Raw genomic sequence first — 50,608 nt, 5'->3', positions numbered from 1 at the left:
AGGGCACGCTGGTGCGCCTGGGCGGCACGCGCGAGCAGAAGGTGAACGTGCGCCTGGTCGCGGCCACCAACCGCGACCTCGCGCAGGAGGTGCAGGCCGGGCGCTTCCGGCAGGACCTGTACTACCGGCTCAACGTGATCCCGATCCGCCTGCCCAGCCTGCGCGAGCGCGGGGAGGACGTGCGCGCGCTGGCCCTGCACTTCGTGAACCGGGCCAACCAGGCGCACCAGCGCAACGTGAACCTCGCGCCCGACGCCCTGGCGCGGCTGGAAGCGCACGACTGGCCGGGCAACATCCGCGAGCTGGGCAACCTGATCGAGCGGCTGGTGCTGCTGGCCGACCACACCCTGGTGACGGCGGCCACGCTGGAGCGCTTCATGCCCCAGGCCCAGGGCGCGGCGGCCCCCGCCGGGCAGGCCCGCCCCCTGGTGCGCGACTACCAGAGCGCGCAGTCGCACAGCGCCCAGGCCCTGCGCGACGCCCTGGCCCGGCACCAGGGCAACCAGTCGCGCGCGGCGCAGAGCCTGGGCCTCACCCTGCGCCAGTTCGCCTACCGGGTGAAGAAGCTCCCCCAACTCCCCCCTGCGTCGCCTTCCCCCCGAGGGGGGGACAACACCTGAGGCCCGGCAAAGCCGCTTCCTCGGTGCCTTTGGCCTGCACCTCGCAATGTGTCGACATTGTGTCGACACATTGAAGAGCGCAAGCGGTCCGCAAGCCCTCGGCCGCCCTGGATCGGAAAGCAAAAACAGTTTGCAAATCAAAGGCTTGGAGCGACTTTTGGCGTCCTGCACCGGCCTGGCACAACCGTTGCGAAAGACAGGGCAGGCAATCCCGCCGGCCCCGTCCTTTCGTGAGGTTTCCATGAGCATCGACGCCACCCTGATCGCCCCCGCCCAGTTGCAGGCCCTGCAGTCGTCCGAACCCGTGGTGGTCATCGACACCCGCGACGCCGACACCTATGCCGCCGGCCACATCCCCGGTGCGGTGAACCTGCGCGAGGTCTTCACCTACCTCGCCACCTCCACACCCGAAGGCCTCGAAGCCCTCAAGGCCACCTTTGCCGCCGCGCTGGGCGCCGCCGGCCTTTCGGGCGAGGAAACGGCCGTGTTCTACGAAGACGCGATGAACAGCGGCTACGGCCAGTCCTGCCGGGGCTACTACCTGCTGACCTGGCTGGGCTACCCCAAGATCAAGGTGCTCAACGGCGGCTTCAGCGCCTGGAAGGCTTCCGGCCTGCCGGTCTCCACCGAGGCCACCACGCCTGTGCCCGCCACCTTCCCCGAGCTGGCCGGCAGCGACGTGATGCTCACCCAGGCCGACGTGCAGGCCGCGCTGGGCACCGACACCGTGCTGCTCGATGTGCGCGACGTGGACGAGTGGATCGGTGACAGCTCCTCGCCCTATGGCAAGGACTTCGCGCCGCGCAAGGGCCGCCTGCCGGGTGCCAGGTGGGTGGAGTGGTACCGCTTCATGAAGCCCTCCGCCCAGGGCCCGGTGTTCAAGACGCCCGACGAGGTGAAGGCCGAATGCGCCACCGCCGGCATCGCACCCGACGACACCATCTACCTCTACTGCTTCAAGGGCGCCCGCGCCTCCAACACCTTCCTCGCGCTCAAGCAGGCCGGCTTCAGCGACGTGCGCATGTACTTCGGCTCGTGGAACGAGTGGTCGCGCGACGAGCGACTGCCCATCGAGACCGGCCTGCCGCTGGCCAAGTCGGGCAAGAAGCCCAGCCTGGCGCTCGCCGCCTGATTTCCCCTTCCTTTTTTCAACCCTGGAGACCCCATGTCCGCCACCGACACCCTCGAACCCACCGCCCCCGTCACCACCGTGAAGACCTATCTGCGCCCGATCGACGGCGCCGGCCTCGCCGCCTTCGCCGCCAAGGGCAAGGCCAACCCGGCCAGCCGGGGCACCAACAAGGTCCACACCGTGATGGAGGGCCAGTACCGCTCGCTCTCCACCGTGGGCCAGCACAAGCCGGTGGTGGTGGACGAACCGCTGCACCTGTTTGGCGAAGACACCGCGCCCGCCCCGGGCGAGATCGTGCTCTCGGGCCTGGGCGGCTGCCTGGCCGTGGGCATCACGGCGGTGGCGACCTGGAAGGGCGTCAAGCTCAGCAAGCTCGAGGTCTTCCTGGAAGGCGACATCGGCAACCCCGCTGCCTGGGGCGCCGGTGGCGCGCTGGAGAAGACCCCGCCCGAGATGGGTTTCCAGGCGATCCGCGTGAAGGTGCTGGTGGAAGGCGACGCCCCGCGCGAGGTGCTCGACGAGATCGTGCAGCACGCCAACTTCTATTCGCCCGTGGCCAATACGATGCGCAACCCGATTCCGTTCACCATCGGACTGGTGGACGCATGAACCCGAACGACCTGCCCCGCGAGCTGACCCAGGGGACGTCGGCCGACGAGCTGATCGCCGCGGTGCGCGCCGTGGCGCAAGGTCCCCTGGCCAGCGTGGTCGAGGCGATCGACCGCGAAGGCCACTACCCGCGCGAGGTGTTGCAGCAGCTGGGCGCGATCGGTGCCTTGAGCGCGCACCTGGACGCACCCGTGGGCCGCGCCGACCACGGCCTGGCGATCCGCGCCATGGCCGAGGTCTCGCGCGTCTGCGGCGCCACCGGATTCATGGTGTGGTGCCAGATGGTCTGCGGCCTGTACATGCAGGCCAGCGGCAACCCGGCGCTGGGTGGCGCGGCGCTGCAGGCGCTGGCCAGCGGGGAGGCCCTGGGCGGCACCGCCATGTCCAACCCGATGAAGAGCTACGCGCAGATCGAAAGCCTGCTGCTCAAGGCCACGCCCGTGCAGGGCGGTCACCTGGTCAGCGGCACCCTGCCCTGGGTCAGCAACCTCGGCCCGGGCCACGCCTGCGGCGCGCTCGCGGCGGTGGTGGACGCGCAGGGCGAGCCGCTGGAGCGCGAGCTGATGTTCCTGCTGCGCTGCGACGCGCCGGGCGTGGAACTGCGCGAATGCCCGAGCTTCTCGGCCATGGAAGGCACCGGTACCTACGCGCTGCGGCTCAAGGATGTGTTCGTCGGCGCCGACGATCGCATGGCCGAGCCGGCCAAGCCCTTCATCGCGCGCATCCGGGCGGCCTTCGTGCTGCTCCAGTGCGGCATGGCGGTGGGCGTGACGCAGGGCGCGATCGACAGCATGTGGGCGGTGGAGGCCCAGCTGGGCCATGTGAACCAGTTCCTCGAAGACCGGCCCGACGCCTTGCAGGCCGAGCTGGACGCGCTGAGCGCGCGCGTGATGGCGCTGGCCCAGGCGCCCTTCAACGACAGCGTGGACTTCTTCATCGACGTGCTCGATGCGCGCGCCCACGGCGCGGAGCTCAGCCTGCGCGCCGCGCAGTCGGCCCTGCTGCACCAGGGGGCGCGCGGCTACCTCATGAGCTCGGATGTGCAGCGCCGCGTGCGCGAATCGCACTTCGTGGCCATCGTCACGCCGGCGATCAAGCACCTGCGCAAGGAAATCGCGCGCCTGTCCGCTGAGGAGATGCCGTCATGAACACCGCCGCCCTCTCACCCGTGGCGGCGGCCGTGCAGGCGCTTGCGCCCTACCAGTCGTACCTCTGCGACGCCTGCGGCTACATCTACCACGAGGCCGACGGCGACCCCGACGGCGGCCTGCCACCCGGCACGCGCTACGCCGACATTCCCGACGACTGGTCCTGCCCGCTGTGCGGCATCACCAAGGCCGACTTCCGGCCCTACACACCGCCCACGCTGGAGGCCTTGCGCGCCGCCCTGCCCCCCGGCGCGCCGGTGGCCTCGCGCGGCGGCGCGCCGGGCGTGGTGATCGTGGGTGCCGGCCGCGCCGGCTGGCAGATGGCCGAGGCGCTGCGCGCGCTCGATGCAACGCTGCCGATCACCCTGGTGAGCCAGTGCGCGGGTGACCTGTACGACAAGCCACTGCTGTCCGTCGCGCTGGCGCGCGGGCTCGCGCCCGACCAGCTTGCCAAGGAAAGCGGCGCGGCGGCGGCCAGGCGCCTGAACCTGCGCCTCTTCGCCCACACCCAGGCGGTGCGCATCTGCACCGACACGCGCACCCTGCGCACCACGCGCGGCGTGCTCCGGTACGACCACCTGGTGCTGGCCCACGGCGCCCAGGCCGCGCTGCCCCCGGCGCTGCCCGCCGCCCTGTGCTGGCGCATCAACCACCTCGCCGCCTACCTCAAGCTGCGCGCCGCGCTGGGGGATTCGCCCCAGGACGTGGCCATCGTCGGCGCCGGCTTGATCGGCAGCGAACTCGCCAACGACCTGGCGCTCGGCGGCCACCGCGTCACCCTGCTGGACGTGCAGGCCGCGCCGCTGGCGCGCTGGCCCGCCGAGCAGGCGGGCGCGCCCTTGCTCGAAGCCTGGAAAGACCTGCCGATCCGCTTCGTGGGCGGCGTGCAGGTGACGCAGCTGGAGCGGGTGGCAGGCCGCTACCGCCTGAGCACCGGCTGCGGCCAGCGCTTCGCGGCAGACCAGGTGATTGCCAGCGCCGGCCTGCAGACGCCGACACGGCTCGCCCACAGCGCCGGGCTGGCCTGGCACAACGGCATCGCGGTGGACGCGGCCACGCTGCGCACCAGCGACGAACGCATCCATGCCCTGGGCGACTGCATCGCGGTGAACGGGCAGGCCAGCCGCTTTATCGAGCCGATCGCGCGCCAGGCCCGGGCCATCGCAGCCGCCCTGTGCGGTGCGCCGCCCGCGCCCTACGCACCTCGCGCGGCGGTGGTGCGCGTCAAGACCACCTCGCGCCCGCTCACCCTGCACTGAGCCGCGCGGCGCGGGCGCTCAGGCCTTGCTCTTCTCGTGCGCCAGCGCGAAGGCCAGGATCACCTCGCGCACCACTTTGCGCTGCTCCACCGGCAGGTTCAGGTAGGCATCGAACATCTCGCGCTCCTGGAAGCTCAGGGCCTCGTCCCAGCGCTTGCGCTTGTCCTGCACGCGCTGGCGCACGGCCTGGCCGTAGCGCAACACCTCGGGCTCCACCTTCAGGATCTCCGCCAGCAGCTGCAGCTTGTCCTGCGCGGGGATGGCCTGGCCCTTGAGCCAGCACGACACCGCCTGGAACGACACCGACGTCCCCCAGTAGCGGGCATTGAACAGGTTGTGCAACACACCGGGGCGGGGCTGCAAACCCACCGCCACCATGGCTTCGCGCAGCCGCTGAGCAAATTCGAGCTTCTGATTCATGCATCGAACGCTAGTTTTTGGCCGCGCCAGTGGTTAATATCCACTTGTATGGCAAATTCACATCTTGATTGATTCACTCACCCGAAACCACTTTTCACAGGAGGGCCTCCCATGAGCCGCACAGCTGCACCCCGCTTCACACCCATCACCACCGACCTGTTGCGATGGTGGTTTGGCGAGGAGGCGAGCTGCCTGCGCGGCCGACATGGCTTCCATGATCGCCAGCGCCGGCTGATCGAGCAGACCATTGCCGCGCACGAGGCAATGGACGGGGAATCGCTGCGGCTGCAGCAACCCCTGCACCGCCTGGCGCTGACCCAGGAGGCGCAACAGATCGAGGTGATGCTGGCGCTGCTGGTCTGGCAACTGCTCAACCGCAACGACGCCCGGGCGGCGGGCATCGAAGACCCGCGCTTCACGCGGCATTTCATCCTCATGGCCCCGCACCACCCCAGGCGCGAGCGGCTGCAACAGGTCTTTCGCGGCCTGAACCCGACGGGCGGGCATGGCCCGCGCGACTTCGCCACGAGCGATCTGGCGCGCCTGACGCCCTGGCTCATCCCCACCGCGCGCCGGCAGGAAGTCCACGCCTTCGTGCGCGCCAACGTGTGCGAGGGCGCCCCTTCGCGCAGCCAGGTCGAAAGAGGCGGGGTGATTGCCCTGACCGACGGCCGGGTCGAAGCCCTGGAATGCCTGGCGCGCCTGCCCCACGCCATGTTGTTCGACGACGAAACCCGCCCACCGCACCTCGCCCACCTTCAACAGGACCCGCACGAACTGGGGTGGCGCCACCACGTGCGCCGCTTCGCCTTGTCGCGGCGCGGCTTTGGCGTGCAGGTGGTGTTCTCCGAGCCGCCCGAATTCAGGTTGCGGCTGCGCTGAGCGCGCCCTTTCTCAGCCGTTGGGGCCGCTGGCGCGCAACGGGATGGTGCGGCGCGCGGGCTTCTCCGCCCGGGCGCGCAGTTGCCCGCAGCCGCCCTCCACGTCCTGCCCGGCCGACTGCCGCAGCTTGGTGAGCACGCCGCGCCGGTGCAGGCGGCGCGCGATGTCGGCGGCCTGTTCCCAGCTCGGGCGCCGGTACGGCAGGTCGTCCACCGTGTTGTACGGAATCATGTTGAGGATGGCGTACTTGCCCTGCAGCAGGCGCACCAGGCCCTCGATCTCGTCGTCGCCGTCGTTGATGCCTTCGAGCAACGTCCACTGGTATTGAATGGGGTAACCGGTGGCGCGCGCGTAGCGCTCCCCCGCGTCCACCAGTTCCTCGGGCGTGAGGCGCGGCGCGCGCGGCAGCAGCTGCTCGCGCAGCCCGGCTTTGGTGGTGTGCAGTGAAAGCGCCAGCGCGGGCTTGACCCGGCCCTGCGGCAGTGCCTCGAACACGCGCGGGTCGCCCACAGTGGAGAACACCAGGTTCTTGTGGCCGATGTTGCCCACGGTGCCCAGCAGATCGATCGCCTCCAGCACGTTGTCCAGGTTGTGCGCGGGCTCGCCCATGCCCATGAACACCACCTTCTTCACCACGCGGCGCGCGCGCGCCAGCGCCACCTGCGCCACGATCTCGGCGCTGCCCACCTGGCGCACCAGACCGCCCTGGCCCGTCATGCAGAACACGCAGCCCACCGCACAACCCACCTGGGTGGACACGCACAGGCCATCGCGTGGCAGCAGCACGCTCTCCACCGTCTGGCCATCGCCCAGCGCCACGAGCAGGCGCGCCGAACCGTCCTCGCCCGGGTGTTCGGATCGCAGCACGGCCAGGCCCGCGAGCTCCTCGGCCAGTGCGGGCAAGGCCGCCACCAGGGTGGCGGGCAGGAAATGCTCGACCTGGCGCCGGCCCGCGTCCTGCGGCAGGGCCTGCGACCACAGGCGCAACACGCGCTGCTCGTGGCGGGAATTGGCGCCGAGCGCGCGAAGGCGTTGGCGGAGGTGTTCGATGCGCATGGAGCAAGGAGCTTAGCGCGATGGCCCGTCGGCCACGCAGGCGATGCCTTTTCCAGGGGCACCGGGGGAAGGCGCGCTCACCGCGCGAAGAGCGCGGAGAGCGCCTCTCCTGCTTCATCGATGAAATGGCGCAGCTTGGCCGGCACGAAGCGCTGGCTGGGGTAGACGAGGTGGATGGGGTCGGTGCGCGCGTGCCAGCCCGGCAGCAGGGGCACCAGTTCGCCGTGGTCCACCTCGCGCCGGCACACGTAGTCCGGCAACAGGGCCACGCCCTGGGCGTCGAGCGCGAGGCGGCGGATCGGGCGCATGTCATTGGCCGCAAAGGCGCTGCGCAGCGGCACGTTCACGCGGGCCTTGCCCCGCATCAGCGTCCAGCTCTCGCGCCCGAGCGGGCTGAAACACAGGGCGGCGTGCTGCGCCAGGTCTTTGGGTGTGCGCAGCGCGGGCGCGCGCGCCAGGTAGTCCGGGTGCGCAAAGGGCGCCCAGCGCGCTTCGCCGATCCGGCGCGCCACCAGGCTGGAGTCGGCCAGCTCGCCCGCGCGCAGCGCCAGGTCCAGGCCCTGCTCCACCAGATCGAGACGCGCGTCGGAAAACACCAGCTCGACCGCGACCCCCGGGTGGCGCGCCCGGTAGCCGCTGAGGATGCCGAGCAACTGCTCGTCGCCCATGTCGATCGGCAGCGTGATGCGCAGCAGACCCCGGGCCTCGTGCTTGCCAGCATCGAGCTGCGCCTCTGCCTGAAGAATCTCGTCGAGCCCGCGCGCGGCCTGCTGCAGATAGGCCTGGCCGGCTTCCGTCAGGCGCAGGCGGCGCGTGGTGCGCTGCAGCAGCGTGACGCCCAGGCGCTGTTCCAGCCTCGACACCCGCACGCTCAGCGTGGACGTGGGCATGCCCATGAGGCGCGCGGCGGCACTGAAACCGCCGGCCTGGGCCACGCGCACGAACACCAGGGTGTCGTTCAGGTCGGGGGCTTGATTGTTCATCTCATTGAAAAATGAATTGCGATCTTACCGACTTATCAAGGGAACGCCCGCCCGGTACAGTGCTCTTTCATCCAGGAGAACACCCCATGAAAACCGTTTCTTTCATCCAACGCAGCGCTGGCGGCCACTGGGTCGGCGACGGCTTTCCCGTGCGCAGCATCTTTTCGTACAACGGCGCGGCGGAGCGCTTCTCGCCTTTTCTGCTGCTGGACTATGGCGGCCCGACGAATTTCGAGCCGACCACGAAGCGCCGCGGCGTGGGTCAGCACCCGCACCGGGGCTTCGAGACCGTGACCATCGTCTACGACGGCGAGGTCTCGCACAGCGACTCCAGCGGCGGCGGCGGCACCATCGGCCCCGGCGAGGTGCAGTGGATGACGGCGGCCGCGGGCATCGTGCACGAGGAGTACCACGGCGAGCGCTTCGCCAAGCAGGGCGGCCCGTTCGAAATGGTGCAACTGTGGGTGAACCTGCCCGCGCGCGACAAGATGGCCGCGCCCGGCTACCAGGGCATCACGCGCGATCAGATTCCGCAGGTCGACCTGCCCGATGGGGCCGGCACGGCGCGCGTGATCGCAGGCGAGTTGCGGGGGGCGAAGGGCCCGGCCCGCACTTTCACGCCCATGCAGGTCTGGGACTTGCGGCTCAAGGCCGGCCACACCGTGACGCTGCCCGCCGCCGAGGGCCACACCACCGCGCCCTTCGTGCTGCGCGGGCGCTTGCGCCTGGCCGACGGCAAGGAGGTGAGCGCCGCGCAGATGGCCGTGCATTCGCGCGAGGGGCAGGACGTGACGTTCGAGGTGCTGGAGGACGCCACCGTGCTCTGGCTGGCGGGTGAACCGATCGACGAGCCCATCGTGGGTTATGGTCCGTTCGTGATGAACAGCGAGGCCGAGATCCACCAGGCTTTTGCCGACTTCCAGTCTGGAAAAATGGGGCGGATCGCGGGCGTCACGGCCTGAGAACGACGCAAACGCTGAATGAAGCAGCCTCATCCCAGAGACACCGCCGGGCCGGCTTCGCCGGACGGCTGGTGTCGCCCCCTTGAGGGGGTGGCGCGAAGCGCCGCGGGGGTGTTTTGGAGAACAACATGCTGGAGATGGTGATCACCGCCCGCGAGGCCGATCTGGGCCACGGCCTGAAAGTGCGGCGCGTGCTGCCCTACGCGAAGCGCCGCATGGTCGGCCCCTGGATCTTCGTGGACCACGCCGGGCCGGTGACGCTGGCGGCCGAGGACACGCGCGCCGCCGACGTGCGGCCACACCCGCACATCGGCCTGTCCACCGTGAGCTACCTGCTCAGCGGCCAGGTCTCGCACCGAGACAGCCTGGGCGTGCACCAGCTCATCAACCCCGGTGACGTCAACTGGATGACCGCCGGGCGCGGCATCTCGCATTCCGAGCGCTTCAAACACCCGGACTCGTTTGCCGGTGGCGGGCTCGAACTCATGCAACTGTGGGTGGCGCTGCCCGAGGCCGATGAAGAGACCGAGCCGGCCTTCACCCACTACCCCGCTGCCGACCTGCCGGTGCGCGACGAAGGCGGTGTGTGGATGCGCCTGATCGCGGGCGAGGCCTACGGCATGACAAGCCCCGTGCGCACCCATTCGCCGCTGTTCTACCTCCACACCGAATGGCAGCCTGGTGCGCGTCTGGCGCTGCCGGGCGGTCACAGCGAGCAGGCGGCCTACGTGGCGCGGGGTGAAGTGGAATACGGCGGCCAGACCTACGTGCCCGGCCAGCTGCTGGTCTTCGGCGACGACAGCGACGCCGTGATCACCGCGCGCACCCGAAGCACGCTGATGATCTTCGGCGGCGAACCGCTGGGCGAGCGCCACATCTACTGGAACTTCGTGTCCTCTCGCAAGGAGCGCATCGAGCAGGCCAAGGCCGACTGGGCCGCAGGCCGCATCCCGCTGCCGCCGCAGGACGACCAGGAGTGGATTCCGCTGCCGGGTTGAGCGGCACTCAGAGCCGGGTCAGCAACCGCCCCACACTGGCCAGCGCCGTCTCTCGCGTCGCGCTGTCGGTCACGCTCTCGGCGAGGTAGGCCGTCACGATCAGCGGTGCGCGCTGCGGCGGAAAGGCGATGCCGATGTCGTTGGCGTCGTCGTCGGCGGTGCCGGTCTTCTCCCCGATGCGCCAGTCCGCCGGCAGCCCGGCGCGCAGGCGCTTGCCGCCGGTGGTGTTGGCCAGCAGCCATTGCAGCAGCCGCGCGCGCGAGGCCGGTGACAGCGCATCGCCCACCAGCAACGCGCGCAGCGTGTGCGCCATGGCGCGCGGCGTCGTGGTGTCCAGCGGCTCGCCCCCGGCTGCGCGCACATTGAGCTCGGGCTCCATGCGGTCCAGCCGCGTCACGCGGTCGCCCAGGCGGCGCGCGTAGGCGGTGAGCGCGGCCGGGCCGCCATAGCTGGCCAGGATGAGGTTGGCGGCGGTGTTGTCGCTGGTGGTCAGGGTCGCTTCGCACAGCTGCGCCAGGCTCAGGCCTTCGCCGCCCACGTGGCGCTCGGTCACCGGCGACCAGGACACCAGGTCCTGCCGGCGGTAGCGGATGCGCCGCTCCAGCGACTCCTCGCCCCGGTCTGCGCGGTCCAGCACCAGCGCGCTGGCCAGCAGCTTGAAGGAGCTGAGCATCAGAAAGCGCTCATCCATGCGCCAGCCCTGCTCGCGGCCCGTCGCCGTGTCGATGAAATGCACGCCCAGGCGGCCTCGCGCCTTGGTTTCAATGTCGCGCAGCGCGTCCTGCAGGGCATCGGTCTCGGCCCAAGTATTTCCGTGGGTCAGGCCCAACAGGGCAGCGCCTGAGGTCAGGCAGAAAGTGCGTCGATCGGTCATGGTGGCTCCTTGTGAACAAGGCCGCCATCGTAGGCAGGATGGCCGGCCCATTCAAACGGGAATAATCAAGGTCAAACCACGGAAAAACTTGGGGATCGACGCCATGGACCTGCCACTCAACGCCCTGCGCGCCTTCGAGGTCTCGGCGCGCCACCTGAGCTTCACGCGCGCCGCGCAGGAGTTGAACCTCACGCAGACCGCGGTGAGCCAGCACGTGAAGAACCTGGAGCAGCGCCTGGGCAAGCCGCTGTTTCGCCGCGTGCCGCGCGGTCTGGCGCTGACCGATGAAGGCATGGCCCTGCTGCCCACGCTGGTGGACGCGTTCGCGCGCGTTTCGGCGACGCTGGAGAGCTTCAAGGGCGCCTCCAAGCGCGAGGTGCTGTCGGTGGGCGCGGTCGGCACCTTCGCGGTGGGCTGGCTGCTTCCGCGCCTGCGCGACTTCCAGGCGCGACACCCCTTCGTGGAGCTGCGGCTGTTCACGCACAACAACCGCATCGACCTCGCGGCCGAAGGCCTTGACTGCGCGATCCGCTTCGGCGACGGCCAGTGGCCCGGTCTGCAGACGCGGCACCTGCTGGCCGCGCCGCTGGCGCCGGTGTGCGCGCCGGCCGTGGCCCACCGCATCCGCACGCTGGCCGACCTGGGGCGCGAGACGCTGCTGCGCTCCTACCGCTCGGACGAGTGGGCGCAGTGGTTCGAGGCGGCGGGCGCGCGCGCGCCGCTACTCACCGGGCCGGTGTTCGACGCTTCGCTGGCGCTGGCCGACGCGGCGGCACAGGGTGCGGGCGTGGCCCTGTTGCCGGTATCGCTGTTCACCCGCGACCTGCAGAGCGGGCGGCTGGTGCGCCTCTTCGAGGCCGAGGTGGACGTGGGCGGCTACTGGCTCACGCGCCTGAAGACGCGGCGCAAGAGCGCGGCCATGAAGGCCTTTCAGGACTGGCTGGAGCTGCAGACACCAGGCTGAGGCCCGGCGCGCAGCGCGGCGAGGGGTCAACGCAGACCTTCGCCACCCGCAACCGCCCCTCCAGGGGCAACGAGGGTCCGGCTGCGCCGGCCCCAGTTGCCGCCCCCCTTCCAGGGGGGGACGCGCGCAGCGCGGCGGGGGGTCAATACTGTTTATACGGCAGGAACTTGCCCGAGAGCACCACATTCACGCGGTCGCCCTTCGGATCGGCCTGGCGCTCGATGTCCATGCTGAAGTCGATCGCGCTCATGATGCCGTCGCCGAATTCTTCGTGGATCAGCTCCTTGATGGTGGTGCCGTAGACACTGACGATCTCGTACCAGCGGTAGATCAGCGGATCGGTGGGCACCGGCGTGGGCAGCGAGCCTTTGTAGGGCACGACCTGCAGCCACTTCTGCTCTTCCACGGAGAGGCCGAAGATCTTGCCCACCACCTTCGCCTGGGCCGGCGAGGCGGTCATCTGGCCCAGGCACAGCGCCGTGGTCCATTCCTTGGACTGGCCCACCTTCTTGGCCACGTCGGCCCAGCTGATGCCTTTGGACACCTTGGTGGAAATGATTTTTTCGGTGACATCGAGTCGGTTCATGTGTTGCCTCTTGTTGATGAAACGGTTGAGTGAAAGGGTTCAATCCAGGGACACCGCGGGTCCGGCTCCGCCGGCCCCAGGTGTCGCCCCCCTCTCTGAGGGGGGAGGCGCCGAAGGCGACGCGGGGGGTTCAATGGGCTCGCGCACGCGAGACCAAGAAGTCCACGATGTGGTTGCGCAGGTCGTAGTAGCCATCGAGGTGATGCAGTTGCGCGCGCGTGCGGCTGCGCGGCAGCGGGTTGACCACCACCTCGGCCATGCCGCCAGGCACGTAACCCTTGGGGCCTTCGCTGCCATTGCTCATGAGCAGGATGCGGTCGGCCAGCAGGATGGCCTCGTCCACGTCGTGCGTGATCATGAAGACGGTCTGCTGCGTCTCGCGCACGATGCCCATGAGCTCGTCCTGGATGGTGCCGCGCGTGAGCGCGTCCAGCGCGCCGAAGGGCTCGTCGAGCAGCAGCATCTTGGGCTGGATGGCAAAGGCGCGCGCGATGCCCACGCGCTGCTTCATGCCGCCCGAGAGCTGGCTGGGCTTCTTGTCGATGGCCGGGCTCAGGCCCACGAGCGCGACGAACTTTTCGACATGGGCACCGAGTTCGGCGCGCGGCATGTCGGGCCAGCGCGACTTCACCGCGAAAGCGATGTTCTGCCGCACGGTCAGCCAGGGCATGAGCGCGTGGCTCTGGAAGACCACGCCGCGCTCCAGGCTGGGGCCGGCGATCTCGCGGCCGTCCATGAAGCAGTGGCCCGAGGTCGCGGTGTCCAGACCGGCGAGCACGTTGAGGATGGTGGTCTTGCCGCAACCGCTGTGGCCGATGATGCAAACGAACTCGCCCTTGTCGATGGCGAAAGAGACGTCGGCGAACACCGGCTTGTCGGCCTGGTAGGCCTTGGCGAGTTGTTCAACCTGGAGGAAACCGGTCATCTTGGGGGCTTTCTTGGGGGCCACGGGCTGGGCCGGGTGCTCGCGCAGGCGGGCGTCACTCCACATAGGTCACCGCCTTCTGGAGCTGGGCGAACATCAGGTCGAGCAGCATGCCGACCACGCCGATGAGCAGCACGGCGAAGATCACGTTGGTGAGCGAGAGGTTGTTCCACTCGTTCCACACGAAGTAGCCCACGCCGGTGCCGCCCACCAGCATCTCGGCGGCCACGATGACCAGCCAGGCGATGCCCATGCTGATGCGCATGCCGGTGAGGATGGTCGGCGCGGCGGCCGGCAGGATCACCTGGAAGGCTTTGCGGATCGGGTTGACTTCCAGCGTGCTGGCCACGTTGAGCCACTCGCGCTTGACCGAGGCCACACCGAAGGCGGTGTTGATCAGCATGGGCCAGACCGAGCAGATGAAGATGACGAAGATGCCGCTGACGTCCGAGTCCTTGAGCGTGTAGAGCGCCAGCGGCATCCAGGCCAGCGGGCTGATGGGCTTGAGGACCTGCACGAAGGGGTCAAAGGCCTTGCGCATCAGCGGCGACATGCCGATGAGGAAACCCAGCGGGATGGCCACGGCCATGGCGAGCACGAAGCCCAGGCCCACGCGTGCCAGCGAATGGGCGAGCTGGATGCCGATGCCTTTGTCGTTCGGGCCTTTGTCGTAGAACGGGTCGGACAGATGCGACCAGCTGGCCTTGGCCACCTCGGTGGGCGGCGGGAAACCGGTGCTTTTCTCGGCGCCGGGGTCCTTGCCCATCATCTTGGCGTACTCGATTTCCTCGGCCGTCATGCCGGCCGAGGCACCCCCCACGCTCGGGCCGCTGGTGGAGAGCTGCCAGGCACCGACGAAGACGGCGAACAGCAGCAGCGAGACCAGGGCCGCGCGCAGGTTGAGGCTGGCGACTTTCATGTTCAGGCCGCTTTCTGGATGGCGAAGCTCTTCAGGTATTCGGCCGGCTTGGCCGGGTCGAACACCTTGCCCATGATGGTGTGCTTCGTGTAGCCCGGGCCGGCCGCGAAGGGCTGGCCGAGTTCCTTCATGTGCTTGCGCGCGTCGGTGATGAGGAAGACCTTCTCGGCGATCTGCTGGTAGTTCACCTCGCCCTTGATGTAGCCCCAGCGCTGCATCTGGGTGAGCATCCACACCGCCATGCTCTGCCAGGGCATGGGGTCGAAGTCGGCGCGGTCGGGCACGGTCTGGATCTTGCCCAGGCCGTCGGCGAAACGGCCGGTGAGCACCTGCGTGAGCACGGCCTCGGGCTGGTTGAGGTACTGGCTGGGCGCGATCACCTTGGCGATGAGTTCGCGGTTCTTGGGGTCGCGCGCCATGGCGGCGGCGGTGAGCACGGCGCGGTAGAGCGCGGCGAAGGTGTTGGGGTTCTTCTGGATGAATTCGGTGCTGGTGCCGAAGGCGCAGCAGGGGTGGCCGTTCCAGAGATCCTTGGTGAGCAGGTGGATGAAGCCCACCTCGTCGAACACGGCGCGCTGGTTGAAGGGATCGGGGCCGAGGAAGCCGTCGATGTTGCCCGCGCGCAGGTTGGCCACCATTTCGGCCGGCGGGATCACGCGCAGCTGCACGTCGGTGTCCGGGTTCAGGCCGTTCTCGGCCAGGTAGTAGCGCAACAGGAAGTTGTGCATCGAATAGTCGAACGGAATGCCGAACTTGAAGCCCTTCCAGTTCTTCGGGTCCCGGTTGTCCTTGTGCTTGAGCGCAAGCGTGATGGCCTGGCCGTTGATGTTCTGCACCGTGGCCACGTTCATCGGCGTGGCGTTGCTGCCCAGGCCCAGCGAGATGGCCAGCGGCATGGGCGAGAGGAAGTGCGAGGCGTCGTACTCCTTGTTGATCATCTTGTCGCGCACCAGCGCCCAACCAGCCGTCTTGGTGACTTCGACATTGAGGCCCTGCTTGCTGTAGAAGCCCAGCGGGTGGGCCATGATCAGCGGCGTGGCGCAGGTGATGGGGATGAAGCCGACTTTGAGGTTGGTCTTCTCCAGCGTGCCCTTGCGGGTGCCGGCTTCCTGTGCCAGGGCCTGCAGGCTGGTCACCGGCAGCACGCTGGCGATGGCGGCCATGGCCGTGCCCTTGCCCACGGCGCGCAGGAAGCGGCGGCGCACCTCGTCCTGCGGGAACAGGGCCTTGACCAGGGTGGCCTCGATGAATTCGTTGCTGTAGGCCTCGAACTCGGCGGTCTCGCTGCGCCGGCGCAGCTCGATGGCGGCGCTGTCGGCGGCCACTTCGGCGTGGTGGTCGGCCACGGTGTGGTCGCGCCCGCAGCTGCACTTCATCATGAGCGGACGATCGGCGTTGTAGGGATCGAAGAATTCGGACATGGCGCACCTCGTGTGTTGAAGACGAGGTGCTCTTTGCAAGCACCGGGCCAGAAGACGCGCGGCGCGCGCGGATTGGCGCAAGTCGTGCCGCGCTCACCGACGCGGTGTAGGGCCAGCCCTACAAGAAGCGGTTTTTCAGGCGCTTTTGGGCGCGCGCGCGTGGCGTTCGGCGTACAGCGCGAGCTCCACGTCGTTCTTGGTGCCGGTCTTCTCCAGCACGCGCGCACGGTAAGTGCTCACGGTGTTGGGCGCCAGGCCGAGCTGCGCACCAATTTCGCTCACGGTGCGGCCCTGTGTGAGCAGGCGGTAGACCTGGTATTCGCGGTGCGAGAGCGCCTCGGGCCCGCCCTGCGCGCCCGCGCTGCCCACGGCGGCGGCCAGCGCCTCGGCCGTGGCCTGGCTCACGAACACCGCCCCACCCGCGGCCTTGCGCACGGCGGCGAGCATGTCGTCGGGGTCGGCGCTCTTGTTCAGGTAGCCGCAGGCGCCCAGGCGGATGCAGCGCACCGCGTACTGCTTCTCGGGGTAGGTGCTGAGCATGAGCACGGGCAGGCGGGGGTGCTCGCGCTTGATGGCCTGCAGCACGTCCAGACCGTCGAGCCCGGGCATGGCGATGTCGAGCAGCACCAGGTCCAGCCCCAGGCTGCCGCCGAGCTCGCGCACCTGCGCCAGCACGTCCGGCCCGGTCTGGGCCTCGGCCACCACCTGCACGTCGGGCGCGTCGGCCAGGATCTGCTTGAGCCCCTCGCGCACGATGCGGTGGTCATCGCCGATCAGCACGCGGATGGTCTCGGCCAGCAGGTCGAAGGAGGTGTTCATGTCAATGTCTGTGTCTGCGGGCCCAGCGCCACGGTGAGGCACATGCGCGTGCCCTGACCCGGTGCGCTGTCGATCTGGATGTCGCCACCAAAATGGCGCGCCCGCTCGCGCATGCCCATGACACCATAGGCATTGGCGGCCTCGAAGGCCTGTGCGGGCGCACCCACGCCATTGTCTTGCACGGTCAACAGCAGGGCAGTCCCCCGCACGACGATGTGGACCCCCAGCCGGTCGGCGTGCGCGTGCCGCCCGACGTTGCTGAGCATCTCCTGGAAGATGCGGAACACCGCCATGGCCAGGGGCTCGGGCGGCTCCAGGGCCTCGGCCACCTCCATGCGCCAGTCCAGCGCCAGTTCGGCCGACTGCACGAACTCCTGCGCCTGCCACTCCAGCGCCGCCCACAGTCCCTGGTGGTCCAGGATGCTGGGGCGCAGGTCGGTGATGATGCGGCCGACGTTGTCCACCGCGGTCTCGATCAGCCGGCTCATGTTCTGGCATTTGCAGCGCATGCGCTCGCGCATGTCGTGCGCGGCCTCGGGGCTGCGCTGCTCCTGCTCGGACAGGCGCCGGTCCATCCAGTTGACGTCCATCTTGAGGGCCACCAGCAGGCTGCCGAGCTCGTCGTGGACCTCGCGAGCGATGCGGGTGCGCTCTTCTTCGCGCACGGTTTCCGAGCGGGCGGCCAGTTCACGCACCTGCTTCAATGCGGTGGCCAGCGCGAGCGTGCGCTCACCCACACGCTCTTCGAGCTCGTCCTTGGCGCGCTGCAGGGCGTCGGCGGCGCGCTTGCGTTCGGTGATATCGACAAAGGTGACGACCGCGCCGCGCACCTCGCCACCGTCGACGATCGGGTGGCTGGAGTATTCCACCGGGAAGCTGCTGCCGTCGCGGCGCCAGAACACCTCGCTGTCGATGCGGCAGGGCAGGCCCTGGCGGAAGGCGTTGAAGATGGGGCAGTCCTCCACCGGGTAGTGGGCGCCGTCGGCGTGCGAGTGGTGGGTCAGGTCGTGCATGTTGGAGCCCAGCAGCTCGGCGGGCTCGAAGCCGATCATGCGGGCACCGGCGTGGTTGATGAACACGCACAGGCCGTCGAGATCGACCCCGAACACGCCCTCGCCGGTGGACGCCAGCAGCAGGGCCAGCGGGTCGCGCCAGGCGCCGGTGGCCGGCGTCTCGGGGCGGCTGACAAGGTGGGGGGCGTCCAGGTGCATGCATCCGCCCAAGCAATGGATGTGCCAAAGCGGTGCGTGCCGGCCCGGAATTGGGGAACCGGCCCGAAGGGATGACAATCGCGCTTTGCCTGTCCTGCCCACCGGTAACCTGCCATGGCCTTGTTCAACACCCTGTTCGGCGCGCGCCCCGCCAACGATCGCCGCGCCCGCGTGAGCGGTTCGGGCACGGCCCGGCGCGCGGCGGAGCTGCTGCGCTCGGCCAACGCGCTGATCCAGCTCAGCGAAGACGAGGCGCTCACGGTGGTGAGCTACATGGAGCTGCGCGACTGCGCCGAGGGCGAGGCCATCATCCGCCAGGGGGACAGCGGCGGCAGCGGCGACGACGGTTTCATGGCGCTGGTGGTGGAGGGCGAGGTCACGGTCGAGGCACTCACCGTGAGCCGTGTGGACGCCCAGACCGTCAATGTGCTGGGGCCCGGCCACCTGATGGGCGAGATGTCGCTGATGGACGGCGCTGCGCGCTCGGCCACCTGCACGGCCAGCACCGACGTGCGCTGCGCGGTGCTCAACCGGCTTGCGCTCGAAACCATGATCGCCGAGGAACCCGCCACGGCGGCCAAGCTGCTCAGCGCCGTGGCGCTGCGCCTGAGCCGGCGCCTGCGCGAGGCCGACAGCAAGCTGCAGCTCTACAGCCAGCTGGTCTTCTCCATGCAGCAGGAGATCGACCGGCTGGTGCCGGACCTCGACTGAAGCGTCAGTTCCGGGCGGTCCGTGCGCTCCAGAGCATGGTGATCGCCAGGATGGACAGCACCACGCCCAGCGAGACCGCCACCGGGATCTTGAAGATGTCGATCAGCATCATCTTGGTGCCGATGAAGACCAGGATCACCGCCAGGCCGTAGTTGAGCAGGTGGAAACGGCTTGCCGCTGCCTGCAGCAGGAAGAACATCGCGCGCAGGCCGAGGATGGCAAAGACGTTGCTGGTCAGCACGATGAACGGGTCTCGCGTGATCGCGAAGATGGCCGGGATGGAGTCGACCGCGAAGATCACATCGACGAGGCCGACCAGGCAGATCACCATGAACAGGGGCGTGGCGATGCGCTTGCCGTTCTCCACGGTGAAGAACTTCTCGCCGTCAAAGCCCTTGCTGACGGGCAGCACGCGGCGCAGCAGGCGCAGCGCGGGATTGCCGTCCAGGCTGGGCTCCTGGCCGGCGGCCCACCACATCTTCACGCCGGTGAGCACCAGGAAGGCGCCAAACACGTAGAGGATCCAGTGGAACTGCGCCAGCAGCCAGCCGCCCACCAGGATCATCACGGTGCGCAGCACGATGGCGCCCAGGATGCCGATCATGAGCACGCGCTTCTGGAACGCGGGCGGCACGGCGAAGTAGGTGAAGATCATCAGGAAGACGAAGATGTTGTCCACCGCCAGGCTCTTTTCGATCAGGTAGCCGGTGAGGAACTCCAGCGACTTCTCGGTCGCGATGGCACTCGAACCGGTGCTGTCCTTCACGGCCAACCAGAACAGGCCGTTGAACAAGAAGCTGAGCGCCACCCAGACGACCGACCAGTTCAGCGCCTCCTTCACGCCCACGGCGTGCGAGCCCTGCTTCTTGAGCACGACGAAGTCCACGAACAAGGCCGCCACGACGAACACGACGAAGACGACCCACAGCCACAGCGGGGCAATGCTTTCCATTGAAAAACCTCAGGTTGGTGTTGAACAAACACCCCAAGGTCTTGTCACCACCGCGCGTGGCGCGGCTCTGGGTTCCCGGCGGCCCGCAGGCCACGTAATGACGGAAACCCCGCCCACCGAGGCCCGGCTGGACGCCGGGTGGTGAGCTGACTACTCCCCTTGAAGGGAACGCCGATTGTGTGCGAGGCCCAGAAACCCCACGCCGCCGGGGGATTTCAGGCCGCTTCCTTGTAGAAGAAGTCGCGCCGCACGCCGCGCGGCGCCAGGGGCTCCACGCTCAGGCGGATCGCCTCGATGTGCTGCGGCGTGGTGCCGCAGCAGCCGCCCACGATGTTGACCAGGCCTTCGGCCGCGAATTCGCGCAGCAGGCGGCTGGTGTCGGCCGGCGTTTCGTCAAAGCCGGTGTCGCTCATGGGGTTGGGCAGGCCGGCGTTCGGATAGCAGCTGATGAAGGTGTCGCCCGCGGCCTTGGCCAGCTCCTGGATATAGGGGCGCATCAGCGCCGCGCCCAGCGCGCAGTTCAGGCCCACGGCCAGCGGCTGCAGGTGGCGCACGCTGGCCCAGAAAGCGGTCACGGTCTGGCCGCTGAGGATGCGGCCGGAGGCATCGGTCACGGTGCCGCTGATGATGAGCGGCAGGCGCTGGCCCGACTGCTCGAAGAACTCGTCCACCGCGAACAGCGCGGCCTTGGCGTTGAGCGTGTCGAAGATGGTCTCGACCAGCAGCACGTCGGCTCCGCCCTCGACCAGGGCCTCGATCTGCTCCAGGTAGGCCGCGCGCAGCTGCTCGAAGGTGATGTTGCGCGCGCCGGCATCGTTCACGTCGGGGCTGATGCTCGCGGTCTTGGGCGTGGGGCCCAGGGCACCCGCCACGAAACGCGGTTTGTCGGGGGTGCTGAACTTGTCGCAGGCCTCGCGGGCGAGGCGGGCCGAGGCCAGGTTCATCTCGCGCGCGAGGTGGCCCATCTCGTAGTCGTCCTGCGCGATCGTGGTGGCGCCGAAGGTGTTGGTCTCGATCAGGTCGGCGCCGGCGGCGAGGTAGCCTTCGTGGATGTCGCGGATCACGTCCGGGCGCGTGAGGCTGAGCAACTCGTTGTTGCCCTTGACGTCCTTGTGGAAGTCTTTGAAACGCTCGCCCCGGTACTCGGCCTCGCCCAGCTTGAAGCGCTGGATCATGGTGCCCATGGCGCCGTCGAGGATGGCAATGCGTTGCTTCAGGATCTCGGGCAGCGCCTGGGCGCGGGTGTAGGCAGGAGCGTTCATGCCCTGGATTGTAGGTAGCCTCCCACGCCCGGGGCACCCGGCCATCCGGTCGGCCCTTGGAATTCCCCGACAATACCCGGCATGAAACACCTCACGCCCCAGCAGGCCTGGGCCTGGCTGCAGGCCGAACGCGAGCAGCGCGCGGCCCGTGGCGACGAGCCCCCACTGTTTGTCGACGTGCGCATGGAGATCGAGTCGCTCTACGTGGGCCGCCCGCCCGGCGTGGAGAACATCCCCTGGTACGAATACCCCGACCTCACGCCCGATCCGCAGCGCTTCGCCTCGGCGGTGGAGCAGGAAGCCGGCAGCAAGCAGCGCCCGATCCTGCTGATCTGCCGCAGCGGCAAACGCACGCTGGACGCGGGCCAGGCCCTGGAGGCCGCCGGCTTCAGCGATGTGGCTCACGTGGTGCACGGCTTCGAGGGCGAGCTCAACGACGACTTCAAGCGCTCCAGCCTCAACGGCTGGCGCCACGACGGCCTGCCCTGGGAGCAGATGTAAAGCGGATGACCGAAGCCATCGACATCGCCCCCGGCAGCGAAATCCTGGAAACCAGCCTCGGCGTGCTGCACGAGGTCTTCGGCTACGACGCCTTCCGGGGCCCGCAGGCCGAGATCGTCTCCCACGTGGGCGCTGGCGGCGACGCGCTGGTGCTCATGCCCACGGGCGGCGGCAAGTCGCTGTGTTACCAGGTACCGGCCATCGTGCGCGAGCGCACCGGCCAGGGACTGACCGTGGTGGTCTCGCCGCTGATCGCGCTCATGCACGACCAGGTGGGCGCGCTGATCGAAGCTGGCGTGGCCGCGGCCTTTCTCAACTCCAGCCTGTCGCTGGAAGACGCGCAGCAGGTCGAGAAGCAGATGCTGCGCGGCGAGCTCACCCTGCTCTACGCGGCGCCCGAGCGCCTGACCACACCACGTTTCCTGGCCCTGCTCGACTCGCTGCACGAGCGCGGCAAGCTCAGCCTGTTCGCGATCGACGAGGCGCACTGCGTGAGCCAGTGGGGCCACGACTTCCGCCCGGAGTACCGCGCCCTGGTGGTGCTGCACGAGCGCTATGCCGGGGTGCCGCGGGTGGCCCTGACGGCCACCGCCGACGACCTCACGCGCGCCGACATCGTCGAGCGCCTGCAGCTGCAGGAAGCGCGCACCTTCATCAGCAGTTTCGACCGGCCCAACATCCGCTACCAGCTGGTGGAGAAGAAAGACGCCACCACGCAGCTGCAGCGCTTCATCCGCGACGAGCACACCGGCGCCGACGGCCACGACGCGGGCATCGTCTACTGCCAGTCGCGCCGCCGCGTCGAGGAAGTGGCCGCGATGCTGTGCGAGGCAGGCTTCAACGCGCTGCCGTACCACGCAGGCCTGGACGCGGCCGTGCGCCAGCGCCACCAGGACCGCTTCCTGCGGGAGGACGGCCTGATCATGGTGGCGACGATCGCCTTTGGCATGGGCATCGACAAGCCCGACGTGCGCTTCGTCGCCCACCTGGACATGCCCAAGAACATCGAGGGCTATTACCAGGAGACCGGCCGCGCGGGCCGCGACGGCGAGCCCGCGAACGCCTGGATGGCCTACGGCCTGCAGGACGTGGTGAACCAGCGCCGCATGATCGACGAGAGCCCCGCGGCCGATGAGTTCAAGCAGGTGCTGCGCGGCAAGCTCGACGCCCTGCTCACGCTCGCCGAGGCGAGCGACTGCCGGCGCGTGCGCCTGCTGTCGTACTTCGGGGAAGCCAGCCAGCCCTGCGGCAACTGCGACAACTGCCTCACGCCGCCCGAACTGCACGACGCGACCGAATCGGCGCGCAAGCTGCTCTCGTGCATCTACCGCGTGCAGCAGGCCAGTGGCACCGCGTTTGGTGCCGGCCACATCATGGACATCCTGCGCGGCAAGGCGACCGACAAGGTCAAGCAGTACGGCCACGAGAAGCTGTCCACCTTCGGCATCGGCGCCGACCTCTCCGAAACGCAGTGGCGCGCGCTGCTGCGCCAGCTGATCGCCCGCGAGGCGGTGCAGGTGCACGACGCACCCTACAACACCCTGCACCTGGCCGACGCGGCGCGCGACATTCTCAAGGGCCAGAAACCGGTGTGGCTCAAGTCGCTGGCGGACAAGGCCGCCAGCTCGGCGCGCGCAGGCCGGCAACGCGCCTCGCGCGCCACCGCCAAGGACGATGGCGTGCCGCTGAGCCTGTCCGAACGCGAGTGTCTGGAGGCCCTCAAGGCCTGGCGCGCGGGCGTGGCGCGCGAACACAACCTGCCGGCCTTCGTGATCTTTCACGACGCCACCTTGCGCGCGATCGCGGGCCGCAAGCCCGAAACCCTCGCGGATCTGGACGGCATTGCCGGCATCGGCCAGAAAAAACGCGAGGCCTACGGCTCGGACGTGCTCCGGGTCGTGAGTGCTTTTGTGTGATGCCGGCCAGGCCTGTGGCAGGCCTTTGATACCTAGGTTGTAGGCGCCCAACCGCCTGTCGGCGCACCGTCTGTCGGACCCCGCTGCCGCTCAAGCTTGCCCCTGGCGCGCCGATGTTCCTGGTGTAGCCGGAGGACTTCTTGTCCGCCGGACTGAGACCCACGAAAACGGAGCGCGCCATGTTTTTCAGGTTGCCATGGTTTGGCAAATCCCGGCCGGTACAGCCCCAGTACCACGACACCCAGGTGCTGGAACTGGATTTCCTCGTTGACGAGTTTCACGAAGCCATGGCCGACATCAAGGACCCGGTGCGCCAACGCGTGCACGCCGCGCTGATGTCCTGCCAGACGCCCAAGGACCTCTGGTTCCTGCGCAGCAAGCTGTTCAGCCTGATCTCCAAGCACCATTGCGAAAGCGTGGCCAGCAGCCGCGTGGCACGGCTTGACCAGAAGTTGCGCTTTTTCGTCTCCAACCACCCCGAATACTCGGCCGACGACCTGCCCAGCGGCCCGATGGCCTTGCTGCACTGACGGTCCCCCCGCGCTGCCCTGGACAAACAAAAGCCACCTTGCGGTGGCTTTCGTTTTTGGCGCCCTCGGCGCTCAGTGCGTGAATCCCATCGGGCGCGCCTCCCGCACCTCGGGCTTGATGCGGTGCTCGGCCTCCAGCTGGGCCATGAACTCCTCGGGCGCCAGGGCCTCTGCCAGGATCTCCACCTGCCGCTTCACGGCGGCGAAGTCGCCGGGGCAGAGTTGCTCCAGCTTCGCCAGCCGCTTGGCCAGCTCGAGGCTCAGGCGCGAGGCGTCGCCCCCCAGGGCTTCCACCACGAACATGGTCTCGCGCTGGCTCGGCGTGAGGGGCTTGAAGCGGATCTTGAAGGTGAAGCGACGCAGCGCCGCCTGGTCGATGCTCTCCATCAGGTTGGTGGTGCAGATGAAGATGCCGGCAAAGCGCTCCATGCCCTGCAGCATCTCGTTGACCTCGGTGACCTCGTAGGTGCGCTGCGCACCGCGCCGGTCCTGCAGGAAGCTGTCGGCCTCATCGAGCAGCAGCACCGCCTTCTCGGCCTCGGCCTCGCGGAACATGGCGGCCATCTGCTGCTCTGTTTCGCCCACGAACTTGCTCACCAGGTCGCTTGCCCGGCGGATCATCAACGGGCGGTCGAGCTGCTGCGCCATGTGCTCGGCCAGGGCGGTCTTGCCGGTGCCGGGCGCACCGTGGAAACACAGGCAGCCATGGCCTCTGGCCTTGAGCGCGGCGATCACGCGCGGCAGCTCGTAGCGCGATTCGACGTTGAGCATGTCCAGGCTGTACTGCGTGGCGCCGGGTCGCTGCACCAGGTCGGGCTTGCGGCCCAGGGCCAGGTCGGCGTTCTTGAGCTGGCGCTCGATCAGTTCGTCGAGCACGGGCGCGGTCGTCTCGGCCACCCGGGCCTTGGCGCCGCGCCGGGGCGCGGGGTGGCCGGCGAGTTGCGCGAAACGCAGCGCGGTGCGGATCTGCGCCGGCGTCAGCCCCTTGCGCTCGGTCAGGCGCGCGACCAGGGCGTCGGACACCGGCGCGCCTTCCAGCGTCTTGCGCACCAGCTGCTCGCGCGCGCCGGGCGGCGGGCTCTTGAGTTCGAGGTGGTAGGCGAAACGGCGGCGGAAGGCCGGGTCGATCTGCTCGATGCGGTTGGTCACCCACAGCGTGGGCACCGCGTTGGTCTCCAGGATCTGGTTGACCCAGGCCTTGCCGCTGACGCTGCCGGTGTGCGCGGCCGCCACATGCTCGGCGCGCGCCATGATCTGCGCCGCTTCGCTGGAGATCGGCGGGAACACGTCTTCCACTTCGTCGAACAGCAGCGCCGAGTGCGCGGTGCCTTTGAGAAAGACCTGCGCGATCTGCAGCGAGCGGTAGCGGTCGCGGCCGGAGAGCGCGTTGCCGTCGCGGTCGGCGTACTCCACCTCGAAAAGCTCCAGCCCCGCGGCCTGCGCCACCACGCGCGCGAGCTCGGTCTTGCCCGTGCCGGGTGGGCCGTACATCAGCACGTTCACGCCCGGCTCCTTGCGCGCCACCGCCTCGCGCAGCAGGCCGCAGAGCAGGCGCACGTCTTCGCCCACGTAATCAAAATCCTTCGCGGTGAGCGCGGAGCGCGCGGCCGGCCGGGTGAACACGGCCATGAGTTCGCTTTGCGTGCGGTACTCGCGCATGAGCACGGGCGGCAGCTTCTCGCTGACCTTCATCAGGTCGGCCAGGTCGGTGATGTTGTGCTCGGAGATCAGGTTCTCCACCATGCCAATGCGCTCCAGGCGCGAACCCGCGCGCAGCGCCTCACCGACCTCGCTGGCCTTGACGCCCGCCACGTCGGCGATGGCCGCGTAGGCCTCGGGCGCGTTGTTCACCTTGAACTCGACCAGGATGGAGCGCAGGTCGCGCTGGTAGCGCGCGAGCGTGCCGTACAGCAGCAGTGCGCGCTCGGCGCGGTTGAGCTGCAGCAGGCTGGCCAGCGCGTCGATGTTCTTCTCCACCAGCGTGGACTGCTTCTTGAGCGAGTGGCTGAGCCAGTCGCCCGTGACCGCCAGCACCGACAGCAGGTCTTTGGGCGACTCCTTGGCGTATTCATCCAGGTAGAAGAACAGCGTACCTTCTTCGTACGGGCCTCGCCACACCCCGTAGCGCTCCATGAAGGCGTTGATGGTCAGGCCATCGTGGCCGCTCCAGAGTTCGTTGTCCTTGCAGCGGCGCTGCAGGAACTCGCGCAGGCGCAGCAGCACGGTGTGGGGCCACACCAGGTGGCGGCCGGCAAGCGAGAGCAGGGTGTTGAGATCGCGCCGCACGTTGAAGCGCGGGCCCTGGCGCGCGGCCAGGGTGAGCACGAAATGCGAGCACATGAGATCGAGCACGGGCGCCTGGCGCAGGCCATGGGGCACAAAAACGCGCCCCTCGCCCGCCACAGGGGCACGGCCATCGCGTGCATCGATTACGGTGCGGGCCGCCGATGCAGCGGACTGCAGCGAGCGCTTGGTCATCCAGACACCTCCAGGAATGCCTTCCCATGACGCCATGCCAGGGGAGCCGACATTTCAGCGGACCATAACCCAGCTTGATGAATCATGGAAGAGAGTGATACGAACGGTCTGAGCAATTTGTCAGGCTTTGGCCTGGCGCCACAGCGTCACGGTGGGTACACAATCGCGCCATGCTGCAACTACACGACATCCAGACCGCCGCTGGTCGCCTGGCCGGCCAGGTGCTCGACACGCCCTTCGTCGAATCGCGCACCATCTCCCAGCTCACCGGCTGTCAGGTGTTCCTGAAATTCGAGAACCTGCAATACACGGCCTCGTTCAAGGAACGCGGCGCCTGCAACAAGCTCGCGCAGCTCACGCCCGAGGAACGCTCGCGCGGCGTGGTGGCCATGAGCGCAGGCAACCACGCCCAGGGCGTGGCGTACCACGCCCACCGGCTGGGGATACGCGCGGTGATCGTCATGCCGCGCTTCACGCCGGGCGTGAAGGTGGAGCGCACGCGCGGCTTCGGCGCCGAGGTGGTGCTGCACGGCGACACGCTGGACGCTTCGCGCGCCCACGCCCGTGAACTGGCGCAGCAGCAGGGACTGGTGTTCGTGCACCCGTACGACGACGAAGCGATCGTCGCCGGCCAGGGCACGGTGGCGCTGGAGATGCTGCGCGAGCAGCCCGACCTGGACACGCTGGTGATCGCCATCGGCGGTGGCGGCCTGATCGCAGGCATCGCCACGGCGGCCAAGGCCATCCGGCCCGACATCGAGATCGTGGGCGTACAGACCGAGCGCTTTCCCGCGATGGTCAACGCCATCAAGGGCACCCACCTGCCGCAGGGCACGAGCACGATCGCCGAAGGCATCGCGGTGGGCACGCCGGGGGTGATCACCGAGGCCATCATCCGCCAGCGGGTGGACGACCTGCTGCTGGTCGACGAGGGCGACATCGAACAGGCCATCGTGATGCTGCTGGAGATCGAGAAGACGCTGGTGGAGGGCGCCGGCGCGGCCGGCCTGGCCGCGCTCATCAAGCATCCCGCGCGCTTCGCGGGCAAGCGCGTGGGCCTGGTGCTGTGCGGCGGCAACATCGACCCGATGCTGCTGGCCTCCATCATCGAACGCGGGATGGTGCGCGCAGGCCGCCTGGCACGCATCCAGGTCAATGCGCGCGACGTGCCGGGCAACCTGGCGCGCATCACGGCGACCGTGGCCGACGCTGGCGCCAACATCGACGAAGTGCATCACCAGCGCGCCTTCACCCTGCTGGCGGCGCAGAACGTCGCCATCGAACTCGTGCTGCAGACCCGCGGGCGCGAGCACGTCGACCAGGTCATCGAGCGCCTGCGCGAAGCGGGCTTCGACACCACCCTGCTCTGACTCGCGCGCCGCCCGGTTGACGCTGCGGCAAGGGCTCCGGCATCATCGGCCGCTCGACGGCCAATGCGAACAGGAGGTAGGGCATGGACACCAACACGCTGTGGAACTCGCTGCAAAGCACGCTGGGGACCCACATCCCTCAGCTGCTCGGCGCGCTGGCCATCTTCATTCTTGGCTGGTTGATCGCGGTGCTGGTGCGCGCGGCCACGCGCAAGAGCCTGGGCTTCGTGGGCGTGAATCACCGCTTCGGCAAACTGACCAACACACACGTGGACATCGAAGGCGCGGTGGCCCTCGCGCTGTTCTGGATCGTGATCCTGCTGACCCTGGTGGCGGTGTTCAACTCGCTGAACCTCGCCATCGTCTCCGGCCCGTTCTCGGTCTTCACCACCCAGCTCTTTGAGTACGCGCCGCGACTGCTCGGCGGCCTCTTGCTCGCGCTGGTGGCCTGGCTGGTCGCCGGCGTGGTGCGCGCGCTGGCGCAGAAGGTGCTGGACAAGACCACGCTCGACGAAAAGCTCTCCGAACACGCCGACATGGCGCCCATCAGCGACAGCCTGGCTGGCGCGCTGTTCTGGCTCGTGATCCTGCTGTTCGTGCCGGCCATCCTGGGTGCGCTGCAGATGGACGGTCTGCTCGAACCCCTGCGCGCCATGGTTACCAAGACCCTGGACATGCTGCCCAACGCGGTGGCCGCGTTCGTGATCGGCGGCGTGGGCTGGATCGTGGCCACCGTGCTGCGCAACCTCACCACCCACCTGAGCCGCACCGCCGGCGTGGACCGGCTGGGCAACCGCGCCGGGCTGGCCGACACGGTGCAGCTCTCGCGGGTGATCGGCATGCTGGTGTTCGTGGCGGTGTTCCTGCCATCGCTGATCGCCGCGCTCGACGCGCTCAAGATCGAGGCCATCTCGCGCCCGGCGACCGACATGCTCAACACCTTGTTGCAGGCCGTGCCCAACCTGATCGCCGCGGCGCTGATCCTGGTGGTCACCTGGCTGGTGGCGTCGTTCGCCAGCAAACTGGTGGCCACGCTGCTGGCCACGCTGGGCTTCGATACCCTGCCGGCGCGCGTGAACATGGCCCATGCCTTCGAGACCACCAGCGCCTCCACCGCCGTGGGTCGGGTGGTGTTGTTCTTCGCCATGCTGTTCGCCACGGTGGAGGCAGCCGCGCAGCTCGGATTCACGCAGGTCAGCGGCATCGTCGCCAGCTTCATCCGCTTCGGTGGCGACATCCTGCTGGGCTCGGCCATCCTGGTGATCGGCTTCTGGCTGGCCAACCTGGCCTACGACGCGATCGACCGCGCCAGCGGCCCCGGCACGAAGGGCTTGGCGCGCATCGGGCGCTTTGCCATCCTGGCGCTGGTGATCGCCATGGGCCTGCGCGCCATGGGCATCGCCGACGACATCGTCAACCTGGCCTTCGGCCTCACCCTGGGCGCGGTGGCCGTGGCCGTGGCCCTGTCCTTCGGCCTGGGCGGGCGCGAGGCGGCCGGCAAGCTGATGGACCACTGGCTCACCAAATTCCGCCGCGAGGACTGACCCATGACGCAGAACCCCGAGACCCCCATCACCATCGAACGGCTCCAAGGCCTGCTGAGCGACTGGTTCGCGCCCTGGATCCAGGCCATGGGCCTGCGGGTCGAGTCCTTCGCCGACGGCGAGGTCACCCTGCGCCTGCCACAGAGCGACCAGCTCTCGCGCGTGGGCGGCATGCTGTGCGGCCAGGCCATGATGTCGGCCGCCGACACCGCCATGGTGCTGGCCATCGTCACCCAGCTCGGCACCCGCCGGCCCATGACCACGGTGCAGCTCAACACCAGCTTCCTCAAGCCGCTGTCGGGGCAGGACGCGCGCATCACCGCACGCGTGGTGCGCGCGGGCAAGAACCTGGTGTTCGGCGAGATCGACATCAGCGGCGCCAGCGACGGCAAGAGTGTGTGCCGCGCCAGCACGACCTACGCCCTGCTCTGAGCCGGCCAGGCCGCATCCCTTAAAATGCCGGCAGTCTTGAACCCTTTGACGGAGCGTCACATGTCCAGCCACAACCACAACACCCCCAGCGAGCCATCCCAGGACATGGTGGAGTCCATCGTTCCCTACATGCCCGTCGTGCTGCCCGTCGCCGGTGGCGTGCTGATGTTCCTGCTGGCCTTCATCGCGATCTACATGGCCTGAACCCGCGCCGGTTCCGCCAGGCCGAACGCCCCGACGGGGCCTTCGGCCTTTCTTTTGGTTGCTGCCCCCGCCCCAGGCCCAACCGTTTAATGCATCACGTTATGCGGGTTTTGCATGTAACCGCCTCGTAACGGCGCGAGTGCTTTCTTAAAATCGGGGCATTGGCCGACACGCTGATCAAGTCCGGATCCACCGACCCGGGTTTCATCTCCCCCTGCTGCCCCGCCATCCGCAACGCAGCCCCACGCGCCGACCGCCCTTTTTTGCCGAAGGGATCCCCTGGACAGCCGCCCCGTCATCTGCATGACGCCCGCGGCTGTCGGTGTCTCTGAGGCATGCCGGTTTACAAACTTCTGGAGCGACTCCATGAACTCACCCGTGATGCAGGGCCTGGCCCTCAACACCCCCTCCTATGTAAAGAACGCCCGGCTCATCGCCTGGGTCGCCGACATGGCTGCCCTGTGCAAGCCCGACAGCATCTACTGGTGCGACGGCAGCGAGGAGGAGTACGCCCGCCTGTGCCAGCAGCTGGTGGACGCCGGCACGCTCAAGAAGCTCGACCCGGTCAAGCGGCCCAACAGCTTCCTGGCCTGCTCCGACCCCTCGGACGTTGCGCGCGTGGAGGACCGCACCTTCATCTGCTCGGAAAAGCAGGAAGACGCCGGCCCGACCAACAACTGGAAAGCCCCGGCGGAGATGCGCGCGACCCTGCAGCCGCTGTTTGACGGCTGCATGCGCGGCCGCACCATGTACGTGGTGCCCTTCAGCATGGGCCCCCTGGGCAGCCCGATCGCCCACATCGGCATCGAGCTCTCCGACAGCGCCTACGTGGCGGTCAACATGAAGCTCATGACCCGCATGGGCAAGGCCGTGTTCGACGTGCTCGGCGCCGACGGCGATTTCGTCCCCTGCGTGCACACGGTGGGCGCACCGCTGGCCGAAGGCGAGACCGACAAGACCGCCTGGCCTTGCAACCCGACCACCAAGTACATCGTCCACTACCCGGAGACGCGCGAGATCTGGAGCTATGGCTCGGGCTACGGCGGCAACGCGCTGCTGGGCAAAAAGTGCTTTGCGCTGCGCATCGCGTCCAACATGGGCCGCCAGCAGGGCTGGCTGGCCGAGCACATGCTGATCCTGGGCGTGACCAACCCCCAGGGCAAGAAGTACCACGTGGCCGCCGCCTTCCCCAGCGCCTGCGGCAAGACCAACTTCGCCATGCTGATCCCGCCCAAGGGCTTCGAGGGCTGGAGCGTGACGACCATCGGCGACGATATCGCCTGGATCAAGCCTGGCAAGGACGGCCGCCTGTACGCCATCAACCCCGAGGCCGGTTACTTCGGCGTCGCGCCCGGCACCAACACGGCGACCAACCCCAACTGCATGGCCAGCCTGGACCGGGACGTGATCTTCACCAACGTCGCCCTGACCGACGACGGCGACGTGTGGTGGGAAGGCATGCGCGAGGCCCCGGCCCACGCCATCGACTGGCAGGGCAAGGACTGGACGCCCCAGATTGCCAAGGAAACCGGTGCCAAGGCCGCCCACCCGAACGCGCGCTTCACCGTGGCCGCCACCAACAATCCCGCGCTTGACCCGGCCTGGGACGACCCCAAGGGCGTGGCGATCGACGCCTTTATCTTCGGCGGTCGCCGCTCCACCACCGTGCCCCTGGTGACCGAGGCCCGCAACTGGACCGAAGGCGTCTACATGGCCGCCACCATGGGCTCGGAAACCACCGCCGCCGCCTTTGGTGCGCAAGGCGTGGTCCGCCGCGATCCGTTCGCCATGCTGCCCTTCACGGGCTACAACATGAGCGACTACTTCCAGCACTGGCTCGATGTGGGCGGCAAGCTGGCCAGCCAGGGCGCGAAGCTGCCGGCGATCTACTGCGTGAACTGGTTCCGCAAGGACGAGGCCGGCAAGTTTGTGTGGCCCGGCTTTGGCGAGAACATGCGCGTGCTCAAGTGGATGATCGACCGCCTCGAAGGCCAGGCCGGCGCCGGCATCGAACACGCCTTCGGCGTGAGCCCTCGTTTTGAAGACATCCACTGGGAAGGCCTGGATTTCACAGCCGACCAGTTCCGCACCGTGACCCACATTGACCGCGCCGCCTGGGCCAAGGAACTCGAGTTGCACGCCGAGTTGTTCACCCAGCTGGCCTACCATTTGCCCCGGGAGCTCGAGGAGACCAAAGCGCAGATCGAGAAGCGCCTGGCGGCCTGAGACAGGCCGCACTCGATCACACCGGTGGCCCGCACGATCTGCGGCTCACCGGCGCGCCCAGGACCCACCGGCCAGGACAAAAAAAAAGCCACCGGACCCGGTGGCTTTTTTCATGGGCGCGTGGAACGCTCAGATGTAGTACATCAGGCGGTTGCGGGCGCGGGCGGTGCCCAGGCGTTCCCAGTAACCCATCTGGGGCTGCTCAACGCTCTGGGTCGCCTCCGGCAGGCCCAGCGGCGCCAGGGCGTCGGTGAAGGACGTCGCCTTCACCACCGGCGCTGCGGCTTCGCTCTCGTCCGCGGCGCGGGTGCGGGCGGCCATCAGCTCGTTCATCAGGCGATGGTCCATGCGGGCCATTTCCCACAGGCGGGTCTCGGCGCGCGCTTCGGCCAGGGCTTGCGACCAGCCGTCCAGCACGACCACCGCGCGGCGGGCCAGCGAACGGGCCGTGTCGGCGAACAGCGCCATACCGGCGAAGACCACCACCCACAGGAAGACCCAGGCCAGGAAGAGCTGGCCATCGGCCCAGGTGCTGATCAGGCGGTCGGCGACGACCACCATCGCGGCCACGACGGCGGCCAACAGCATGACGGACAGACCACGCGCACTGTCGCTGCGGCGCTGAATGCCGTCGACACCCTTTTGCGCGGGCGTGGATGCCGGGCGCAGGCCCAGCGGGGCGGAAGGAAGGGATGCGTATGTGCTCATGGCGAACTCCAGAAATAGAAAAATGTCTTTTGGACAGCCGAATATTAGGGTTTGCCCTAGTATTTATCCACTTTATCTTTGTGATGTCTTATATTCACTTAGGTGATAAATGCCCTGAATTTCCGCACCCTTGACCTGAACCTGCTGCGCGTGTTCGACGAGGTGATGACCGAGCGCAGCCTCACCCGCGCGGCCCAGAATCTGGCCATGACGCAGCCGGCGGTGAGCAACGCCTTGCGCCGGCTGCGCGAGGTGCTGGGCGACGAGCTGGTGCGCCGCTCGGGCTACGGCGTCGAGCCCACGCCCGTGGCGCTGGCCCTGTGGCCCACGGTGCGCGATGCCTTGCACATGCTGCGCGAGTCGCTCGCCCCGGGCGCCTTCGACCCGTCGAGCGCGCGCAACGCCTTCGTGCTCGCCATGGCCGACGCAACCGCCGCCAAACTCATCCCCGGGCTGATGGACCTGCTGGAGAGCGAGGCGCCCGGCGTGAACCTGCGCGTGCTGCCACTGACCACACGCGACCCGCGCGGCCTGCTGGAGTCGGGCACCGTGGATTTGGCGATCGGGCATTTTCCTGGCGTGCTGGCCGAATTGGGCGCCATGCACCTGCAGGAGAACGACCCGCACTTCCACCACCAGCGCCTGTACGACGGCGAGTACGTGGTGGTCATGCGGCGGGGGCACCCGCTGGCGGGCCGGCCGCTGAGCCTGGACAGCTATTGCGATGCGCGACACATGCTGGTGAGCTTTTCGGGACGCCCCTTCGGCTTCGTGGACGAGGCTCTCGCGGCTGTGTCGCGCCAGCGCCGTGTGGTGATCACCGTCAACCAGTTCTTCACCGCCGGCCGGGTGGTGGCCACCACCGACCTGCTCACGGTGCTGCCGCGCCATTTCGTCGGGGCCACCGGCATGGAGCAGGAGCTGGCCCTGTGCGACCTGCCACTGCAGGTGCCCGCCGTGCACGTCGACTCGCTGTGGCACCGCCAGGCCACCCAGAACGCCGCGCACCGCTGGTTGCGGGAAACGGTGGCGCGTGCCGCCAAGATCGGCTTTCGCCCTGCCCCGCCCACCAACGCCCCGCCGTCTCAACGCCCCCGCCTGCCCAAGGTCTGAGCACGCTGGACCACAATGCGCGCATGAAACTCCAGCTGCTCAGCGACCTGCACCTCGAAGCCAACCCCGAATTCATCCCCGCACCCGCACCTGGCGCCGATCTGCTCGTGCTGGCCGGCGATGTGGGTTCGTACCAACTGCGCCGGGACGGCAGCGCCATGAGCGAACCCGACTGGGGCCTGGGCCGCTTTGCCGACTGGCCGGTGCCGGTGCTGTTCGTGCCGGGCAACCACGAATACGACGCGCTCGACGTCGACGAGGCCCACGATCGCCTGCGCGCCGCCTGCGAACGCCTGGGGCTGATCTGGCTGGAACGCGAGACGCACCTGACGCAGGGGGTGCGATTCGTGGGGACCACCCTGTGGAGCGACTACGACGCGCTCGGCGAGCGCGAGAAAGCCTACCGCGCCGCCAACCACTACCTCGCCCGCATGGCGGGCCAGCGCGATGGCCGGCTTTTCGACGCCGAGGCCATGCGCGCCCTGGCCCTGGAGTGCCAGCACTGGCTGCGCGGTGCCCTGGCCGAGCCGTTCGACGGCCCCACTGTCGTGGTCACCCACTTTGCGCCCACCCTGCACAGCGCCGACCCACGCTACGGCCTGACCCCGGGCACGGCCGGCTTCTGCAACGGGCTGGACGCCTGGCTGGCGCAGGCCGACCTTTGGCTGCACGGTCACCTGCACTGCCCCACCGACGTGCAGGTCGGGCGTTGCCGCATCGTGGCCAACCCCTTGGGCTACGCGGTGAAGAACGAGCAGGACGGCTTTCTGCCACACCAGCTGATCGACGTGCCGCGGCAGCCAAGCCCCGCCGCTGTTTGAGGCAGCGCAAGGTCCACCTGCCGCGAGGACATACACTGCGCACTGATTCAACCTAGAAGGAGAGACCTATGAAGATTCTGCTGGCTGTCGATGGCAGCGCCTACACCAAGAAAATGCTTGCCTACCTGGCCACGCACGGCGAGATGTTCGGCTCGAGCAACAGCTTCTCGATGATCACGGTGCAGGCCCCGCTGCCACCGCGCGCGCGCGCAGCCGTGGGCGCTGCGGCCGCCAACGAGTACTACGAGGAAGAGTCCGCCAAGGTCACCGGCACGGTGGCCAAGTTCCTCAAGCGCCATGGCATCGATGCCAAGGCCATCCACAAGGTGGGCTCGCCCGGCGAACAGATCTCCAAGGCGGCCGAAGGCGGCAAGTTCGACCTGTTGATCATGGGTTCGCATGGCCACAGCGCGCTGGGCAACCTGGTGATGGGATCGGTCGCCACGCAGGTGCTGGCGCACTGCGGCGTGCCCGTGCTGCTGGTGCGCTGATTCCTCCCGAACGCTCGCACCAAGGGCCGCCGATGCGGCCCTTTTTCTTGGGCGCGCGGCCAGCGCCGTCAGCGTGCCTGCAAGCCGTCGAAACAGGTGCTCAGCACCATCTCGATGATCTGTTCGTTGTTGTACTGCTCGCTGCCTTTGAGGAAGCCGAGCACCGGGTCGCAGGCGCGGGCGTACAAGGTATAGAGCACGGCGATGGGCGGCAAGGCCGGGTTCAGGCTGCCGTCGGCCTGCGCCGCCGTGATCCAAGCCCCCAGGCGCTCGCTCACCTCCATGAGCCCGTCCACATAGGCCTTGTTGGTGGTCAGCGCGGCACGCAGGCTGGAGTTTTCGCTGGGCAGCGATGGCATTTCGCCGGCGAGCTGCACCTCCATGGTCCATCGGGCCACGGCCTTGAGCTGGTCGATCGGCCGCGCGCCAGCCGACTCGCCCTGGAGCTTGTCGAGGAATGCCAGGGCGCGCTCCATCACGCGCACCATCGCTGCGGCAGCGAGATCTTCCTTGCTCGAAAAATGCTTGTACAGGCTGGCTTTGGCAATGCCCACCTCGATCGCCACCTCGTCCAGCGTCATGGCCTCGAAGCCTTTTTCCGCCAACAGGCGGTTGACCACCGTGACGATCGCGTCCTCGCGCGCCAGGTGCATCTGCGCGCGAAAGCTGCGCTTGACGGAGGTTTCGGGGGACGATTTGAGCGTGGCGCTGACCATGGGCAACCTTATGACAGGGCTCGAATTCTGCCTCATATTGACGACTTCGTCGATAACCATACCGTTAAGTCAACTAGTGACTGATCAGTATCTTTTTCGACCGATGAGGATATTATTCGCCGCGGTCCGCGCCATTTCGCGCTGACCGAACCTGAATCAATGAAGGACTGCACCATGAAAAAGACCCTGATCGCTTCGCTGCTCGCCCTGGGTGCCTTGGGCACCGCCCATGCCGCAGACATCGTGGACACCGCGGTGGCCGCGGGCTCATTCAAAACGCTGGTGACGGCCGTGCAGGCCGCAGGCCTCGTCGACACCCTCAAGGGCCCAGGCCCGTTCACGGTGTTCGCGCCGACGGACGAAGCCTTCGCCAAGATCCCGAAGGCCACGCTGGACGCACTGCTCAAGGACAAGGCCGCACTGACCAAGGTGCTGACTTACCACGTCGTGCCAGGGAAGGTGATGGCCAAGGACGTGAAGCCGGGCATGGTCACCACCGTGCAAGGCAGCAAGCTGACCGTGTCCACCACGGGTGGCGTGAAAGTGGACGCCGCCAATGTCGTGAAGACCGATATTGCCGCCGACAACGGCGTGATCCATGTGATCGACACGGTGATCATGCCCAAGTAAGGCCTGCTCGACCCCATGCACAAGCCCCGCCTCGGCGGGGCTTTTTTACGCGGGACTCTGATTCGCCGGGCGCAGGTTCTTGGCCGCAGCAACGCGCAGCGCCGTGCTCAAGGCGTCAAGCACATCGGAATTGAGGTTCCAGCAATGCCAATGCAGCGCCACGCCCAGCCGATGGCGCGGCGCGAGATTCACCAGCTCGCCTGCGCTCAGCAGTTCGCGCACACGCAGCTCGGGCAACACGCTCACGCCCCACCCCGCCATCACCGCACGCACCTGGCCTTCGCTGGAAGGCACGAACAACTGCTTGAGCATCACCCGCGAAAGGCCGAAGGCCTTGGACACAAAGCCGTGCTGCAGGTTGTCCTTGCGGTTGAACGCCACGAAGGGCACCTTGTGAAAGTTGTGCGCGTTCAGGCCCTTGGGCAAGTGCTCGGCGGCATAAGCGGCCTGCGCCACCACCACATAGTCCATGGTGCCGAGCGCTTCCATCTTGCAACCCCGCAGCGCCTGCCCCAGCGAGGTCACGCAGCCCAACACCTGGCCTTCGCGCAGCCACTCGTGGGTGAACTCCTGATCGTCGGTGATGATCTCGATCGGCAAACCGCCCTGCGCGAGGGCATTGAGCGCGGGCAGGGCCCAGGTGGCGATGCTGTCCGCATTGATCGCCACCGAGATGCGCTCGTCGTCGCGACCATTTCCCGTGGAACTGGGCGCGAGCTCCTTGAGGTCCTTTTCCAGATCGGCACGCAGCAAGCGCATCATCTTGGCGTGCTTGAGCATGAGCTGCCCCGCTGCCGTGGGCTTGAGCGGGCGGCTGCGCACGATCAGCACCGTGCCGACTTGCGCCTCCAGCGCCCGCAAGCGCTGCGAGACCGCAGACTGGGTGATGGAAAGGCGCTGCGCGGCGCGCTCGAAACCACCCTCCTCGATGATGGCGGCCAGGCATTCAAGGGCGTCTGGATCAAAGGTGCTCATGGGTGACCTCGGGCAGCGAGCGGCGTGCATGGCTTGTGGCCTGCACATAAGTCATTCTGATGAAGCCAATTTTAGTTTAATTTCACTTCACCAAGCACCCGATATTTTCCATACTGCGGCGCATTCACCACCCCACTTTTGGAGCGGATCATGCAAGTCACGGTATTGGGCGCGGGCATCATCGGAGTCAGCACGGCGTGGCACCTGCTGCAGCGCGGCCACGAAGTCACCCTGGTCGACCGGCAGCCAGACGCCGCGCTGGAAACCAGCTTCGCCAACGCGGCGCAGATCTCGGTGAGCTATTGCGAACCCTGGGCCAACAAGGAGGCGCCGCTCAAGACCTTGAAGTGGATGTTCTCTGACGAATCGCCGCTGCTGTTTCGCCCACAGCTTGACTGGGCGCAGTGGCGTTGGGGCCTGCAGTTCCTGGCCCAGTGCAACGACAAGGCCTTTGTGCGCAACGTGGCGCAACTCGTGGCGCTCGGTGCCTACAGCCACGCTGCCCTCAAGGACGTGGTGGCCGAGACTGGCATCGAATACAACCGGCTGGAACGCGGCATCGCGCACTATTACACCGACCAGAAATCCTTCGATGGTGCGGCCGACGCTGCGGCGGTGATGCAACGCTTCGGCGTGCAGCGGCGCGTGGTCACGCGCGAAGAGCTGCTGGCCATCGAACCGGCGCTCCAGGCGTTTGGCGATCGCATCGTCGGAGGCACCTACACGCAGAGCGACGAATCGGGCGATGCGCGCGTGTTCACTCAGCAGCTTGCGGCCCTGTGCGGCCAACGCGGCGCGCGGCTGCTGTTCGGACACGACATCGAGCAGTTGGAAAGCGACGGACGCGAAGTGCGCCAGGTGCGCGTGCGAGACCGCGCCACCGGCCTGGCCAGTGTGCTCAAGGCCGACGCCTTCGTCGTGGCCTGCGGCTCGTACTCCACGCCGCTGCTCGCATCGGTCGGTGTGAACGTGCCGATCTACCCTGGCAAAGGCTACAGCGCCACGTTGCCCTTGTTGCGCCCCGAGCGCGCACCCTCGGTGAGCCTGCTCGACGACCAGATGAAATGTGCCGTCTCGCGGCTGGGCAACGAGCTTCGTGTCGCGGGCACCATTGAGCTCGGCGGTTTCGACCTCTCGCTGGACACGCCACTGGCACGCAAGCGCTGCGACATGCTGGTGCGCCGCATCGAACAGGTGTTCCCCGGCGTGGCAGACACCCGAACGGCCGACGAGGGCGGCGATCCCAGGTTCTGGTGCGGCCTGCGCCCCGCCACGCCCACCAACATCCCCTTGATCGGCCGCACCAGGCTGAGAAAGCTGTGGATCAATGCCGGTCACGGCACGCTGGGCTGGACGCATGGCGCGGGTTCGGGCAAGGCGATTGCCGAACTCATCCACGGTGAACAGCCGGCGATGAACTTCGGGTTCCAGGGGATGGGCTCCTACCCGAAAGCGGCAGCGCCGGCCGGCGTGCGGCGATTGCAGGCGACATCCAGGGGTTGAATCCGCCCTGCCTAGATGCAATTGATTCCCCGGCAATGACTACTGGTTCTCTTTAGTCTGCACCCCATCCCTCTCTGACTTGTTCCAACTCTCTCCCGGCAAACTGCCTGAAGGCAATTTGCCGTCGCGCAAAAAAGATCACAACACGCGTGCATGACCGCCCCGGATTGGCGCGATGTCACACGCGATTGCGCAGGGAGGGAGGGAATACCAACGCTTGATTTAGTTCAACTGCACTGCATCGCACGGCTGCTGATTGCCCGTGCCTCGACCTCGTCCATGCATCGGGGTTGAGCCCCCGTCTTCGGACGATCCACACGCTTCTCAACATCAGCCACTGTCCACACGACCGTGGCTCGCTTTCACACGCATTCATATGGTCCATCTTTCAAGATCCCAGCAACGCATCGCTCTTCTCTCTTCGATCCTGATTTCACTGCACGTCGCCGGCTGCGGTGGCGGCGGAGGCGATGTCGCCCCTCCAAGCGGCCCGATCAGCGCCGTTGAACCGGCCTGTCAGTCCTGCGCCGCCACCAGCGCCACCACGTACGCAGGCAGCGGAACGGGCATTTGGCAAGCCATCAACTCGGGCAGCGCCATCAAGGACATTCCCATTTCCATCTCGGGCCTGGCCGGGCAAGACGTGCAACTGATCTTGACCAACGAGAGCACGGCCACCGTGCCGCTGCCATCGGGCTCCATCCCCAACTTTTCCGGCACCGATCTGTTCGCCGTGTCTGCGTCGCAAACAGAAGATGCGACGAAGGCAAGCATCGCTGAGTTCAATCGCGCGGGATGGATCCAGGCCATACGCGACGCGCAGGGTCAAGCGCGTTCATTGGTTGGGGCCCCACAGACTTCCACGGTCCATGCCGTTGGCGACACGCAATCGTTCCGGCACACCGACAACACCGACCGCCCCACCACCTTGGCCAAGCAAGTGGTGGCTTCCGACGGCCGCCAAGTCAATTTCTGGGTGGAAACTTCGGAGTACGCCACGCCCAAGATCACCGATGCCATTCTGGATACCCTGGCAACCAAGCTGGCGCAGACCAACGGTGTGTACGACAGCCTGATCTCGGTAGGCGGGCCGCTCTGGGGCGCACACAGCTACAGCGAACTGATCAACAACGCCAGCCAACCGCTGGACGTCGTCCTGCTCAACTTTGACAACAACAGCCACGCCTACGGCGTCGTCGGCTACTTCTTCGCCCTTAACAACTTCCTCAAGAGCGTGATTCCGACCAGCAATGAGTCGCTCTCGATCTACCTGGACACCGAAACCCTTTACCGCGATGGCAACACGGGTCTGGAAAACGGCATCCTGACGCTGGCCCACGAGATGATGCACATGAGCAATTACTACCGGCGCAGCATCAAAATCAGTCCCTACCACGCGTTCGATACCTGGCTGGACGAAATGAGCGCCATGGCCATGGAGGACCTGGTGGCCCATTCGTTGACGGCCTTCAACCCCATCCGAGACCTTCGCCTGCCCCAGTACCTCGGCGCAAACGGTCTGGGCTACGCTTCCTTCCAGTGCCCGTTGACAACGTGGACGGCTTATTCCGGCACGTGCGAAAGCTACTCCGTATCAGGGTCGTTCGGTGGGTTCCTTGTGCGGCAACTGGGCGTGGGATTTTTCAAGAACCTGTTGACGCAGACCTCATCGAACTCACTCAATGCGCTCGATGCCGCGATCAAGGTAGCGGCACCCACGTCCTCCCTGGCGCAGCAATTCCGGCGTTTCACCGTGAGCGCGGCAGGCGTGTTGCCTCAGGCGGGGGCTCCGGTCGGTTACGGATTCCCCGCGCGATCAGAAGGTGGCTTCAGTGTTCCCGCGATCAACGCCTTTGCTTTCAAGAGCCAACGGGTTCTGCCTTTGTCTGCCCCCACACAGATTAAGCCGCTCGCGACCCTGCCCATCGTCCGCAAGAGTGTCAGCGGCACCTACGTCGATTCGGTGAGGGTTCCTCCTGGCGCCTCGCTCTCCGTGGTCATTCACTGACACCCCGGCACCACCACCGATGCAGAAGAGCGTCCATCCGATGCGCCGGTACCTGCTCTCCCTTGCGATCATGGTGGGGATGCAGCTGGCAGCCTGCCAAGGCGGCCAGGGGAGTGCCCGCTTGATCGAAGTCGAGGGCACGCTGGTCCTGAAGGGGAACGAGCCGTTCGCGCAGGCTGTGATCGTGATTTCCGAAACGGAGCAATGGCTGCTCCTGGGATTGCTCCGTTCCGAGATCGAAAGCCACCAGAACCAGATCGTGCGGGTCACAGGCGAAGTGGTTCACGACGCCCGGCCTTCGGCGGCGCGTTTGCCGTCGATGAGGGTTCAGGCGCTCTCCCCACGCCTCACGAAACCAGCGCCCGCATTTGCGAAATGAGGTCGGACTTGCCCTCGAAGCCGATTCCTGGCAACGCGGGCAAGTTCACCGTGCGGGATGCAGCGGCTGGGTGACCAGCCGCATTGCTTGAGCATCTCCAGCGTGCGCAGGTGAGCTCGGCCCGCAATTCGTGGTCCAGCGGATCGCCCGCTTCCTCGTGCCAGAACAGCGGGTTCTGGGACCTGGCTTTGCCCTAGTCGATGGCGGTCTTCAGGTCGAAGCGGAGGCTTGCGAAGACCTGATGCTGCAGCGCAGTGTGCAGTTCCTGCTTTGCTACGGGCATCCCGAGGTGCATGGCCGGCTCGGAGCCGAGTCGGCCGAAGTGCTGTGGTCGCTGGTGAGCGGCGAAGCTGCCGCCTGATCCGTCAGCTGGTCTTGCGGGCGGTCTTCACGGGGAGCACCAGCGGCGCGGCTTCCTCAGGTCGCAGCCGTTCGCCCATCCAGCGCTGCATGTCCATCCACATCTGGCGCATTTCCGCGTCCAGCGGTGTGCGCAGCGCGCTGGGCAATTCGACCGTGACCACGGGCATGCCTTGTTGCACGCCGCCGTAGTTGCCCAAGCTGCCAGGGAAGATGCCGACCTGGTCGAGATAGAGCCGACCGAGCTTGGGCGGCGGCACGCCAGGGCCGTCGAAGTCGAGCACGCCGTAGGGCGCGTGGATGCTCACGATGAGGTGCGGCTGGAAGCGCGCCATCTCGTCGTGCAGGAAGCGCGACTCGGGCTCGGACAGCGGGCTCGATCCCGGCCAGCGGCGCGGGTCCTTGCGGGTGCGCTGCTCCCAGTAGACCTTGGCTTCGCGCTGCCAGTCGGGGGTGGGGAAGTTGCGGTTGAGGTCGACGCCATTGGCGTTGGTGCGCCGCGCGGGGCGGGCCAGAAGGCCATCGGGGTTGAGCGCAGGGATGAAGCGCCAGTGCGCGTTGGCCGGCATCTGCACCGCGTGCTGGATCCAGTGCAGGGCCACGGCGGCGGATGAGAGTTCGTCGCCGTGCATGGCGCCGACCACCAGCACACGCAGTTTCGCGTCGGGTGCGGTCACGTCTCGGACGTAGATCGTGCGGCCCTGCACCGAGCGGCCTCGGGTGGGTTTGAGTTCGGCCGCGTCGCACAACGCGCGCTGGAGGTTGGGCAGGCGCGCGACCAGGGCCTCGCAGGGACCGGCCGGCGCCGCCTGGGCGGGGCTGGCCAGCAAACCCAGCAGCGCCAGGCACAGCGGCAGAACGGAGTGGAGCTGGCGGGCTTCGGACATCCCGGCATTCTAGGAGGCCGGCCCTGCAATTCGTTCCCTGTCTATTCGTCGCGCTCGCCGGCCTCGTACAGCGTCTCGCGCCCCATGCGGTCGAGGATGAGTTCGGCGGTCCAGGGCAGCATGAGCGCGCCGCAGCGGCTGTCGCGGTAGAGGCGCTCCAGTGGCAGGTGTTTCATCATGCTCTGGCCGCCACAGGTGCGGATGGCCAGGCGCGCGATGTCGTTGGCGCCTTCCATCACGCTGTAATGGGCGGCGTACAGGCGCAGCTTCTCGTCTTTGCTGGGGTTGGGCCTGGCCTCGGTGATGGCGCGCAGGAAGAGGCTCTTCATGCTTTCAAGCTGGATGCGCATCTGCGCCACCGCGATCTGTTTGGTGGGGTACTGGCGGCGCTTGACCGGTGGCTCGCCCTCGACCTCGCCACGCAGGTATTTCACCGTGAAGTCGTAGGCCGCGGTGGCAATGCCCAGGTAGGTGGGCGAGAGCGTGAAGAACATGGCGGGCCAGGTCTGCGCGCCTTTGAAGTAGATGCCGCGCGGCATGAGTTGCTCGGCGTCGCTCACGAACACGTCCTTGAAGGCCAGGTTGCGGCTGACGGTGCCGCGCATGCCCAGCGGGTCCCATTCGCCACTGATGGAGAAACCCGCGCTGGTGGCGGGCACGCTGATGTAGAGCGTGTCTCGCGCATCGGGGTGTTCGTCGCCCTTGTCCTCGGTGCAGAGGATGCCGTAGTAGTCGGCCGCGCCCGAGAGGCTGGCGAAGATTTTGCGACCATTGATGAGCCAGCCGCCTTCGACCTTCTTTGCGGTGGTGCCAAAGGGCGCGCGGCCCGCAGCGGCGGCGCTGCCCTCGCTGAAGGGTTGGGCGTAGATGGCGCCCTCGTCCACGATGCGCCGGAAGTGCAGCTCGCGCCGTGCCAGGTGTTCGGCGCGCTGCGCCTCGGTCATGGCGATGCCGTCGGCCAGCACCCCGGTCCACATGGTGCTGCAGATGTGCATGTTCCAGGTGAGCGCGGTGGCGCCGCAGAAACGGCCGATTTCGGCGGCGACCATCATGTAGGTGGCGTAGTCGGCGCCCAGGCCGCCATGAGCGGTGGGCACGCAAAGCCGCAGGAAGCCGGCCTCGCGCAGGTCGTCGTAGTTGGCAAACGGGAAACTGGCCTCGCGGTCCCACTGGGGCGCGCGTGCGGCGAAGCGGTCGCGGCCCATCGCATGGGCGCGCTGCAGCAGTTCGCGCTGCAGCGGGGTAAAGGGCAGGTCGCCCACGGCCGGGGTGAAGCTCAGCGAGGGCAAGGCGTCCATGCGTGTGTCCCTTGAGTGGAAGAAAGAAGAAGCATCAGTCGATGCGGCCGCCGAGCGCGGCCAGCACACCGCGCCACAGTGCATCGGTCTCGGCCCGGGCGTTGTCATCACCGCCGCCGCCGGGGTGCTCCCAGGCCGAGGTGATCACCATCACGAGGCCGCTGGCCGGTTGCACGAACAGGTGCTGTCCGTGCACGCCGCGCATGAGAAAGGTGCGCTCCTTGAAGGGCAGCAACCAGAACTGGTAGCCGTAGCCGTAGTACGGGATGGTTCGGCCGGGCCGCAGCGCATGGCTCTGGCGGTACTCGTCGGTGGCGTCCATCAGGTAGTCGCGGGGCACCACCTGGTGCTCGCCCACGCGGCCGTTGTCGGCCAACAGCGCGCCCAGGCGGCCCCAGTCCCGCAACGAGGCATTGAAGAAGGCAAACGCGCCTTCCTGCCCATCGCCGCCGGTGCGCCAGAACGCCTCATGCTCGGCGCCCATGGGCTGCCACAGCCACGCCTGGGTCAGCGCGGCCAGGCTCTGGCCGGTGGCGCCGCGCAGCACATAGCCCAGCACCTCGGTCTCACCGCTGGCGTAGGCGAAGTGCTCGCCCGGCGGCGCGTTGCGCTGCGTGATGGTCTGCAGCACTTCCATCGCCCCGCGCGGCGATTGCAGAAAGGCCACGGCCAGGCGCGTCACGTCGTCGTTGCCGTCGTAGCGCTCGCTGAACTGCAGGCCCGAGGTCATGGTGAGCAAGTGCCTCAGCTGCGTGGCGCCATAAGGCGTGCCGACCAGCGCGGGGACGTACTTCTCTGCGGGGTCGTCCAGCGAAGCGATGAAGCCCTTGGACTGCGCGATGCCCACCAGCAACGAGGTGACGCTCTTGGCCATGGAGAAGGACAGGAAGCGCGCGCCGGGCTCGCGCCCGTAGCGGTAGCGCTCGGCCACGATCTGCCCGTTCTTGAGGATGAGCAGGCCGGTGGCGCGCTGGTGCTCCAGGTAGTCGTCCAGCGAGTAGCTGTGTTCGCGGTGGCGGTAGTGCACGGTGGGCGGTGCGGCCATGGCGGGCAGCGCTCGCGCGTGCGAGGCCGGCGCCACCCGGGCCACGTGCACGCCTGGCACGCGGTCCAGCGCCGACCAAGAGCCCACGCGGTACGGGTTGTTGCCCCAGGTGGCCGCATTGCCCACCGGATAACCCTGCGCCTTGCCCAGCAGCGCCTCATCGGGCTCGGCGCGCACCGCCAGCGCGGCCAGCAGCAGCGCGGTGGCCGAGATCAGGTGGATGCTTCGCCTCATGGACCGCCTGGTGGACGCCACTCAGTGCAGCGCTCGCGTCTGCGCCAGGAAATCGAGCAGCAGCGCATCGAAGTCATCGGGCGCCTCCAGGTTCATGAGGTGACCGATGCCCTTGAGCTCCGCGTAGCGCGCATCGGGAATGGCCTGGGCCATCTGCTTCATCACGGCGGGCGCGGCCACGCGGTCGAACTCGCCACCGATCAGCAGCGTGGGCACGCCGATGGCGCCGAGCGCGGCCTGGCGGTCGAAGGTGACCAGGCAGTCCAGCGCGCGGCGGTAGGTGGCGGCGGGCACGCCGGCCATGCAGTGTTCGGCCAGGCGCAGACCTTCGGGCAGGGAGCCGGGGCCGACCATCTGCGGCACCAGCCGCTGCGCCACCTCGGCCATGCTCTGGCCCGCGTCCAGCGGCGCGGTGCGCTGGGCGATGAACTGCTGGGCCCAGGCATCGGCGCTGCGGCCGTCGGTGCGCTTGCCGAACGCGGCCGAGGTGCCGCAGAGCACCAGCCGGCCCACCCGGTCGGGCCGGCGCGCCACCACCTCCTGCGCCACCATGCCGCCCATGCTGTGGCCCAGCAACACCACATGTTCGCATTGCAGCGCGTCGATCAGGTCGATGCAGCTCTGCGCCAGGCCCTTGAAGGTGTAGGGCTCGATCGGCGCACTGTGGCCATAGCCGGGCATGTCCCACGCGACCGCGCGGTAACCGGCGGCCGCCAGGGTTTCTACCTGAGGCGCGAACGCCACGTGGCCGCCACCGATGCCGTGCAGCATCAGCACCGTGGGGCCGCTGCCCAGGGTCGTGAACCGCGGGATCATGGGTTCACCACCCGGCCCGCATCGACCACCACGCGGCCATCGAGTGCCACCGTGCAGCCGCGCAGCGGGAAATCGAAATGCCCGCGCGTGTGGCGACCGGCCACCTCGTTGGCGCCCGTGCTGTAGAGAAAGTTGCCCGCGAAGGCCCGCAGCTCGGTTCCGTTGAAGTCGCGCTTGTCGTAGAGCGCCATGCTGTCCCAGCGCGCCGCGTCGTTCAGCCCGTAGCCCACGTGGCTCACGGCGTAGGCCTCTTCTTCGCCCCACGCGGCGTAGTGGCTGCGCAGCAGTTCGGCGTCCACGCCCTGGCCGTCGATGCGCGTCACGTGGTCGTCCTCAATGGTGAGCACGATCGCGCGTTCGATATAGCGCTTGAAAGTGAGGTTGACGTCGCCCTCGGCCAGCACCAGCGTGCCGTTGACACTGCCTGCCGCCGGAAAGGCCAGCACCATGCCGCCGGGCCAGTGGGTGAGCGTGCCGGCGCGCGTGGTGCTGCCCCAGTTGCCGCCCACCACCGCGCCCTGCAGCGAAATGGCCAGGTCGGTGCCAGCGGCGGAGCTCACGCGCAAAGCCTTGGCGCCGCGCACCCGTTTCACATGGTCCTTCACGCGTGCTTCGGTTGCGTCATCGGGCAGCAGCCGCACCAGGGCCTCGGGGTGCTCGTTGCTCACATAGACGACGCGCGGCTGGGTGAGCCCATTGCCTTTCAGGATGGCGGGCAACTCGCTCGCATGCATCAGGCCCTCGACCGTGCAGTCCACCACCAGCGTGCAGCCCGAGAGCGCGGCGATCACCGGCGCGAGCTGCTGCAGGGCCGGGCTGGCCCCCGTGGAGCGGGACACCGGCTCGCCGGTGCTGAACACCGAGGGCAGCGTGAGCGTGAAGCTTCGAGCCCCCAGGCGGGCCGCCGCAAGCCGCGCCAACTCCATCAGCACGGGCCGGCTCTGGGTTTCGCCGAGAATGGCCACCGTATCGCCGGTTTGCACCGCGCAGCGGCGCAGCACGGTGTCGAAGGCATCGATCCAGGCGGGTTCGATCCGCTCCTGCAGCATGGGCTTTCCTTGTCTTGGGCCGGACCGCGTCAGGGTCTTGCAGCCGGCGTTGCCATTATTCATGAATTTTCATATAAGTTCCAACCATGTCCCCAGCCCGTTCCGCCGGCCACCAGGCCCGGCCCCCTGACTTTTCGGCGCACGAGTTCCGCGCCTCGCTGGGCATGTTCGCCACCGGGGTGACCATCGTGACCGCGCGCACCGACAGCGGTGACCTCGTGGGACTGACGGCGAACTCCTTCAACTCGGTCTCGCTGTCGCCGCCGCTGGTGCTCTGGAGCCTGGCGCGCCTGGCGGGATCCATGGCCGCGTTCTCCAACGGCCGGCACTACGCCATCAACGTGCTCGCGGCCGACCAGCAGGCGCTGGCCGAGCGCTTTGCCGCGCGCGACACCGACCGCTGGGCTGGCGTGGGCTTCACCAGCGGTGCCAGTGGCGCACCGCTGCTCGACGGCGTGGCCGCGAGCTTCGAGTGTTTCAACCGAAGCCAGTACGCCGAGGGCGACCACGTGATCTTTGTCGGCGAGGTGGAACGTTGCCGCCACCGCCCCGAAGCCTCGCCCTTGCTCTTCCACGGCGGGCGCTTCTACACCGAACACCCCTTGTGAACACCCGCTTCGCGAAACAGCGCGTTCCACGCCCCAAGGTGGAACAGCCCCCTCGGGGGGCAGCGACCCGCGCAGCGGCGGAGCGTGGGGGCGCACACTTCACGGACGACTACCTGGGCTACCTGCTCGGCCAGGCCAACCATGCGCTCTTCAAGGACTTCGACGCCGTGGTGCGCGAGGCCGGCCTGAGCAGCATCGAATGGCGCGTGCTGGCCACCCTCACCGGGCAACCGCCCATGCCGGTGGGCCAGCTGGCGTTCGAGGTGTTGAGCCAGCAACCCACCGTAACCAAGCTCGTGCAGCGGCTGGCCGCCCAGGGCTGGGTGGCGCTGTGCGACGACCCGACCGACCAGCGTCGCACGCTGGTGAGCATCACCCCCATCGGGCAGAAGAAGGTAACGCCCCTCATCGCACAGGCCCGCGAGCACGAGGCTTCGGTGCTGGGCACGCTGAGCGCGGCCGAGGTGCGCCGGCTCAAGGACCAGCTGCGCCAGCTCGCGCAAGCCGGCTGACCCCCCCGAAGCCCACGCGACAGCCCGGACATCGGCGCGCGCCGACAATCGCGGGCATGACCCCCATGGCCGACCGCAAAACCCACCTCGACTCCCTCGCCATCACCCTGCTCGTGGTGTGCTGCGCCTTCTGGGGTTTCCAGCAGATCCTGATCAAGGACACCGTGGCCGAGGTGCCGCCGCTGTGGCAGGCCTCGCTGCGTTTCTGGGGCGCGGCCGTGCTCATCTGGGCGTGGTGCCAGGTGCGCGGTGTGCCGCTGTTCGCGCGCGACGGCACGCTCAAGGCAGGCCTGCTGGCGGGTTCCCTGTTCGCCGGCGAGTTCGCCTTCATCTATCTCGGGCTGCTGCACACCAGCGCCTCGCGTCTCACGGTGTTCCTCTACACCAGTCCCTTCGTGGTGGCGCTGCTGCTGCCGCGCGTGGTGCCGGGCGAGCGGCTGCGGCGCGTCCAGTGGGTGGGTCTGGTGATCGCCTTCGCCGCCGTGGCGCTGGCTTTCAGCGAAGGCTTCATGCACGGCTCGCCAGTGGCCGGAGCGTGGAAGGGCGATGCGATGGCGCTGGCCGCCGGCACACTCTGGGGCCTGACCACGCTCACCCTTCGCGCGAGCAAGCTCTCGGGCGCGAGCGCGGAGAAAACCCTGTTCTATCAGGTGGCGGTGACGGCGGTGGTCGCGCCGTTCATCTCGCTCGCGCTTGGCGAAGCGTGGTCGCTCGACTACTCGGCGCGGGCCTGGGGTTCGCTGGCGATCCAGACCGTGGTCGGCGCCTTCGCCAGCTACCTCACCTGGATGTGGCTGCTGCGGCTCTATCCGGCCACGCAGATGTCGACCTTCACCTTTCTCACGCCGGTGTTCGCCCTGGTGTTTGGCGTGGTGCTGCTCAGCGAGCCATTGACGGTGCAACTCGTGGTCGCCCTGGTCGGCGTGGCACTGGGCATCGTGCTGGTGAGCCGGCGCGGCTGACGCGGCCATCCCCTGGACCTGCCTGGTTGCGTGTGGCGGCCCAGGCGCGCGACCCCGCCCCGCCACGACGAGCGGGTGAAGCGGAAGAAGGCCAGGGCGGCACATGTCAGCAACCCGTCAGTTCGGGCGACAACGATCTGATGCACGCATCGGTCCCCGGCATCCGCGCCCGGGCATCACGTGCGACGAGGAGACACCCATGCTGTCCAAAGCTGTCGTGCTGCTGTCGTTGGTCGCGCTGATCTTCCCCATGGTGTTCTTCACCTTCGCATCGCCGCCGCTGCTCATCCTGAAGCACGACACGCCCCAGGACGCGCGTTTCGTCCGCGGCCTGTTCAACTATTACTACACGGTGGTGGTGATCGCCGCCAGCGCGGGGGCCGTGGGCCAGGTGGCGGTGGGCCGCATCGCGGCAGGTCTGGCCATGGGCGGTGTGGCGGCTTTCGTCTTCGCGGTGCGCCGCTGGTTCGTGCCGCGCATGGACGCGCTGCAGGCCAGGATCGCGGGTGCAGACGCCTCCGCCATTCCGCTGTTCCGGCGCCTGCACATGGCGGGCATCGTGCTCAACCTGGTGCAGGTGGCGGTGGTCGCCTGGGGCATGGCCAAGCTCGCCGCCCTGTAGCACGCGCTCAACCTGGCCGGGCAGCGAAATGTTGCTGCAGGGCCTGCAGCGCATGACGCACTTTGGCGGGCTGCTCGCCGCGCCGGGGCGTGACGGCGAACACCGCCGCAGGCTCCAGCCGCCAGTCCGGCAGCACGGGCGCGAGCCGGCCCTCGGCCATGGGCTGGCGCACGTCGTCCGCCATGCCCACATAGAGCCCCCAGCCAGCCACCGCCATGGCCTGCAAAGCCGTCACCTGCGACGCCAGCAGGCGCGGCTCGGCGCGCACATCCTCCCGCGCACCCTGCGGCCCCAGAAAGCTCAGGACGTCCACCGCGCCACTGCGCGGCGGCAGCCCCAGCCAGTCGTGGCCCACCAGCTCGCCAGGGTGGCGTGGCCAGCCGCGCTCGGCGAGGTAGCGCGGCGCGGCACAAAGCTGGCGCTGCAGTTCGCCCAGCCGGCGCGCCACGAGCGAGGAGTCCGTGAAGCGGCCCACGCGCAGCGCGAGGTCGACCCGCTCGCCAATGAGGTCGATGGGGGTGTCGTCCAGCAACAGGTGCAGCCGCAAGCGGGGGTGGCGGCGCAGCGGTTCGAGCGCGCTGGCCAGCAGTTCACCGAAACCGATGGGCGCGGCCAGGCGCAGCTCGCCTTCGGGTTCGTCGCGCAGGCGCTCCAGCGCCTGGTCCGCGCTGCGGGCCTGGGCGACCATGGCGGCGCACGCAGGGTAGTAGCGCTCACCGGCCTCGGTGAGCGTGAGGCGGCGCGTGGTGCGGTGCAGGAGCACCAGGCCCAGGGCCTCCTCAAGCAGGCGCAACTGCTGGCTCACGGCCGAGGGCGTGCTGCCCACCCGCCGCGCGGCGGCGCTGAGCGAGCCGCTGTCCACGATCTCGGCGAACAGGGCCATGCGCTTGAGTTTGTCGGTCCAGGCGGTGGCTTCGCTGCCCATTGTTTAGATTTTCTACAAGGAAAAAGTGCATT

Annotated in this window: 51 protein-coding genes and 1 pseudogene; 29 read left to right on the top strand and 23 right to left on the bottom strand. The window is 68.0% G+C overall.

Going from position 1 to position 50,608, the window contains the following annotated elements; all coding sequences use genetic code 11:
* The 5 genes from KIT86_RS10630 to KIT86_RS10610 form a co-directional block, all read left to right on the top strand.
* Window positions 1–620, top strand: a 620-nt coding sequence (locus KIT86_RS10630; RefSeq protein ID WP_297398076.1) for a sigma 54-interacting transcriptional regulator, incomplete at its 5' end; no start/stop codon positions are given.
* Window positions 621–861: 241 nt separating this feature from the next.
* On the top strand, window positions 862–1,752 hold the full coding sequence (locus KIT86_RS10625; protein WP_297398074.1) for a sulfurtransferase: 891 nt from the start codon (window positions 862–864) through the stop codon (window positions 1,750–1,752).
* Window positions 1,753–1,785: 33 nt separating this feature from the next.
* Window positions 1,786–2,361, top strand: coding sequence for an OsmC family protein (locus KIT86_RS10620; protein ID WP_297398072.1), 576 nt, complete (start codon window positions 1,786–1,788; stop codon window positions 2,359–2,361).
* Complete coding sequence (locus KIT86_RS10615) at window positions 2,358–3,509, top strand: acyl-CoA dehydrogenase family protein (protein ID WP_297398070.1); 1,152 nt, start codon at window positions 2,358–2,360, stop codon at window positions 3,507–3,509. The genes KIT86_RS10620 and KIT86_RS10615 overlap by 4 nt, the downstream gene beginning before the upstream one ends.
* Entirely contained in the window at window positions 3,506–4,768 is a 1,263-nt protein-coding gene (locus tag KIT86_RS10610) for an FAD-dependent oxidoreductase (RefSeq protein WP_297398068.1), read from the top strand. The genes KIT86_RS10615 and KIT86_RS10610 overlap by 4 nt, the downstream gene beginning before the upstream one ends.
* A gap of 18 nt (window positions 4,769–4,786) precedes the next feature.
* Here the strand turns inward: KIT86_RS10610 and KIT86_RS10605 are convergent, their stop codons facing one another.
* A complete protein-coding gene (locus KIT86_RS10605; protein WP_297398066.1) occupies window positions 4,787–5,188 on the bottom strand; it encodes a transcriptional regulator in 402 nt (133 codons plus the stop codon).
* 111 nt (window positions 5,189–5,299) lie between these two features.
* On the opposite strand from KIT86_RS10605, the gene KIT86_RS10600 reads away from it, so the two are divergent.
* Window positions 5,300–6,070 carry a hypothetical protein gene (locus KIT86_RS10600; protein WP_297398064.1) on the top strand — a complete coding sequence of 257 codons (771 nt, stop codon included), beginning with the start codon at window positions 5,300–5,302 and terminating at the stop codon, window positions 6,068–6,070.
* A gap of 12 nt (window positions 6,071–6,082) precedes the next feature.
* On the opposite strand, the gene KIT86_RS10595 is transcribed toward KIT86_RS10600, so the two are convergent.
* Together KIT86_RS10595 and KIT86_RS10590 are read right to left on the bottom strand one after the other, a co-directional pair.
* Window positions 6,083–7,126: an RNA methyltransferase gene (locus tag KIT86_RS10595; protein WP_297398062.1), complete on the bottom strand. Its 1,044-nt coding sequence runs from the start codon at window positions 7,124–7,126 to the stop codon at window positions 6,083–6,085.
* Window positions 7,127–7,203: 77 nt separating this feature from the next.
* Entirely contained in the window at window positions 7,204–8,109 is a 906-nt protein-coding gene (locus KIT86_RS10590; protein ID WP_297398060.1) for a LysR family transcriptional regulator, read from the bottom strand.
* 86 nt (window positions 8,110–8,195) lie between these two features.
* On the opposite strand from KIT86_RS10590, the gene KIT86_RS10585 reads away from it, so the two are divergent.
* Together KIT86_RS10585 and KIT86_RS10580 are read left to right on the top strand one after the other, a co-directional pair.
* Complete coding sequence (locus tag KIT86_RS10585; RefSeq protein ID WP_297398058.1) at window positions 8,196–9,071, top strand: pirin family protein; 876 nt, start codon at window positions 8,196–8,198, stop codon at window positions 9,069–9,071.
* A gap of 128 nt (window positions 9,072–9,199) precedes the next feature.
* Entirely contained in the window at window positions 9,200–10,069 is an 870-nt protein-coding gene (locus KIT86_RS10580; protein WP_297398056.1) for a pirin family protein, read from the top strand.
* Window positions 10,070–10,076: 7 nt separating this feature from the next.
* Here KIT86_RS10580 and bla read toward each other — a convergent pair whose 3' ends face one another.
* The gene (bla, locus tag KIT86_RS10575; RefSeq protein ID WP_297398054.1) at window positions 10,077–10,943 is read right to left on the bottom strand and encodes a class A beta-lactamase; all 867 of its coding nucleotides are present in this window, start codon (window positions 10,941–10,943) and stop codon (window positions 10,077–10,079) included.
* A 103-nt stretch (window positions 10,944–11,046) separates the two neighbouring features.
* On the opposite strand from bla, the gene KIT86_RS10570 reads away from it, so the two are divergent.
* Window positions 11,047–11,907 (top strand): LysR family transcriptional regulator, encoded by an 861-nt coding sequence (locus KIT86_RS10570; protein ID WP_297398052.1) that lies wholly within the window; start codon window positions 11,047–11,049, stop codon window positions 11,905–11,907.
* Between the two features lie 142 nt (window positions 11,908–12,049).
* Here KIT86_RS10570 and cynS read toward each other — a convergent pair whose 3' ends face one another.
* The 6 genes from cynS to KIT86_RS10540 form a co-directional block, all read right to left on the bottom strand.
* On the bottom strand, window positions 12,050–12,493 hold the full coding sequence (cynS, locus tag KIT86_RS10565) for a cyanase (protein ID WP_291115180.1): 444 nt from the start codon (window positions 12,491–12,493) through the stop codon (window positions 12,050–12,052).
* Window positions 12,494–12,623: 130 nt separating this feature from the next.
* Window positions 12,624–13,418 (bottom strand): ABC transporter ATP-binding protein, encoded by a 795-nt coding sequence (locus tag KIT86_RS10560; RefSeq protein ID WP_297398084.1) that lies wholly within the window; start codon window positions 13,416–13,418, stop codon window positions 12,624–12,626.
* 55 nt (window positions 13,419–13,473) lie between these two features.
* On the bottom strand, window positions 13,474–14,337 hold the full coding sequence (ntrB, locus tag KIT86_RS10555; RefSeq protein WP_297398048.1) for a nitrate ABC transporter permease: 864 nt from the start codon (window positions 14,335–14,337) through the stop codon (window positions 13,474–13,476).
* Between the two features lie 2 nt (window positions 14,338–14,339).
* Entirely contained in the window at window positions 14,340–15,758 is a 1,419-nt protein-coding gene (locus tag KIT86_RS10550) for a CmpA/NrtA family ABC transporter substrate-binding protein (protein ID WP_297398047.1), read from the bottom strand.
* A gap of 135 nt (window positions 15,759–15,893) precedes the next feature.
* On the bottom strand, window positions 15,894–16,577 hold the full coding sequence (locus tag KIT86_RS10545; protein ID WP_297398045.1) for a response regulator transcription factor: 684 nt from the start codon (window positions 16,575–16,577) through the stop codon (window positions 15,894–15,896).
* Window positions 16,574–17,788, bottom strand: a complete 1,215-nt coding sequence (locus KIT86_RS10540; protein ID WP_297398043.1) for a PAS domain S-box protein — start codon at window positions 17,786–17,788, stop codon at window positions 16,574–16,576. The genes KIT86_RS10545 and KIT86_RS10540 overlap by 4 nt, the downstream gene beginning before the upstream one ends.
* A gap of 114 nt (window positions 17,789–17,902) precedes the next feature.
* Here KIT86_RS10540 and KIT86_RS10535 point away from each other — a divergent pair, with 114 nt between their 5' ends.
* On the top strand, window positions 17,903–18,499 hold the full coding sequence (locus tag KIT86_RS10535) for a Crp/Fnr family transcriptional regulator (protein ID WP_297398041.1): 597 nt from the start codon (window positions 17,903–17,905) through the stop codon (window positions 18,497–18,499).
* Window positions 18,500–18,503: 4 nt separating this feature from the next.
* Here the strand turns inward: KIT86_RS10535 and KIT86_RS10530 are convergent, their stop codons facing one another.
* Window positions 18,504–19,451 (bottom strand): TerC family protein, encoded by a 948-nt coding sequence (locus KIT86_RS10530; RefSeq protein WP_297398038.1) that lies wholly within the window; start codon window positions 19,449–19,451, stop codon window positions 18,504–18,506.
* 215 nt (window positions 19,452–19,666) lie between these two features.
* Complete coding sequence (locus KIT86_RS10525; protein ID WP_297398036.1) at window positions 19,667–20,713, bottom strand: homocysteine S-methyltransferase family protein; 1,047 nt, start codon at window positions 20,711–20,713, stop codon at window positions 19,667–19,669.
* A gap of 81 nt (window positions 20,714–20,794) precedes the next feature.
* On the opposite strand from KIT86_RS10525, the gene KIT86_RS10520 reads away from it, so the two are divergent.
* From KIT86_RS10520 to KIT86_RS10510, 3 genes are all read left to right on the top strand, one after another.
* Window positions 20,795–21,214, top strand: coding sequence for a rhodanese-like domain-containing protein (locus tag KIT86_RS10520; protein WP_297398034.1), 420 nt, complete (start codon window positions 20,795–20,797; stop codon window positions 21,212–21,214).
* A 5-nt stretch (window positions 21,215–21,219) separates the two neighbouring features.
* A complete protein-coding gene (gene recQ, locus KIT86_RS10515; RefSeq protein ID WP_297398032.1) occupies window positions 21,220–23,130 on the top strand; it encodes a DNA helicase RecQ in 1,911 nt (636 codons plus the stop codon).
* 179 nt (window positions 23,131–23,309) lie between these two features.
* Window positions 23,310–23,660 (top strand): hypothetical protein, encoded by a 351-nt coding sequence (locus tag KIT86_RS10510; RefSeq protein WP_297398030.1) that lies wholly within the window; start codon window positions 23,310–23,312, stop codon window positions 23,658–23,660.
* A gap of 72 nt (window positions 23,661–23,732) precedes the next feature.
* Here KIT86_RS10510 and KIT86_RS10505 read toward each other — a convergent pair whose 3' ends face one another.
* A complete protein-coding gene (locus KIT86_RS10505; protein WP_297398028.1) occupies window positions 23,733–26,138 on the bottom strand; it encodes an ATP-binding protein in 2,406 nt (801 codons plus the stop codon).
* Window positions 26,139–26,308: 170 nt separating this feature from the next.
* On the opposite strand from KIT86_RS10505, the gene KIT86_RS10500 reads away from it, so the two are divergent.
* The 5 genes from KIT86_RS10500 (at window position 26,309) to KIT86_RS10480 (ending at window position 31,914) form a co-directional block, all read left to right on the top strand.
* Window positions 26,309–27,508 (top strand): threonine ammonia-lyase, encoded by a 1,200-nt coding sequence (locus KIT86_RS10500; protein ID WP_297398026.1) that lies wholly within the window; start codon window positions 26,309–26,311, stop codon window positions 27,506–27,508.
* 83 nt (window positions 27,509–27,591) lie between these two features.
* Window positions 27,592–29,052: a mechanosensitive ion channel gene (locus KIT86_RS10495; protein ID WP_297398023.1), complete on the top strand. Its 1,461-nt coding sequence runs from the start codon at window positions 27,592–27,594 to the stop codon at window positions 29,050–29,052.
* A gap of 3 nt (window positions 29,053–29,055) precedes the next feature.
* Window positions 29,056–29,484 (top strand): PaaI family thioesterase, encoded by a 429-nt coding sequence (locus KIT86_RS10490; protein ID WP_297398021.1) that lies wholly within the window; start codon window positions 29,056–29,058, stop codon window positions 29,482–29,484.
* A 60-nt stretch (window positions 29,485–29,544) separates the two neighbouring features.
* Complete coding sequence (locus KIT86_RS10485) at window positions 29,545–29,688, top strand: hypothetical protein (protein ID WP_297398019.1); 144 nt, start codon at window positions 29,545–29,547, stop codon at window positions 29,686–29,688.
* A 366-nt stretch (window positions 29,689–30,054) separates the two neighbouring features.
* Window positions 30,055–31,914 (top strand): phosphoenolpyruvate carboxykinase (GTP), encoded by a 1,860-nt coding sequence (locus tag KIT86_RS10480; protein ID WP_297398017.1) that lies wholly within the window; start codon window positions 30,055–30,057, stop codon window positions 31,912–31,914.
* 129 nt (window positions 31,915–32,043) lie between these two features.
* Here the strand turns inward: KIT86_RS10480 and KIT86_RS10475 are convergent, their stop codons facing one another.
* The gene (locus KIT86_RS10475; RefSeq protein ID WP_297398015.1) at window positions 32,044–32,622 is read right to left on the bottom strand and encodes a hypothetical protein; all 579 of its coding nucleotides are present in this window, start codon (window positions 32,620–32,622) and stop codon (window positions 32,044–32,046) included.
* A gap of 105 nt (window positions 32,623–32,727) precedes the next feature.
* Here KIT86_RS10475 and KIT86_RS10470 point away from each other — a divergent pair, with 105 nt between their 5' ends.
* The 3 genes from KIT86_RS10470 (at window position 32,728) to KIT86_RS10460 (ending at window position 35,047) form a co-directional block, all read left to right on the top strand.
* Window positions 32,728–33,735, top strand: coding sequence for a LysR family transcriptional regulator (locus tag KIT86_RS10470; protein WP_297398082.1), 1,008 nt, complete (start codon window positions 32,728–32,730; stop codon window positions 33,733–33,735).
* A 23-nt stretch (window positions 33,736–33,758) separates the two neighbouring features.
* The gene (locus KIT86_RS10465) at window positions 33,759–34,556 is read left to right on the top strand and encodes a metallophosphoesterase (RefSeq protein ID WP_297398013.1); all 798 of its coding nucleotides are present in this window, start codon (window positions 33,759–33,761) and stop codon (window positions 34,554–34,556) included.
* A gap of 68 nt (window positions 34,557–34,624) precedes the next feature.
* Window positions 34,625–35,047 (top strand): universal stress protein, encoded by a 423-nt coding sequence (locus KIT86_RS10460; protein WP_297398011.1) that lies wholly within the window; start codon window positions 34,625–34,627, stop codon window positions 35,045–35,047.
* Window positions 35,048–35,115: 68 nt separating this feature from the next.
* Here KIT86_RS10460 and KIT86_RS10455 read toward each other — a convergent pair whose 3' ends face one another.
* Window positions 35,116–35,763 carry a TetR/AcrR family transcriptional regulator gene (locus tag KIT86_RS10455; protein WP_297398009.1) on the bottom strand — a complete coding sequence of 216 codons (648 nt, stop codon included), beginning with the start codon at window positions 35,761–35,763 and terminating at the stop codon, window positions 35,116–35,118.
* 174 nt (window positions 35,764–35,937) lie between these two features.
* Here KIT86_RS10455 and KIT86_RS10450 point away from each other — a divergent pair, with 174 nt between their 5' ends.
* Complete coding sequence (locus KIT86_RS10450; RefSeq protein ID WP_297398007.1) at window positions 35,938–36,393, top strand: fasciclin domain-containing protein; 456 nt, start codon at window positions 35,938–35,940, stop codon at window positions 36,391–36,393.
* Window positions 36,394–36,438: 45 nt separating this feature from the next.
* Here the strand turns inward: KIT86_RS10450 and KIT86_RS10445 are convergent, their stop codons facing one another.
* Entirely contained in the window at window positions 36,439–37,368 is a 930-nt protein-coding gene (locus KIT86_RS10445; protein ID WP_297398005.1) for a LysR family transcriptional regulator ArgP, read from the bottom strand.
* Window positions 37,369–37,518: 150 nt separating this feature from the next.
* On the opposite strand from KIT86_RS10445, the gene KIT86_RS10440 reads away from it, so the two are divergent.
* From KIT86_RS10440 to KIT86_RS10430, 3 genes are all read left to right on the top strand, one after another.
* Window positions 37,519–38,871, top strand: a complete 1,353-nt coding sequence (locus tag KIT86_RS10440) for a D-amino acid dehydrogenase (RefSeq protein WP_297398003.1) — start codon at window positions 37,519–37,521, stop codon at window positions 38,869–38,871.
* A gap of 376 nt (window positions 38,872–39,247) precedes the next feature.
* Window positions 39,248–40,879, top strand: coding sequence for a hemagglutinin (locus KIT86_RS10435; protein WP_297398001.1), 1,632 nt, complete (start codon window positions 39,248–39,250; stop codon window positions 40,877–40,879).
* Between the two features lie 19 nt (window positions 40,880–40,898).
* Window positions 40,899–41,258 (top strand): hypothetical protein, encoded by a 360-nt coding sequence (locus tag KIT86_RS10430; protein WP_297397998.1) that lies wholly within the window; start codon window positions 40,899–40,901, stop codon window positions 41,256–41,258.
* On the opposite strand, the pseudogene KIT86_RS10425 reads toward KIT86_RS10430, so the two are convergent.
* The 6 genes and pseudogenes from KIT86_RS10425 to KIT86_RS10400 form a co-directional block, all read right to left on the bottom strand.
* Window positions 41,227–41,496, bottom strand: a pseudogene (locus tag KIT86_RS10425) (hypothetical protein); the annotation flags it as partial. The gene KIT86_RS10430 and the pseudogene KIT86_RS10425 sit on opposite strands and share 32 nt — an antisense overlap.
* 127 nt (window positions 41,497–41,623) lie before the next feature.
* Window positions 41,624–42,505 (bottom strand): M14 family murein peptide amidase A, encoded by an 882-nt coding sequence (locus KIT86_RS10420; RefSeq protein WP_297397996.1) that lies wholly within the window; start codon window positions 42,503–42,505, stop codon window positions 41,624–41,626.
* Window positions 42,506–42,546: 41 nt separating this feature from the next.
* On the bottom strand, window positions 42,547–43,794 hold the full coding sequence (locus KIT86_RS10415; protein ID WP_297398080.1) for an acyl-CoA dehydrogenase family protein: 1,248 nt from the start codon (window positions 43,792–43,794) through the stop codon (window positions 42,547–42,549).
* A gap of 43 nt (window positions 43,795–43,837) precedes the next feature.
* Entirely contained in the window at window positions 43,838–45,082 is a 1,245-nt protein-coding gene (locus KIT86_RS10410; RefSeq protein WP_297397994.1) for a serine hydrolase, read from the bottom strand.
* A 21-nt stretch (window positions 45,083–45,103) separates the two neighbouring features.
* The gene (locus tag KIT86_RS10405) at window positions 45,104–45,898 is read right to left on the bottom strand and encodes an alpha/beta hydrolase (protein WP_297397992.1); all 795 of its coding nucleotides are present in this window, start codon (window positions 45,896–45,898) and stop codon (window positions 45,104–45,106) included.
* Entirely contained in the window at window positions 45,895–46,947 is a 1,053-nt protein-coding gene (locus tag KIT86_RS10400; RefSeq protein ID WP_297397990.1) for a peptidase M29, read from the bottom strand. The genes KIT86_RS10405 and KIT86_RS10400 overlap by 4 nt, the downstream gene beginning before the upstream one ends.
* Window positions 46,948–47,033: 86 nt before the next feature.
* On the opposite strand from KIT86_RS10400, the gene KIT86_RS10395 reads away from it, so the two are divergent.
* The 4 genes from KIT86_RS10395 (at window position 47,034) to KIT86_RS10380 (ending at window position 49,651) form a co-directional block, all read left to right on the top strand.
* A complete protein-coding gene (locus tag KIT86_RS10395; protein WP_297397988.1) occupies window positions 47,034–47,555 on the top strand; it encodes a flavin reductase family protein in 522 nt (173 codons plus the stop codon).
* A gap of 38 nt (window positions 47,556–47,593) precedes the next feature.
* A complete protein-coding gene (locus KIT86_RS10390; protein ID WP_297397986.1) occupies window positions 47,594–48,067 on the top strand; it encodes a MarR family winged helix-turn-helix transcriptional regulator in 474 nt (157 codons plus the stop codon).
* Window positions 48,068–48,132: 65 nt separating this feature from the next.
* Entirely contained in the window at window positions 48,133–49,029 is an 897-nt protein-coding gene (locus tag KIT86_RS10385) for a DMT family transporter (protein WP_297398078.1), read from the top strand.
* Window positions 49,030–49,228: 199 nt separating this feature from the next.
* Window positions 49,229–49,651 (top strand): hypothetical protein, encoded by a 423-nt coding sequence (locus KIT86_RS10380; RefSeq protein WP_297397984.1) that lies wholly within the window; start codon window positions 49,229–49,231, stop codon window positions 49,649–49,651.
* Between the two features lie 7 nt (window positions 49,652–49,658).
* On the opposite strand, the gene KIT86_RS10375 is transcribed toward KIT86_RS10380, so the two are convergent.
* Window positions 49,659–50,576 carry a LysR family transcriptional regulator gene (locus tag KIT86_RS10375; RefSeq protein ID WP_297397982.1) on the bottom strand — a complete coding sequence of 306 codons (918 nt, stop codon included), beginning with the start codon at window positions 50,574–50,576 and terminating at the stop codon, window positions 49,659–49,661.
* Window positions 50,577–50,608: the final 32 nt, after the last annotated feature.

It is taken from the genome of Hydrogenophaga sp. (assembly GCF_026125825.1).
Lineage (GTDB): Bacteria > Pseudomonadota > Gammaproteobacteria > Burkholderiales > Burkholderiaceae_C > Hydrogenophaga.
This window is presented reverse-complemented; position numbering and strand designations above follow the sequence as displayed.

Coding starts and splice junctions, on each gene's coding strand:
- KIT86_RS10625 (WP_297398074.1), top strand. CDS start 862: ATGAGCATCGACGCCACCCTGATCGCCCCCGCCCAGTTGCAGGCCCTG.
- KIT86_RS10620 (WP_297398072.1), top strand. CDS start 1,786: ATGTCCGCCACCGACACCCTCGAACCCACCGCCCCCGTCACCACCGTG.
- KIT86_RS10615 (WP_297398070.1), top strand. CDS start 2,358: ATGAACCCGAACGACCTGCCCCGCGAGCTGACCCAGGGGACGTCGGCC.
- KIT86_RS10610 (WP_297398068.1), top strand. CDS start 3,506: ATGAACACCGCCGCCCTCTCACCCGTGGCGGCGGCCGTGCAGGCGCTT.
- KIT86_RS10605 (WP_297398066.1), bottom strand. CDS start 5,188: ATGAATCAGAAGCTCGAATTTGCTCAGCGGCTGCGCGAAGCCATGGTG.
- KIT86_RS10600 (WP_297398064.1), top strand. CDS start 5,300: ATGAGCCGCACAGCTGCACCCCGCTTCACACCCATCACCACCGACCTG.
- KIT86_RS10595 (WP_297398062.1), bottom strand. CDS start 7,126: ATGCGCATCGAACACCTCCGCCAACGCCTTCGCGCGCTCGGCGCCAAT.
- KIT86_RS10590 (WP_297398060.1), bottom strand. CDS start 8,109: ATGAACAATCAAGCCCCCGACCTGAACGACACCCTGGTGTTCGTGCGC.
- KIT86_RS10585 (WP_297398058.1), top strand. CDS start 8,196: ATGAAAACCGTTTCTTTCATCCAACGCAGCGCTGGCGGCCACTGGGTC.
- KIT86_RS10580 (WP_297398056.1), top strand. CDS start 9,200: ATGCTGGAGATGGTGATCACCGCCCGCGAGGCCGATCTGGGCCACGGC.
- bla (WP_297398054.1), bottom strand. CDS start 10,943: ATGACCGATCGACGCACTTTCTGCCTGACCTCAGGCGCTGCCCTGTTG.
- KIT86_RS10570 (WP_297398052.1), top strand. CDS start 11,047: ATGGACCTGCCACTCAACGCCCTGCGCGCCTTCGAGGTCTCGGCGCGC.
- cynS (WP_291115180.1), bottom strand. CDS start 12,493: ATGAACCGACTCGATGTCACCGAAAAAATCATTTCCACCAAGGTGTCC.
- KIT86_RS10560 (WP_297398084.1), bottom strand. CDS start 13,418: ATGACCGGTTTCCTCCAGGTTGAACAACTCGCCAAGGCCTACCAGGCC.
- ntrB (WP_297398048.1), bottom strand. CDS start 14,337: ATGAAAGTCGCCAGCCTCAACCTGCGCGCGGCCCTGGTCTCGCTGCTG.
- KIT86_RS10550 (WP_297398047.1), bottom strand. CDS start 15,758: ATGTCCGAATTCTTCGATCCCTACAACGCCGATCGTCCGCTCATGATG.
- KIT86_RS10545 (WP_297398045.1), bottom strand. CDS start 16,577: ATGAACACCTCCTTCGACCTGCTGGCCGAGACCATCCGCGTGCTGATC.
- KIT86_RS10540 (WP_297398043.1), bottom strand. CDS start 17,788: ATGCACCTGGACGCCCCCCACCTTGTCAGCCGCCCCGAGACGCCGGCC.
- KIT86_RS10535 (WP_297398041.1), top strand. CDS start 17,903: ATGGCCTTGTTCAACACCCTGTTCGGCGCGCGCCCCGCCAACGATCGC.
- KIT86_RS10530 (WP_297398038.1), bottom strand. CDS start 19,451: ATGGAAAGCATTGCCCCGCTGTGGCTGTGGGTCGTCTTCGTCGTGTTC.
- KIT86_RS10525 (WP_297398036.1), bottom strand. CDS start 20,713: ATGAACGCTCCTGCCTACACCCGCGCCCAGGCGCTGCCCGAGATCCTG.
- KIT86_RS10520 (WP_297398034.1), top strand. CDS start 20,795: ATGAAACACCTCACGCCCCAGCAGGCCTGGGCCTGGCTGCAGGCCGAA.
- recQ (WP_297398032.1), top strand. CDS start 21,220: ATGACCGAAGCCATCGACATCGCCCCCGGCAGCGAAATCCTGGAAACC.
- KIT86_RS10510 (WP_297398030.1), top strand. CDS start 23,310: ATGTTTTTCAGGTTGCCATGGTTTGGCAAATCCCGGCCGGTACAGCCC.
- KIT86_RS10505 (WP_297398028.1), bottom strand. CDS start 26,138: ATGACCAAGCGCTCGCTGCAGTCCGCTGCATCGGCGGCCCGCACCGTA.
- KIT86_RS10500 (WP_297398026.1), top strand. CDS start 26,309: ATGCTGCAACTACACGACATCCAGACCGCCGCTGGTCGCCTGGCCGGC.
- KIT86_RS10495 (WP_297398023.1), top strand. CDS start 27,592: ATGGACACCAACACGCTGTGGAACTCGCTGCAAAGCACGCTGGGGACC.
- KIT86_RS10490 (WP_297398021.1), top strand. CDS start 29,056: ATGACGCAGAACCCCGAGACCCCCATCACCATCGAACGGCTCCAAGGC.
- KIT86_RS10485 (WP_297398019.1), top strand. CDS start 29,545: ATGTCCAGCCACAACCACAACACCCCCAGCGAGCCATCCCAGGACATG.
- KIT86_RS10480 (WP_297398017.1), top strand. CDS start 30,055: ATGAACTCACCCGTGATGCAGGGCCTGGCCCTCAACACCCCCTCCTAT.
- KIT86_RS10475 (WP_297398015.1), bottom strand. CDS start 32,622: ATGAGCACATACGCATCCCTTCCTTCCGCCCCGCTGGGCCTGCGCCCG.
- KIT86_RS10465 (WP_297398013.1), top strand. CDS start 33,759: ATGAAACTCCAGCTGCTCAGCGACCTGCACCTCGAAGCCAACCCCGAA.
- KIT86_RS10460 (WP_297398011.1), top strand. CDS start 34,625: ATGAAGATTCTGCTGGCTGTCGATGGCAGCGCCTACACCAAGAAAATG.
- KIT86_RS10455 (WP_297398009.1), bottom strand. CDS start 35,763: ATGGTCAGCGCCACGCTCAAATCGTCCCCCGAAACCTCCGTCAAGCGC.
- KIT86_RS10450 (WP_297398007.1), top strand. CDS start 35,938: ATGAAAAAGACCCTGATCGCTTCGCTGCTCGCCCTGGGTGCCTTGGGC.
- KIT86_RS10445 (WP_297398005.1), bottom strand. CDS start 37,368: ATGAGCACCTTTGATCCAGACGCCCTTGAATGCCTGGCCGCCATCATC.
- KIT86_RS10440 (WP_297398003.1), top strand. CDS start 37,519: ATGCAAGTCACGGTATTGGGCGCGGGCATCATCGGAGTCAGCACGGCG.
- KIT86_RS10435 (WP_297398001.1), top strand. CDS start 39,248: ATGGTCCATCTTTCAAGATCCCAGCAACGCATCGCTCTTCTCTCTTCG.
- KIT86_RS10430 (WP_297397998.1), top strand. CDS start 40,899: ATGCAGAAGAGCGTCCATCCGATGCGCCGGTACCTGCTCTCCCTTGCG.
- KIT86_RS10420 (WP_297397996.1), bottom strand. CDS start 42,505: ATGTCCGAAGCCCGCCAGCTCCACTCCGTTCTGCCGCTGTGCCTGGCG.
- KIT86_RS10410 (WP_297397994.1), bottom strand. CDS start 45,082: ATGAGGCGAAGCATCCACCTGATCTCGGCCACCGCGCTGCTGCTGGCC.
- KIT86_RS10405 (WP_297397992.1), bottom strand. CDS start 45,898: ATGATCCCGCGGTTCACGACCCTGGGCAGCGGCCCCACGGTGCTGATG.
- KIT86_RS10400 (WP_297397990.1), bottom strand. CDS start 46,947: ATGCTGCAGGAGCGGATCGAACCCGCCTGGATCGATGCCTTCGACACC.
- KIT86_RS10395 (WP_297397988.1), top strand. CDS start 47,034: ATGTCCCCAGCCCGTTCCGCCGGCCACCAGGCCCGGCCCCCTGACTTT.
- KIT86_RS10385 (WP_297398078.1), top strand. CDS start 48,133: ATGGCCGACCGCAAAACCCACCTCGACTCCCTCGCCATCACCCTGCTC.
- KIT86_RS10380 (WP_297397984.1), top strand. CDS start 49,229: ATGCTGTCCAAAGCTGTCGTGCTGCTGTCGTTGGTCGCGCTGATCTTC.
- KIT86_RS10375 (WP_297397982.1), bottom strand. CDS start 50,576: ATGGGCAGCGAAGCCACCGCCTGGACCGACAAACTCAAGCGCATGGCC.